Source organism: Scopulibacillus daqui, from assembly GCF_016908855.1.
GTDB classification, from domain to species: Bacteria; Bacillota; Bacilli; order Bacillales; family Sporolactobacillaceae; genus Scopulibacillus_A; species Scopulibacillus_A daqui.
Map to the genome: position 1 here is coordinate 1 of NZ_JAFBER010000018.1, position 57671 is coordinate 57671.

Consider the following 57671-nt stretch of genomic DNA (forward strand, 5'->3'; position numbering starts at 1 on the left):
TATTCTTTTCTTGTTTCTCGTCAATTCAAGTGTAAAGGATTAAGGAGCTTGCGTGTATTTTTTTGTTTTAATTTTTCTCATACCCCAACAAATATGATAGAGCCCAAAAAAAAGCTTGCCTGGCCGGCAAGCTTTTTAAATATTTTCAAAGGATTCTTTTAAAGTTTTTACAAGAAAAGCAAAATCATCATCAGTCATGCTGAGCGGAGGCGACAGTGTAATGATATTATTGAAACCGGCAACCGTATCACCGTTTTTGCTAATAATCAGTCCTTTATCTTTGCAAGAGGCTATCACTTGGTTAACCACTTTTAGCGAAGCCGGCTTTTTCGTCTGTTTGTTTTCTACGAGTTCTATGCCCATTAGCAATCCTTTGGAACGAATATCGCCAACATTTGGGTGTTCTTTTAAAATGGCCATTTCATTCGCTAATTTTTCTCCAAGTTCTGCTGAACGCTCAATCAGCCGTTCGTTTTCCATAATCTCAAGGTTTTTTAATGCTAAAGCGCACGCTGACGGATTGCCGCCGAACGTATTAACATGGCGGAAGCGGTTGTAATCTTCCGTTTCTTTAAACCTTTCGAAAATTCCCCGTTTAACCGCGGTTGCCGATAACGGTAAGTACGCGCTCGTCAAGCCTTTGGCCATCGTTACAATATCCGGTTTTATACCGTAGTTCATATGACCGAATTTTTTCCCGGTGCGTCCGAAACCGCAAATCACTTCATCAATGATTAAGAGCACGCCGTGACGCTCACATATTTCTTTAACTCGCGGCAAATAATTTTCCGGCGGTACAATCACGCCGCCTCCGGTAATGATCGGCTCCATAATGACGCCGGCAACCGTTTCGTTAAATTCCCAAGTGATGGCCCGATCAATTTCGTCCGCATAAGCCTGGCCGATCGCTTCTAAAGACCCTGAATAAGGAGAACGATATACATCAGGCGGCGAAACATGTATAAATCCTTGGCCCAGCGGCTCATAACGAAACTTTCGCTGCGCCTGGCCAGTCGCGGCCAGCGCCCCCATTGAATTGCCGTGATAAGCCCTATATCGGGAAATGAATTTGTAGCGTCCGCCTTCACCGTTCTGCTGATGGTATTGCCGCGCGATCTTAAAGGCCGTTTCATTTGCTTCGGAACCGCTGTTCGAGAAGAAAATCACATAGTCATCTTCTAGCCATTCATTCAACTTTTCAGCGAGATTTATAGCAGGTTCATGGGTGTTCGACATTGGAACATACGGCATGGTTTTTAGTTGTTCATAAGCGGCCTCCGCCAGCTCCTGACGTCCATATCCAACATTGACGCACCATAATCCTGACATGCCGTCCAAATACTTATTGCCGTCCGCATCGGTTATCCAAGCGCCGTCGGCTTCCGTTATTAACAGAGATGCACCGTTCTCGTTACAGCCTTTCATCGCATGCCAAACGTATTTTTCATCTTTCTTCAGCAAGTCGTTTTTAACATTAATTGCCATGATCAGTCACCTCCAATTTTAATATTTTGTTGTAAACATTTTCTTTCTCGTATAAAATTCAACGCCATCTTTGCCGTTTGTATGCAAATCTCCATAAAATGAGTCTTTGGCACCGGAGAATGGGAAGAAGGCCATAGGCACTGGCACGCCGACATTGACCCCAAGCATGCCCGGTTCCGCCTCTTCACGGAATTGCCTGATTGCTTTTGCATCATTTGAATAAAGGGTAGCTGAATTGCCAAACTGCGATCGGTTGACAATGTCTAAGGCTTCATCCAAATCCTTTGCGCGATAGAGACTCAGAACAGGAGCAAAGATTTCATCGCGGCCGATTGACATGTCCGGCTTGACATGATCAAAGATCGTCGCACCAAGAAAATAACCTTTGTCAAAGTTCTCCATGTCTTTTCTGCCGTCGCGGATTAATTCTGCCCCTTCTTCAAGGCCTTTTTCTATATAACTGACAGCTCTTTGGCGCTGAGAGCCGCGAATCACCGGCGTTAGCACCACGTTTTCATCTATGCCGTTCCCCATTTTCATTTCATCAGCGGCTTGCTTTAATGTTTGAACAAACCTCTCGCCATCCCCGACAACAACGACTGCGCTGCACGCCATACAACGTTGTCCTGCGCTTCCGAATGCGGAGCTGATAATGCTGTCAGCCGCTTGTTCCACATCAGCGTCCGGCATCACGACATGGTGATTCTTAGCGCCTGACAGTGCTTGAACGCGTTTGCCGAACGAAGATGCTTTTTCATAAACATACTTTGCAACAGGCTGGGAACCGACAAAAGATACAGCTCTGATATCCTTGTGTTCAATGAGACTGTTAACAACATCATGGGCGCCGTGAACAATGTTAAAGACCCCGTCCGGAAGCCCTGCTTCTTTCAACAGCTCCGCAAGCCGATTGGCCAAGACCGGTGTCCGTTCCGAAGGCTTTAGAACAAATGTATTGCCGCATGCAATCGCAAGCGGAAACATCCAGCACGGCACCATCATCGGGAAATTAAATGGCGTAATGCCGCCGACGACGCCAAGAGGATAACGATACATTTCCGAATCAATATGAGGACCGATTGTCGACAGCGAATCCCCCATCATCAAGCTTGGTGCTCCGCAGGCGAATTCAACACATTCAATCCCGCGCAAAACTTCGCCGTAAGCTTCATTGATGCTTTTGCCGTTTTCACGTGTGATCATATTGGCCAGATCATCTTGATTTTCCATTAGAAGGTGATGGAAACGATATAGAATGCGCGCGCGTTTTTGCACAGGCGTTTTGGACCATGTCTTAAACGCTTCTTTCGCAGAAGCTGCCGCCTTATTTACATCATCAGAAGTTGATATCGGCACCCGTGCAACGATCTCCTCAGTTGCAGGATTTGGAACATCTTGAATGTCTGATCCGCTTGAAGGAACCCACTTGCCATTGATGAAATTTTTCAATGTTTCTACCTTAGATGTTGTTACTGTCACGAAAACTCCCCTTTCGATCGAATATTATAAATATTTAAGCTCCTTTAATTAGTATAAACCTAAAAGAACATCAAAGCATTAGACAAAAAGTTAAAACTCAGAGGATTTTTTTAAACAAACATGTCAATGTCAGCTTACTTCTGTTTTAAAATAGCGGATGAAAAGTATTTTCTTGCTTCTGGATTTTGAATAAACAGCGTTTTCAGCGTCTGGCCTTTTTGAAATTCTACAAGGTCCCCGTCCAGCTTTTCTGTTACCTTCCGAATGGCATAGCCATCTTGAAAAAGCAAATCAATTTTCTTTTTTTCTTCTAAATATTTTTTATATGTTGACATTTGCAAAGACCTCCCTCTTAACGTCTCTTTGATTACCAATTGATTAATAAATGTATTTATTGGAGGCTGATGTTTGTTTTTTGTTTTCTAAGCCAGCGTTGAACCGCGCGCGTTTTAAATATTTCCCCCAGCCGGGTTTGCCGACAAATTGTTTGCTGCGAATGACATACTCCCCTCGGGAAAGAACGGTGACAGGTTCTCCGGTAACCTTCATGCCTTCAAGTGCACTGTAATCGACATTCATATGATGAGCATGAGCGGAAATTGTTCTTTTAACATTTGGATCAAAAATAACGATATCTGCATCGCTCCCTGGGGCAATTGTTCCTTTTTTCGGAAACAAACCGAAAAGTTTTGCCGCCCTTGTTGAAATGAGATCTACAAATTCATTAAGTGTTATCCGGCCTTTTTTCACGCCTTCTGAAAAGAGAACACTGACCCGGTCTTCGACAAACGGACCGCCGTTTGGAATTTTCGTAAAGTCATCTTTTCCAAGATCTTTTTGCCCTTTGAAATCAAACGAGCAGTGATCTGATCCGATCGTTTGCAATTGACCGCTCTTTAGCGCATGCCATAACACATCCTGGTGAAATGTCTCTCTTAATGGCGGAGACCATACATATTTGGCGCCTTCAAAATCAGGTTTTTCGAGATAAGATTGATCAAGAACTAAATATTGCGGGCATGTTTCCCCCCAAACCTGGTAACCCTTGCTGCGCGCTTCGGCGATTTGTTCAACAGCTTCTTGGCATGTGACATGAACAACATACAGCTGAGAATGGGCTAATCCCGCTAATTTGGCTGCCCGTCCAGTTGCTTCTCCTTCCGCTTCCGCTGGGCGCGTTAACGCGTGATAAATCGGTTCGGTGCGGCCTTCCTCCAATGCTTTCTTCGTTAAATGTTCGATCACATCGCCGTTTTCAGCATGAACCATCACGAGCGCTCCATGCTCTTTAGCTGTTATTAATGTACGGAATAATGTTTCATCATCCGCCTGAAAAACATTTTTATAAGCCATAAATACTTTAAAGGATGTGATGCCTTCGTCTTCAATGACGCGAGGCAATTCTTCTAAAACCTTATTATTCGTTTCGCTGATCATTAAATGAAAACTATAATCTATAACCGCCTTATCATTGGATTTCTTATGCCATTTTTCAATGGCGCTTTTTAACGGTTTCCCTTTATCAGTCAAGCAAAAGTCAATGATTGTCGTTGTTCCCCCGTAAGCCGCCGCAATGGTTCCTGTTTCAAAATCATCCTTTGTCACTGTACCTCCAAACGGCATTTCCATATGGGTATGCGGATCTATGCCGCCCGGAAACACATACATGCCTTTGGCATCAATAATGTCTGCTTCAGGATCAGATAAGTTATCGCCAATGCTCTTTACCTTTTCATTTTCTATTAAAATATCGGCTTGATAAGTATCAGCCGCAGTGACGACCGTTCCATTTTTTATTATCTTTTTCATGTAAAAAACCCCCATTTTCATTCATCTTTAATAAACTGGATCTTGAATCGCCTTTTGCCGTTCGTTCCAAGTCATTGAAGGGAGCGTCTGCGGAAGTTCTGCCATATTAATGGCCCCTTCAACAGGACAGACAATTGAGCATAAGTTGCAGCCGACACATTCTTCTTCCCGAACTTTTAAATATTTGCTGCCGTTATTGTCCGTTAACATATCAATGCACCGGTGAGCAGTATCTTCACATGCAATGTAGCATTTATTGCAGTTAATGCACACATCATTGTTTATCCGGGCAACGCGTTTATAATTTAAATCAAGATCGCCCCAATTCGTAAATCTATGAATGGACTTGCCGGTAAGTTCATTGACAGACGTCAGCCCTTTATCTTCCAAATAGTGATTTAAGCCGTCGATCATGTCCTCGACTATTCTAAACCCATGATGCATGGCAGCTGTACATACTTGAACCCCGGAGGCGCCCATTAACATGAATTCAACGGCATCTTGCCATGTAGAAATGCCGCCAATAGCGGAAATTGGTACATTAATTTTCGGATGTCTGGCACATTCCGCAACCATATTAAGGGCGATCGGCTTAACCGCAGGTCCGCAATACCCGCCATGCGCCCCTTTTCCCGCCACACTCGGAATCGTTTCCCATGTATCAAGATCGACCCCTGCCAAACTATTAATCGTGTTAATCATGCTTACCGCATCAGCCCCGCCCTGAACAGCTGCCGCTGCAGTCACAGTGATATCCGTAATATTAGGCGTCAGTTTGACAATCACCGGGACTTCCGCTGCCTCTTTGACCCACATCGTTTGCTTTTCTACCAAGTCCGGATGCTGGCCTGAAGCTGACCCCATGCCTCTTTCAGACATTCCATGCGGACATCCGAAATTAAGCTCAAAGCCATCCACTCCTGCATCCTGAACCCTTTTTACAATCTCGTGCCATTTATCCCTTTTCGGTTCAACCATTAATGACGCGACAACAGCATGGTTAGGAAACCGTTTCTTTGTTTCATAGATTTCTTTTAGATTTTCGTCGATAGGCCTGTCGGTAATTAATTCGATATTGTTAAACCCTGCCATTCGCTGGCCATTAAAATGAAATCCTGCAAAACGCGAAGTGACATTTAAAATCGGTTCGCCAAGTGTTTTCCAGACAGCGCCGCCCCATCCCGCTTCAAAAGCCTTCTGTACTTGATAGCCTGAATTAGTCGGCGGTGCAGATGCAAGCCAAAATGGATTTGGCGATTTAATGCCTGCTAAGTCAATGCTTAAATCTGCCATGCTTATCCTCCTAAAAATACTTTTAAGATTTCATCGTCCCTTATATATTTTTTGACTTTAATTTTTCTAAACTGCTATGAACAGCCGATGCCGTTTCTTTTCCTTGCTGGGCTGCCGATACGACCATCGCTTCCCCATTGCCTCTGCCAAAAATCATGTCGCCGGCAGCATAAACTTTTGGATGCGATGTTCGATAATTGTTTGGCTTGACCTTCACAACCCCGTTTTCATGTTCGACGCCAAACGACTCGATTAAGCTTATCAGACGTGTTTGGCCAATGGCTTTAACAATAATATCAACATCCATAAGGAACTCCGAACCTGTTATTTCAACCGGCCGGCGCCTTCCGTCCTCCCCCGGCTCACCTAAGGACATCCGGACACATTCCAATTGCTTGACCCGGCCGTCTTTGCCGCCAATGATCTTTTTTGGACTCGTTAGCCATCTAAATTCAACACCATCCAATTTTGCAAATTCATATTCAAAATCATAGGCAGTCATTTCTTCGCGGCTTCTCCGGTATAATATTTTGACATGATCAGCACCAAGCCTCACCGAACAAGTTGCCCCATCAATCGCTGTATTGCCCGCACCGATGACAACCACGCGTTTTCCGGCAAAATGCTTTGCCAAATGCTGCGGGCCTTTTGTCTTTACTTCCTCTACGAGTTCAATTGCATCATATATGCCTTTAAGTTCTTCTCCTTTAATCCCAAGCTTTGGAACCTTTGACATCCCTGCCGCCAAAATCACAGCATCATAATCGTTTATGATTTCTTCAGCTGAAATATCGCTTCCGACCTTCATATTAGTCCGAATCTCGACGCCGAGACTTTCAATTTGTTTGACTTCCCATAAAGAAATTTCTTTCGGCAGACGGAAAGGGACAATGCCGTATGTATCCAGTCCCCCCGCTTTTTCTTTTGCTTCAAAAATCGTCACTTGATGTCCCAGCAAGGCGAGCTCTCTTGCGGCTGATAACCCTGCTGGGCCGCCGCCAATAATCGCAACGCTGTGACCGCTTCTCTCTGCTGATTGAAACAGCACCTGCTTATTTTTCATGGCCCAATCAGTCGCATAACGCTGCAGATCACCGATCATTATCGGCTTTGTGGAATGATTTAACACGCACGCCCCTTCACACAATTCCTCTGTTGGACAAACACGCGCGCAGCTTGCGCCAACCGGATTAGCTTCCATAATGATTTTTGCTGAACCTTTTAAATTTCCCGTTGCTATTTTTTTTATAAAAGAAGGGATATTTATTCCAGTCGGGCAGGCATTAATACAAGGCGCATCATAACAATAAAGACAGCGATGGGCTTCTTCTAATGCCTCTTGAGCGCTTAAAGGGGGTGCCGTTTCTTTAAAGTTGCTTTCCAGTTCATTTGTATATACCGTCGCTGGCATAGATTTATGACTCAATCCGAACCCTCCTGTTTCAATTAAAATTAAGGAATAAGGCTTGTCATATCATGATAGGTTTCAGGCCTTCTATCGCGGAAAAATTGCCATGTATCTCTGACTTCCCTTATGATGTTTTTATCCATTGCGCCAATGACTACTTCATCCTTATCACGGCTCCCCATAGCTGCAAAACGGCCGCGCGGATCAACAAGATATGATTGGCCGTAAAATTCCCCTATATTCCAAGGCGGCTCTACGCCGACACGGTTTATCGCTGCAAGGTAATAACCGTTAGCGACGGCATGTGCAGGCTGTTCCAGCTTCCACAGATATTCAGACAATCCAGACACTGTTGCAGACGGATTAAAAACAATTTCCGCTCCATTTAGCCCCAGCAATCTGGCTCCTTCAGGGAAATGACGGTCATAACAAATATAGACCCCCACCTTCGCAAACGCTGTGTCAAACACCGGGTATCCAAGATTCCCCGGTTTAAAATAGAACTTTTCTAAAAATCCGTGCCCCTCCTTATCGACTGTTACTTGCGGAATATGCTGCTTGCGATATTTTCCGAGGTACGAGCCGTCAGCATCAATAACAGCTGCTGTATTATAGTAAGTCGCAATCCCTTCTCTTTCATAAACAGGCAATATCATAACCGTTTCGAGTTCACGGGCCAGCTCTTGGAACAATTTAGTCGTTGGGCCATTCGGAACTTCTTCTGCCGATTCATACCATTTCGTATTTTGTTCCGCACAAAAATAAGGGCCAAAAAACACTTCTTGCAAACAAATGATTTGTGCACCGGATTCTTTCGCCTGGCGCACGAGCTTTAAATGTTTTTCGACAGCGCTTTCTTTGTGCACATTAACCGGTTCTTGACCATCGACATCATGCGAAGCTTGAATTAAGCCGATTTTTACTTTATCACTCACTATTAACCCTCCTGCTTAAATTTGTTAATCAATTGAAATCATTGATTTTATTGGACACACCCCCAAATGAGATTAATCAGATTCATCAGTTGATTAATCTGAACATAAACTTGGCCACCCTTTTTTAGTTAAGATATTAGACATTAAGCTGAACAATGACTATATTTAAAATTTTTTTAGTAACAATAAAAAACCACGTTCTCCTCTTCATGTGCGAATGAGGAATAACATGGCTATCATCTATTATCTCTATTGAATTCATAAGCATCATGCGCTATTACTTGATAGAAGCTGATTCTTTTGAACTCTCAAACACTACCTTTCCATCCATAATGGTCATTAATACCGCTGCATCTCTTATTTCTTTTGCAGGTACATTAAATAGATTCCGATCTAGGACGATAACATCGGCAAGCTTCCCTTCTTCTAAAGTGCCCAATTCTTTCTCCCGGAAACCCCCATAGGCAGAACCTGACGTATAATTGCGCAATGCTTCCGCCAGTGAAATCTTTTCCTCCGGATTCCATCCTCCCTCCGGTTCTCCGTCATTAAAAACTCTTGTAACAGCCCTGTATATTTCAATCATTGGGTTTAAATCTACAACCGGAAAGTCAGAACCGAACGCCATAGTGGCTCCTCTTTGTTGTAATGTCTTAATGGACCAAGTAAAAGTTTCTCGGTCTTTTCCTAAACGGCTGAGATAGGGATTGTCTGAAAATGTTTCGGCTGCCGCCAAGTGCTCAGGCTGCATGGATGCAATGACTCCTAATTCAGAAAACCGGTCAATATCATCCGGGTGAATCACTTCAATATGTTCAATCGTATGCCGGGAGTCCCTTGCGCCATTTATTTTCCTTGCTTTTTCAAAACAATCTAGCCCTAACCTTACCGCCCCATCTCCGCAAGCATGCAGGCGAATCCGAAATCCTTCTGCATCTGCCTTGACGACCCAATCTTTTACAACGTCTTTTGGGATAAGCGTATCTCCTTTACTATCTTTGCGATCGTTGTAAGGATCAACAAGATATGCTGTATAAGCTATAGGTACGCCGTCCAAAAATTGTTTAAGCCCTGAGAATTTAAGTTTATCCGAATTGAAAGTCTCCCTTAAATACTTGGGACGTTCTAGATTCCCATCTAAAATTGATAAAAATTGTATCCGTGCGGTTAATCTATTTTGCTGTTCAAATGCTTTATAGAGATCAAGATCACCTAATTCAAGCCCAGGCAACGGAAGCATGTCGCTAACCGTTGTTATTCCGAGGCGGGCCGCTTTATCTAGAAAGCTTTGAAGCAGCGAAGCTTTACGAGCCTTCGGAATACTATGAAATGCCTTTTCTGCTAGTTTCATTGCTGTTTCATAAAGAAAACCAGTCGGATGGCCATGCTCATCTTTTACAATTTCACCGTAAGGAGGACTAGGCGTATTTTTATCAATACCCAATGTTTCCAGGGCTTTACTATTCAGCCAAGCCCCATGACATTCAGCATTCAAGAGAAGCACAGGGCGATCCGGGATCAGGCGGTCAAGGGATGAACGGTGAGGCAATTTTTTATTATCCCAATATATGTGATACCACTCAAACCCGAATATCCATTGATCATTCGGTCTGGTATCGGCAAATTTTTTGACCATTTCTGCGGCTTCATTTTCCGACTTAGCTGTTTTCAATGAAACACTCTCTTCTGCAAGACTGCCTAGGAATAAATGGATGTGAAAATCCTGAAAACCAGGCATGATGAGCTGATCACCAAATTCATAAACTTTTGTCCCAGGGCCTATATATGCTTTTATTTCTTCCTGTGAGCCGACGGCAACAATGTATTTATCTTTTATAGCTATTGACCCATTAAATGGTTCATCAGACAATCCTGTAAATATGGCATCACTTGACAATACGATATCCGCTTTTGGCAAAGTGCTCATGTTATGATCCCCCTTCAAGAAAATAAAAAAATGCCGTCTATAAATGCCGGTCGACTGTTTGCTCCAATTGAAACGATAATTAATGAACAGAGGTCCCGTTAAGGTCATTCTTTTCGTTGATAAACTCTCCTCCTTCTTATATCTCTTACTTCTCCGTCTGCTTTTGTTTCCCCTTTATCATCCACAGACTTATCATTTTATACTCTTAATCTGAAGCCTTCATTTTAAAGCCTTAAATTCAATGATGTAAGATTGACAACAAAATTGAATGGGAAAAATGATAAAAATAGGCGTCCGGAGCAGGACACCTATTTTATTTTGATTAATCTATGTTTCTTAGACTGCCTTTGTTGCTTGCGGCGCCGTTTTCTCAATAATATCCCAATTCATGCCCCGTTCTTTTAACCGCTTTAAGAAAGGTTTTGGTTCTATTAATTCGGGAGGAATGCATCCTTTTTCTTTTAAACGGCCTTCTGCCAACAGATCAACAGCAACCGCCGGAGGTATGCCCGTCTGCCAAACCGTTGCTTGGAACCCTGTCTTTTTATAGACTTCATCGTGGTTAGCGATGGTATAAACATAAAATTCTTTATTTCTATCATTTTTTGTTCCTTTTACAAACGCTCCGATACATGAATAACCATGAATCTTCCCGGCAAGTTCGTCCGGTTTGGGCATCATTGCAACGACAACGTCCCGCGGGCAAATGTTGACGCCTTTAACATCTATTGTTTTGTTACTGTCTAAGCCGAGATAGCCAATAGCTTTAACTGTGTTAACAAAATCCGGGTTTAATACGTATTTAAATTCAACGTATTTGCAGCCTTTTGGCTTACCGATCGTTTCGCCAAGCGTGACAACTTCCTCATGTTCCACGTTGTAAGCATCTAACAAACCGATCGGTTCAGGAAATTCAAGCTTTTCCTTATTCCAAAACGATGCCGGAAAAGTTGCCTCGCCTTTTTCGGACGTCCAATAATTGGGTTTCGCCAAACATTCTTGAATAGCAATTTGCGGACTAAATAATGAACAAAAGCCATCATAATCGATTTTAGAATTATCCCCGTCACGAATGGAAATCATATCGACAGTATCTAACTGATCGACAGCATACCTTGCCGCAATATTTGAAAAACCCGGATCGCAGCCAAGGCCCAATATCCCTAGAATCCCTGCTTCCTTGTATTTTTTGTCCCAATTGAGCTGTTCTTTAAGTTCTTTTGTCGTATGGCATGCCATATCAATATAATTGGTTTTTGTTTGTAAGCATGCCTCCATGACTTTTAAATTAAAAGCTGGAAGGCCTGCGTGCAAAACCGCATCAATATTTTTAAATGCCTCTGCCATCATGCGAACGCTGCTGGCATCAATTTCTTTGACCAAAATGTCTGCCTTTGTTTGATGCTGGAGCTTTTTTGCAAGTTTTTCCGCTTTATTTGTTTCAATATCCCCAAGCAACAGCTGATCCAGATAATCAGCCTTTGCCATTTCAGCAGCAAATACCTGACCGACACCGCCTACGCCTAATACGGCAACCTTCATGGTATTCCTCCTTGGAGATTTTCATAGTATAATCGTTTGACTTTCTTAATTCTAAAGAGGATATGGAATAATCGGCTTCGAACAATTAATTTCTCAACCTCCCATTCACGCCTTTGATTTTGATATATCACTTCAATGGCCACCCCCTCAATTCACAATAATCCATTTATGATCCCTATATGCCTTCTAAAATTAATCATCTTTAAGTTGTTTTATTTTCCGGCAAATGTTTTTTACACCTTTTTATACAGGAAGCCGGGGAAACCCCGGCACTGAAAATTCCGAATATAAACTCTCTACACAGTCGCCATTTGCGGTACCGGAGAAGTTTTCTCTATAACGTCCCAATACATGCCTCTTTCTTTCAAGCGGGTTAAGAAAGGGACGGGGTCAATTAATTCTGGAGGAATACAGCCTTTGGCTTGTAATTTGCCTTGAGCAAGAAGATCAACAGCTACAGCCGGCGGAAGCCCAGTTTGCCACACCGTTGCCTGATATCCTGTTTTTTCGTAGATTTCATCATGATTTGCCATCGTATACACAAATAATTCTTTCTTCTTATCTTCTTTTATTCCTTTTACAACAGCGCCAATGCAAGAATAGCCATGAACTTTTCCAGCGAGTTCAGTTGGCTTTGGCATGTTGGCGACGACAACATCCTTTGGAACAACCTTTGTACCCTTAATATTAATATCTTTGTCGCTGTCTAAACCAAGATAGCCTATCGCCTTAACTGTGTTGACAAATTCAGGGGCCAGCGCATATTTAAAATCAACATATTTACAGCCTTTGGCTTTTCCGATTGTGTCGCCTAATGTTGTTGCTTCTTCATGTTCAACGCTGTAGCACTCTAACGGTCCAATAGGCTCTGGAAATTCAAAAGTCTCCTTATTAGCAAAAGGTTTTGAGAAAAAGGCCAATCCTTTGTCAGCAGTCCAGTAATTTGGCTTTGCCAAACATTCTTCAATAGCTGTTTGCGGACTGAATAGCGAGCAAAATCCTTCATAGTCAATTTTAGAGTTATCACCGTCGCGAATTAAGATTTCATCGACTTGATCCATTTGATCAACAGCATATCTCGCCGCAATATTAGAAAAACCTGGATCACAGCCAAGACCCATAATGCCCAGAATGCCCGCAGCTTTGAATCTGCCATTCCATTGCAGCTGCTCTTTAAGGCCTTGTGGGCTGGCACAAGCCATATCAATATAATTTGTTTTCGTCCTTGCACAAGCTTCCATGATATTGAAGTTAAACGCCGGCAGCCCCGCATGCAATACGACATCAATGTCGCGAAGGGCTTCTTCAATCTCGTCAACTTTACCTGCATCGATTTTTTTGACAACGATTTCTGCTTTCGTCTTCCTGCGAAGTTTTCCGGCTAATTTTTCTGCACCCTCAGTGATAATATCTCCGAGCAATAATTGATCTAAATAATCAGCTTTTACTATTTCGGAAGCAAATACTTGACCAACACCGCCTACGCCTAATACGGCTGCTTTCATGATAATCCTCCTCGAATCCTTTCAAAGTTTAAATAGATTTCCATTTCAAGAAAATTCGCCGATTCAGTAAGAGTTTAGGCTGCTTGAATGTCCCGCCTCCCGTTTCTATATTTTTCCGTGTGTTGGTTTGCTTCTCACCTCCCTTAAAGCTGAAAATTCATTGAAACCGCTGAAAGTTTAAATAAGCCGCCGGGAGAGACGCCCCTCCCTAGATCGGATCGTTCAAGATGTTATACATTTGGTTTCGGGTTCATTTGCTCAATTTCCTTTTGATACTCTATAGGGTCTTCACTAAATTTTTTGATGTCAATGCGGGGCAGCTGCTTAAGCGGACGTTTAAACCAATCTTTTTCCTTAATGGCGTAGTAAATCATAATAGGAATGCCGATCACAAATGACAGCAGCGCCGGAAGCGAACTGGTAAACCCGCTCTCAATAAGCACTTCAGCACCCACTATGAGCAAGTACATACCGCTTAATAAAGGAAAAATAAATCCAAGGATGATTGTCGACCAATTTCGCAAATTCCGCCTCATATACCATGCGCAAGCAATACCGGTTATTCCATAGTAGTAGGCGACCATAATCCCTGCATTATTTAAGGCACTGTCCAAGAAATGGCCAACGCCGGAACTCAGATTAAGCAGAAAAATCCCGATTAAGCTGATCAATCCAATAATGGCTGTGCCAAGCCAAGGCGTTTTCCAAGTGTTATGAACACGGGCAAATGCTTTTGGGAATACCTTGTCCCGGGCCATTTCTAATGTGACACGCGCTGTCGGCAGCAAACTCGTCTCTAATGTCGCCAGTGTAGATGACATCACACAGAGAATCATGATGTCATTCCATGGATACGGCACAAGCCGTGTTGCGACGTAGTTAAGGATATCCGCTTGATGCTCAGCAATCACTTTGGCCGGCAGCAGCGCTTGAATAGATAAGGCAACAATCATAAAAATGACTAATAAACCGACTGTTGCCCATATGCCTGCCCAGCCCGGATTCGTCGCGGCGTCTTTAGATTCTTCGCCAAGATTAGTGATGCTGTCAACACCCCAGTAGAAAAAGACAGCGATGGTCGTCGCGCTGGCAAACGTAGCAAAATTACCATGAAATATGAACCAGCTCCATGAAATATGGCTTGATCCCGGCACATTTAAAGCATAAGCGTGATACAAAGCAATCGCCGCAAAGACGATTAATGCGACATATTCGATAAGCAGCAGCACCCATTGAAATTTTATTGTAATTTCGATCCCCCTTATGACAATTAAAGAGACAAGAACAAACCAAGCGGCTGAAATCAAGGATACTAATAATGTATCATTCGCCAAACTGGGATCAAAGAGATCAAGTGTATAAGTCCCAACCGGAATAGATCCGGAGATGAGCTGCAATACATCGGCAGCGATAATGGCCCAGCCCGCCATGTAGCCTAAATGCGGGTTTAATCCGCCGCCAACCCATGTATAAATGCCGCCGGCACTTGGTCCGTAGTACTTGTTCATGTAATAAAAAGCACAGGCAATACCGAGAATAGGAAGAAAATTAATCAGCAGCACTGCCGGCGACATAAAACCAACAATGACGATTAGAGATCCAAACGACACCGCGAGCGAATAGGCCGGAGCAGTTGATGCGATACCGACGACAGTATTATCAAACATATTGATAGCGTTCGATTTCAGCTTTGCGTTAGAGGAATCAGGCATCATCAGCCCTCCTTTGTTATATCAATTTTTTATGCACCATCCTTTATTTTAAGAGAGACTGTATAAATTATGAAGTTTTAATTAAACCAGCCCGTTGGCTCAACATTTAAGTTATTAATGATTTGTTTAACTTCTGTATATTCTTCTAGCCCATAAGTTCCCAGTTCCCTGCCTAGACCGCTTTGCTTATAGCCGCCCCATGGCCCTTCAATGAGATTTTGCTCATATGTATTGATCCATGTGACGCCAGCTCGGATGCCTTTTGCCGCTCTTTCCGCCTTCGCACCGTCTGTTGTAAAAATTCCTGCCGCAAGACCATATGGCGTTCCATTGGCCAGCTCTAAGGCTTCTTCTTCTGTTTCAAAAGGCATGACGCATAGAACGGGACCGAATATTTCTTCTTGCGCTATCCGTGATTTTGGATCTACATTGACAAAAATCGTCGGCTCGATAAAATAACCATTTTTTCGCTCTTCGTCAGTTAGCCGGTTTCCGCCGACAGCTATTTCCGCGCCCTCATCTATGCCAATTTTAATATAATTCAGAACCTTTTGCATCTGTTTTTGACTGATTAAAGGTCCCATTTGCGAATGTTCATCGAATCCGTTTCCAACCCTGATTTTTTTCGTACGTTTGACGAGTTCTTCAACAAACGCTTCATAAATAGATTGTTCTACCAGCAGTCTAGATCCTGCAGAACAGACTTGGCCTGAATTGTTGAAAATGGCAAACATCGCATAATCGACAGCGCTTTCAAAGTCTGCATCAGCAAATATAATGTTTGGCGATTTTCCGCCGAGTTCCAGCGAAACTTTTTTCAAATTGCCAACGGCGTGCTGCAATATGGTTTTGCCGGTAACCGTGCCCCCGGTAAAACCAATCTTGTCAACCAACGGACTTTCGACAAGCGGCTGACCGGCTTGGGGGCCAAAGCCGACTAATAAATTAACGACGCCGGGCGGAAAGCCTGTTTCGTCTATGAATTCAAATAATCGGATGGCTGTAAGGGGTGTAAGTTCTGAAGGTTTTAGAATGCAAACATTACCTGCTGCCAATGCCGGCGCAAGTTTCCATGCGGCCATCAAGAGCGGATAATTCCAGGGAATAATTTGCCCGCATACCCCAATCGGTTCACGAACAACTTTTGACGTTAAAGGCGCATCGGCCTCAATCGTTTCTCCATTAGGAGCGGCAGCCAGCCCTGCATAATATTTGAATGTTCTTACTGTAAAGTCTATATCTCCGAAACTTTCACGCAGCGTTTTTCCATTGTTCTCTGTTTCAAGCCGGGCCAATTCGTCGCGATGATTCTCAATCTTATTTGCCAGCTTATATAGAAGCTCAGCGCGTCCGTAAGCGGATACATCACGCCACGGACCTTTATCAAAGGCCTGCCGGGCAGCATGTATCGCTTGCTCAGCATCTTTTGCATTCGCTGAGGCAACTTCAGCGATCACCTCGCCTGTCGCTGGGTTATAGACTGGTATTGTCTCTCGGCTTGATGCCTCCTCCCATTTACCGTCAATATATAATTTATTAACGCTGCTGACTAAAGTTTTTGTCATAGTACCTTCCTCTCTGTTCAAAATATAATCAACAAATTGCTGTGGATTGATGTTCAGAATGATATCATCACAGTACCGCCGAATGAACTATTGGCGGCACTGTCAAGCTTTTTAGGCGTGAATATATGATTTTGCCATGGCGCTTATATGCTTTTCAATCGCATAAAGCACTGTGTCGATTTGCTCATAAGAGATGACGGCAGGCGGCTCAATGCGAATCACCCGGGCGTTATTCAGCGTTCCGCCGACGAGAATATGATCATCAAATAATTTTTTCGCCAGTTCAAAACCAAGATCATTGTCGGCAAATTGCATGCCGATTAATAAGCCAATACCCCTGACATCAGTCATTATTTCAGGGAAGCGCGCCTGAATATCTTTGAGCTTATTTAAAATATACTCGCCTTTTTCGGCAGCCTGCTCCGGAATATTTTCTTCCAAAATCGTCTTAATGCCGGCGATCGCCCCTGCACAGCAAAGAGGGTTGCCGCCAAATGTTGAAGAACCCAGCAAAAACGGATTTTCCTCCATTTTCTCCCAAAGGTGTTCCCTAGCAACCATAGCGCCGATCGGCATCACTCCGCCGCCAAATGCTTTTGCCAGTGTCATAATATCAGGAACGACATCATAATGGTCTACACCGAATAATTTTCCGGTTCGCCCCATTCCTGTCTGCACTTCATCAACGATTAATAAACAATCGTACTGATCGCAAATCTCTCTCAGACGAGGGAAATAATCAGAAGGAGGGATGTTGACGCCGCCTTCGCCTTGAACAGGTTCAACAATAACGCCCGCAACCGTTTCACCGACAGCCTGCAAATGGCGAATGGCCTTTTCCACAGCATCAGCATCACCGTATTCAACATGCTGAAATTGTTGAATCAAAGGTACATACGGCTTGCGGAAATCGGCTTTGCCTGTCGCCGATAAAGATCCCATCGTTTTGCCATGAAATCCGCCGACGGTTGAAATAAACCACTTTTTCCCTGTGTGAAGACGGGCTAATTTCAGCGCCATTTCATTGGCTTCCGTCCCGCAGTTAACAAAATATGAATATCTTAAATCACCGGGAGTCATCTCAGCAACTAATTTTGATAAATACCCGCGAAGAGGATCTACCAATTCTTGACTGTGCAAGGCATAACGTTTCAGTTGTGATTCAACGGCTTTAACAACCTTAGGATGGCGATGGCCTAATAAATAAACGCCATAGCCTCCCAAACAGTCGATGAATTCCTTGCCTTTTGTATCGCGGAAAACCGCCCCTTCGTCTTCCCATTCAACAAATGAAAAGTCTGTTGACGCAGCTTTTCTATGTTTTAAAATAGCTTTGTTAACGTAGTTTTCAAAGTTATAAACCGAATCCTCAACCACTTGTTCTTTTTGTTCTTCACTTAGCGTTTCGCTTTGAATCAATGAAAGAATGTTTTCCGCACTTTGCAGACATTGTTCTTTACTCTTTCTCATCATTTAAATTCTCCTTGTTAGATTTATGGTTTCATCATTTTCTATGCAAATTTAATGCCAGATTGATATAATGGCTGCTTTTAATGAGAAAGATCTTTCAAATCAGGCCTCATGCCTGATGCTTCAAGGTGTTAGCTTATTAGAAATGGCAGTCATTCATATAGACGCACCTATCATTAAAATAAAAAATTTCTCAAAAATGATAAGTTTCCAGCGAGACGATTTTATAAAATTAAAGCGTTTCCTTTAAAAGACACAAACCTGCCACTAATTTCTCAATTTTGATAATTTATTCTCATTATTGAGAATTTCGTGCTCCTCAAGTTTTCTATATAATGTTGCCAGGCTGATTTTCAATTGTGAAGCAATATCTTTTTTGGCTTTTAAAGATGTTCCATATTCATTAAGCATGTCTTTTAAAATCTTTTTTTCCTCTCTGCGCAAACGTTCTTTCAGCGAACCTTCAGCTTGAGCAGCTGCTTTTTGTTGACTGGCAATTTTCGCCGGAATGCTTGCGGCAGAAATGATGTTCTCTGTCTCCATATTAACAGCATATTCAACCGCATTTTCTAATTCGCGGACATTTCCCGGCCATCTGTAATTTTGAAACAACGCGATCACTTCGGGCTGAAATCCATCGATTGATTTTGCGAGTTTCCCCTTAATATCAGTCAAAAAATGCTCCATAAGCAGCGGTATATCTTCCTTCCTCTTGCGCAAAGGCGGGATATGAAGCGGAATCACATTGAGTCTAAAATATAAATCAGAGCGGAATTCACCTTCTTGGATCATGGTTTCCAGACTTTTATTTGTCGCGGCAATAACTCTCACATCCACCGGAATCATTTTTCTTCCGCCTACTCGTTCGATCACTTTATTTTGCAGGACATGTAGTAATTTCACTTGCAAGTGCAAAGGCATATCGCCAATTTCATCTAAAAAAATGGTTCCCCCGTCAGCCATTTCAAACTTGCCTATTTTGCCTTCCTTATTCGCTCCCGTAAATGCTCCTTTTTCATAGCCAAACAATTCACTTTCCAGCAAAGTTTCAGGAATGGCGCCGCAATTGACTGATATAAACGGTCCATTTGCCCGCGGGCTGGCCGTATGAATGGCGTTAGCGAAAAAATCTTTTCCTGTTCCGCTCTCTCCAGTCAGCATAATATTAGAGTCACTATGGCTGACTTGCATCGCCAGCTTCTTGACCTTTTTCAATACCTTGCTTTCCCCAATGATATCCGAAAATGACAGGCCTTTCCGGCTGGTGGTCAATGAATAGGCAAGTTTTCTCACGTCTGCCATCCGTCTAAAAGAAGAAACGACACCGTACGTTTTTACTTGATTTCTAATTGGCATGGCCGTTACAACGAAATGCATATGATGATTGTTAAAATCATAGATTTCCTCTTTTTCCGTATAGCCCTTTCCTGTTTTTAAGACATTAAGCATCGGGGAGCCTTTCCATATTTCCTCAATTTCCTTTCCTATTAACGATTCTTTCTGCTGTCTAATTAATATCTCAGCTGTTCGATTGCAATGGGTAATGATCCCCTTTTCGTCGATAGCGATTATCCCTTCATGAATGGATTCAATCAATGTGTTAAGTTTATTGGTCGCGAGCTTCCATTGTTTCACAGCTTCCCTTTCCGAAACCTTGCTCGTCAGCAATTGCGCCATTCGTTGCAAGAAATTCAGCATATGTTCTTTATTATCCATTAAACGCCGGTGATGCGTCTCATTAAAAGCGATCAGCCCGATCACTCCAATAACTTCTCCGCTGTATTCAATCGGGCAGCAAATTTCTGCAACCTCTTCAATTTGACCGGTTGAAAAAGATGGATCATATGTCGGATCATTGCGGGCATCCTCTACGACATAAGCCTTATTTGTTGTTAATACCCTGCCGTATAAATAACCCGCATCCTTCTCGCCGTATTCTTCTTTTGTGTTGATTCTTTTTTTACATTGACCCGTTGCAGCAACAACTGTCATGGTTTCGTCTATAATTTCTGTTTCTATTTTTAAGGCTGCGGAAATCGCGTCTGCAACTTGCTGGGCCAGTTCTTGAATCCCCATCAAACGTGTCATCACTATAACCCCCAAGCATTCATTTAACGTATAAATCCTTGTCTATGCCTCCATGAAAAATTAGAGAGAAAGAAGGCAAGACCCTGTTTGACATTTTAAAGAAAGCGCCTTATAACCTTCCTGAACAATAAAGATTATTCGGCGCCCGCTTTGTTTCGGTTCACTCTAAATGCAAAGCTTCCATCCTATCAATCTTATTAAATTTTTTATCAAATACTTTTACAAAGATGATTGTTGCTAGAGCAATTAAAAACATCAGGATAAGGGAAGCGTTGCTAAATGGCGCGGTTAACTTGTTACCGGAGAAATCGATTATTCTAATATTCATAAAAGGCTGTCCATACAGCATCGCAATGAATGCGCCGCCCAGCGAACTTCCAATGTTCATCACTAATTTTTCTAAACCAACGCCAACACCGCGCTGCTCCAGCGGCAATAACTGTGTATAGTTTGTAAGATAACCTGCGAAGAAGAGTGTATAGCCGATGTTAAACAGCCCCATTCCCAAAAACATGAAAACTGCCGAATAGCCGACTAATAATGCAACCATCGCAAGACCGGAGAAGATCAATAATCCGCCTAATAGGGTAATGTTACGATAACCTGTTAATTTAATCATCCGTCCTGTCATCATACCCGTGATAAAAGCAGCGATATTTGTTATGGTAAAGAAAACGCCTAAGGTACTAACGGACATGCCGTATATTTTCGTAATGATAAAAGGGAATAAAAATGTAAAACCGATTTCCGTTCCATAAAATAACAAACAAACAATCAGCGACCATACGACACCTTTCACTTTGAAAAGTTCTATTTTTATTAACGGATTTTTGCTTTTTACCATGTGAATATAGAAAACCGCCATACAAACCAGCGATACAATGAGGAATAATGGGTATTTCATTTTAAATGTCATAAATATGATGAGGCCTGCAGTGATGACTGTAACTAAAATGATACCTATAAAATCAAATGAACCTTTTTTGCTTTCATCTTTCGGCAAATTTTTCAGAATAACCGGAACGCCGATTAACGTTATTAACGGCAGAAGAAACGTCATATTCCAATGCAAATATTCAGTGATATAGCCGGCAAATAAATTTCCGCTTGCAGAAGCAATTTGGTAAACGGCCGTATTATAGCCAAAGTATTTGGCTGCCGTTAACTTATCGCAATACTTCATCGCAATAATAATTTGCAAAGCCACAGGAGCAGAAATTGTTGCACAGAATAAAATTCGAAAAATCACTAATAAAGCAAAACTATATTCAGAAAAAACGCCCAATAAAGTGACGATCGGGAAAGAATAGCAAGTAAATAGTATCATTTTCCTTATACTTACAAAATCAGACAAGGCTGCAAAAACGATTGAAGTAATGCCAAAAGACAATTTGCCCGCGGTGACAACTAAACTAACCGTTGAAGGCGAGATACCGAATTGGTTTGATAGATTTGGCGCAATCAGATTGAAGGCGTTTTCATTAAATGTGAAGAAAAAACTGAATAACAGTATCCACGGCATACATTTTGCTACTGCGCGTTGTACTTCTTCTCCATGCATTTTCTCACCCCTATTAGAAGATTATGATTTTTTCGTTAACAATACTCATCTTAATTTATATCTTGTCTCTTGTAAAGAATAGTCTTTTTTTGTTCATTAGTGTCACTTATAAGATATTTTGATGCTGCAAGGTGCAAGAAAAGTCCATATCGGCGGTTGACATGGACTTTCCCCCTTTATTGTTCAGATTATTAATTTTTCTTTGCATCCAATTGGTTTTATTCTATTTGGTTCATTTGAAGATCTGCCGTTATTTAAATTTAATGGATTCTATATGGGGCAAATTTTGCAGATCCTTTGTGATTTGATTTTCCTGAATAGCCTTTTCAGGTTTAAGCTGAAAGTTCATCACATAAAGCGTTTCGTTTTCAACTTGTTTTAAGTTGACTTGATACTCAGTAACGGTCAGATTATCAGCAGTTAAAATATCTATAATTTGCGATGTTATTTCGTTGGAATAAGCAGAAACTGTTAATTTATACGTTTTATTAGGCAAAACCGATCTAAATAAGAGGTTCAGCACTTCCAATCCTAAAAGCACTAGCAATGCGCCGAGAACCCCTACCAAGTACAAGCCGGCACCGACCGATAAACCGACGGCAGAAGTAGCCCATAAGCCAGCCGCTGTTGTTAAACCTCGAACAGATGCACGCTGTACAAGGATAGTGCCTGCCCCTAAAAAGCCGACGCCGCTGACCACTTGTGCTGCAACACGGCTTGGATCCAGTTCCACCTTATCGTGATGCAAGATATCATTAAAAGCGTATTTTGAAATGATCATAATAAGGGCGCTTCCCACAGCAACCAAAAAGTGAGTCCGGAGCCCGGCTTCTTTATAACGCCTCTCCCTCTCAAATCCAATGAGCGCTCCAAGGACTCCGGCTAAAACAAGCCGGGCTATGAATTCAAATTCCATTTTTCATCTCCCCCTTGTTCATTTTCGATATATATTTCCTTTTTCGCGAATTATTAAATTAACATTAAAGGAAATAGCCGCCAATTTCAAATTATCTGAATAAATAACTTTCTAGGCTGGCATGCAAAAAATCCCTCAACAGCACGAGTTGAAGGATTTCTAACCGCTTATTAAGAACAATATGCCTTATCCGTTCACAACTTGACAATTTCCAGCCAACCTATCATTAAATCCAATATCACTCATATTCTAACAATCTCATGACAGGCGCTTTCGTTCAGTGCCCTTCTTGTATTCTAAGTTTTGCAAAAGGCCGTTTTATAACTTAAAAGTCATCATGTCATCAACTTGAGCAGCGATGTCTGAAATGATTTCGCCGGCGGATCGTTGTTTGCTTAAGCGCGGACCTTGCCCGCACCAAAGCGACATCCACTCAGGCCGATTTTGTTTTGCCGCTTCGCTTCGAATCGTCTTTGTTAATGTGTTCTGCACCGGATATTCCGGAAGTTCTTTTTCATGTTCAGCCATTGTCTCAATGAATGCATTGCGTATGCCGCGTGCCGGTTTTCCGCTAAATGCTGAAGTCACCACCGTTTGTTCCTCGATACTCTTTAATATCGTTTCTTTGTGCCGGACATTGGCTCCGCTTTCCACACTTGTGACAAAGGCCGTCCCCATTTGAACAGCTTTAGCCCCTAATATTAGCGCCGCTAAAACCCCTCTGCCGTCCATTATCCCGCCGGCGGCAATCACTGGAATATTGACATGATCCACAGCTTGCGGGACAAGAGCCATTGTTCCGATCATTGCTTCCTCAAATCCTCCGTTAAAAGTCCCGCGATGCCCGCCTGCTTCACTGCCCTGTGCAACCACCATATCCAAGCCGTTTTCCTCATTCATTATCGCTTCTCTTACTGTCGTAGCAGTGCCTATCACCGTAATTTTTTCTTTTTTTAACTGCTGAACTGCTTTTTTAGGCGGTATACCAAATGTAAAACTGCATACGGGAACCTGTTCTTCAACAATAACTTCTATTTGCTTTTCAAAAAGATGCGCATCCGGTTGTTTCACCTCAGGAGGTTCTGATATGTTCAATTCCTCCCGAAACGGCCGGAGCCAATCATTAGCTTTATTTATTTCTTCTTCTGAGACCTTTGGTACTTCCGGAATAAATACATTGACGCCAAAGGGTCTTTCCGTAAGCTGTTTGATTTGGCGAATACTCTTCCTCATGTCTTCCGGATTCATATATCCGGCGCCAAGACAGCCAAGGGCGCCGGCATTGGAAACAGCCGCAACCAGTTCAGCCGTTGTAACGCCCCCGGCCATCCCAGCCTGTATAATTGGATATCTTATATCTAAATATTCCGCCAATTCATTTTCATGCCACATATCACTGTCCCTCCTAAAATTCTTGATCAAAGCCGATATTCTAAATCCCTTATTATGATTATAATGAGGATAAAACAACAAGTAAAATGATACTTTTTGTTATTTATCATCAAAACTTTTGATGTAACCTGACTAAAAACACGAAGATCTTCAAGTTTCATGTTATTCCTCCAAGAGTTTGAGGCATTTGCCCCCTTTAGACAGGCCGTTTTTTGCTGCTGGATGATATTTATGCCGAGCTGACTAGGATGTGAGGTCGTTTTCCTAGCCAGCATCGGTTGTTTTTACGGCATTATTGAATGTACCGCAGTGACAGCTTTTTAAAAGTCCCAATAAGAAGATTGAATAGCTATGACTTTATGAACAGCTTCTTTTTGATTAGGATATAGAGGCCCTTCGTGGTAGCCCAAATCAAAAGGATCTTCAACTTGACAGCGCTTGCCGTTCAAGGCTTCTATTATTCTTAAGGTACAAAAAGGCACATAGGCGGTGCTGTAGCCTCCTTCATGACATGCGGCCAAGCGTCCGCCGCAATGTCTTTCAGCCAATTGTTTGACCTTCAGAGCCATTTGGTAAAAGCCTTCTGCCGTAACGAGCATTCTCCCCAAAGGATCAAAGCGGCTCGGATCTTGACCGGCGGAAACCAAAATCAATTCTGGCTTAAATTGATCGACAATAGGCTCAACAACCTTTTCTATCGCATAAAGATAGCCTTCGTTGCCTGTTCCTGCCGGCAATTCAATATTGACATTAAAACCTTCGCCCGCTCCTTCCCCAGTGTAAGTGATATGTCCGCGATTTTTTGGAAAGATATTTTCTTGATGAATAGAAATAAACAATACTTCCGGGTCAAAACGAAAGGCGCTTTCTGTTCCATTGCCGTGGTGGACATCCCAATCTAAGATGAGAATGCGTTTCAAGCCGTATTTTTTCCGGGCATATTTTGCAGCTATTGCGGCATTATTAAACAAACAAAAGCCCATGCCTTCATTCGGTTCGGCGTGATGTCCAGGCGGCCGAACGAGAGCATAGGCATTCCGAACTTCCTTTTCCATTACCGCGTCGACCGCTGTTAACACACCGCCGGCCGATAGTAAAGCAATTTCGTATGAATCGGGGCCGACAATGGCGTGAACACCGGCATCACCTCCGTTTTCGCCGCTTAGTTTTTTGACCATGTCAATGTACTCCGGGTGATGGTTCATTTCAATGTCTTCGCGGGCGGCGGATCTTGGCGCCATTACCTTTAATTCATTGATATATCTCGACCGCTCAAGAAGATTTTTAACCCGCCGCTTTGTTTCAGGATTTTCAGCATGTGTATCTTCTTGAACCCAACCGCCGGCACGAATATTTAGCGCACCGTTCCCTGTCTGATGCCAAAAATAGCTTTCATCGCTTATAAACCCCGTCAGTTTCGACATCTTTTTCCCTCCTATTTGTTTCCTATAAATAACTTTCTACTGATATTTAGCGATTCCTCTGCTCTTTTTAAGTTTTTAATTGATGTTTTAAGAGAATGCAGCCTGTGAAGATCGGTATATAAAAAAAACAGAGGGCATTTAACCCTCCGTCTATCCCGCTATATTTTTATTAAGCTTTGACTTGCTCTAGTACTTTGCCAAATGTTTCAATGACTCTATCGACTTCAGCATATTCGATGGTCAAAGGCGGTTCAATGCGGATTGTTTTCGAGTTAACCAGCGTACCGGCAACAAGAACACCGTTATCAAACATGCCTTTGGAAACTTCGTAACCGACTTCATCCTTATGGAATTCTACGCCGATCATTAAGCCTTGACCTCTGATTTCAAGAACTTTGTCCTCGTGGCCTTTGGCTTTTTCCTTCAAGCCGTTAATGAAGTATTCGCCAACTTCTGTAGCGCGCTCAGGAAGTTTCTCTTCAATTAAAGTATTAATAGTCGCTAAAGCTGCCGCACATGCTAACGGATTGCCGCCGAATGTTGTCGTATGAATAAATGGATTAGGGAACCAAGTTTTAAAGACTTCTTCTTTTGCGACTACCGCACCTGCAGGCATGACCCCGCCGCCAAATGCTTTTGCAAGACACATAATATCCGGAACAACTTCAGAATGCTCAGCACAGAACATTTTGCCAGTCCGCCCCATACCAGTTTGCACTTCGTCAAAAATAAGCAATGCGCCAAATTTGTCACAAAGTTCACGGACTTGCTTCAAGTAGCCTTCCGGCGGGATAATAATGCCGCCTTCGCCTTGGATCGGCTCTAAAATAACAGCTGCAACATCATCGCCGGTCGTTGCACATGCTTCCATTGTTTTTCTCAGCATATCGATATCGCCGAATTGTACGTGACGGAAGCCGTTGACAAGAGGTTGAAACGGCTTACGGAAGACTGATTTCGCAGTTCCGGAAAGCGAGCCTAAGCTTTTGCCATGGAAAGCTTTCGTCGCAGCGATGAAAGTGGTTCGGTTGCTGTATGATTTAGCCAGTTTTAGAGCACCTTCAACAGCCTCAGTACCGCTGTTGACAAAGAATGAATATTTGAGATCGCCAGGCGTAATATCAGCCAATACTTTTGCTAACATGGCTCTCAGCGGATCAAGCAAATCTTGGCTGTGAAGCGCTTGACGATGCAATTGTTTTTCAACAGCATGAACGACTTTCGGATTTCTGTGACCGACGTTATAGATGCCAAAGCCGCCTAGGCAGTCAATATATTCTTTGCCGTTAACATCTTTAAAGCGGGAACCGCTGTCGGACCATTCCACGGCTGCGAATTGGGTATCTTTTGTAACTGTTTTTCGATAATCGAGAAAGCCTGGGTTTACATGGTCGCGGAAATTTTCAACTGTTTCTTTTGTAATCCATTCAGCGTCTTCTTTTGATACGGTATCTTTTTCAATAAGATTAAGAACCTTCTCAAGATAACTCTTTACTTCTTCATAATTTTTATTATGTTCTTTTACTTGTGTACTCATTTTATTCTCTCCCTTATCTTTTTGCAAAAATCTATAGGTGAAATGATTAACCTTCGAACCAGCCAGTCGGTTCAACTTGTAAATTGATATTGATTTGTTTTATTTCTTGGAACTCTTCTAATCCAAACGTACCTAAGCTGCGGCCGATACCGCTTTGCTTATAGCCGCCCCACGGCGCTTCATTATAAGTTGGATGATAAGTATTCACCCAAGTAATGCCGGATCGGATCTTTTTAATCACGCGCATCGCTTTGGCGCCGTCTTGTGTAAATACAGCGCCGGCCAGTCCATAGTCCGTGCCGTTTGCTAATTTAATAGCTTCTTCCTCATCTTTGAATTTTTGGAAAGCGACGACAGGTCCGAAAATTTCTTCTTGAACAATTCGCATATCCGGTGCCGCATCAGCAAATGCTGTAGGTTCAACAAAATATCCTTTTGCATATTCGCCTTCAGTGAGACGGTTTCCGCCGCAGACAAGCCGCGCGCCTTCTTCCTTGCCAATCTCAATGTATTTCAGCACTTTGTTCATATGTTCTTCGCTGACAAGCGGTCCCATTTCTGTCTTTTCATTATCGCCGGCACCGACTCGAATTTTCTTGGCCCGTTCAACAAAGCGGTCAATGAATTTATCATAAATGCTTTCTTCAATAAGAACGCGCGAACCCGCTGAGCAAATTTGGCCCGTGCCGCAATAAATGCCAAGGAGAGCATAGTCGACAGCGGTTTCAAAGTCAGCATCGGCAAAAATGATATTTGGTGATTTCCCGCCGAGTTCGAGGGAGATTTTTTTCAAATTGCCTGTTGCTGCTTGCATAATGTGTCTGCCTGTTTTTGTACCGCCTGTAAAGGAAACCATATCGACGTCTTTGTGTTCGGCAAGTTCATTACCTACGGTAGCTCCTTGACCTAAAACCAAATTGGCAACGCCTTTTGGAAGTTCAACCTCTTCAAAGATTTCAAACAATTTAACAGCTGTTATCGGCGTAACCTCAGAAGGCTTTAAAATCACTGTATTGCCTGCCGCCAAAGCCGGTGCAAGTTTCCAAACGCTCATTAGCAACGGGTAGTTCCACGGAACGATCAGGCCGCAAACGCCGACAGGTTCCCTAACGACCATCGCTTGAACAGGTTCAGGAACATCGTATACTTGACCGCCTTCCGGCGATCTGATCAATCCCGCATAATAGCGGAAGCAGGATGCTGCGTCGCTGATATCTCCGCCGGCCTCACGATGAGGTTTGCCATTATCCATTGTTTCCAGTTTGGTTAATTCGTCATGCCGTTCTTCAATTTTATCTGCAATCTTAAGTAAATAATTTGCACGTTCAACAGCTGGCAATTCGGACCAAGCGCCGCTTTCGAAAGCTTCTCTTGCAGCGCTGATAGCCTCTCTTGCATCTTCGATCGTACCTTCAGCTGCTTGAGCTATCACTTCACCATTAGCAGGATTAATCACGTTTCTTTTTTCTTTCGAGTCCCGCCACTGTCCATTAATATACATTTTCAAATCCAGCACGGTTTACTCTCCCCTTTGAATTTTTATTTCTTCACTCGCCATTATTCATGCAAGTTCGATGCCAAACCCATATATATTTAAAATTCCTTTTTTTCTAAATCAATAAATAATGGGTTGATTGTTGGCATGATACGCTTTTGGGAAATAACGCCGCCTTTAAGACGGGTTCCAGCAGGCATGATTAAAAAATAATAAAAACGGTTAGGTTATGCGTATTTGCATAACTTAACCGTCACTGCATACACGATCAAGCCTTTTATAACTCTATAGATTTTGACTGTGTTTGCCTTTTTAATAACTTTTGATATTTTCTGCTGACAGATGATTGGCTGATCCCTAAAGCCTTAGCTGCTTTCGTCGTTGTTCTGTATTTTTTCATCGCAAGCATAATCAATTGTTCTTCAACATATTCTTGGGCTTCTTGAAGCGGGTAAATATCAGTAATGATCGGCTTTTTATGACCGACTGTTTCAAAGTTTAGGAACTGGCTGACAAAATCAGCGGTGATATTTTCTTCATCGGTTGTAACGAATACCCGTTCAATTAAATTTTGTAATTCCCGAATATTTCCTGGCCATGAGTATACTTCTAATAAATTAAGGGCATCCGGCGAAAAATGATAATTCTTTCCGTACTGCTCGTTTAATTGCTGGAGAAAATGAAACGCCAGCAACGGTATATCTTCTGATCGCTCTCTTAACGGCGGCACCCTTAATGGAATAACATTCAATCGGTAAAACAAGTCTTCCCGGAACGTTCCTTTTTCCACCATTTCTTTTAAATTACGATTTGTTGCGGCAATGATTTGCACATCAATTTTAACAGGCTTAGTGCTTCCAATCGGAATGATTTCTTTTTCTTGCAGAGCCCTTAACAGTTTAACTTGCAGCTGAAGCGGTATTTCGCCAATTTCATCCAAAAACAAAACGCCATGGTTCGCTTGTTGGAAATAACCAACCTTCCCATTAGCATTGGCGCCTGTAAATGCACCTTTTGTATAGCCGAATAACTCGCTCTCCAGCAAGTTTTCCGGTATGGCGCCGCAGTTTATTTTTAAGAACGGCTGATCAGAACGCTTACCTAATCTATAAACAGACTCTGCAATTAATTCCTTTCCTACCCCGGATTCGCCATAAATAAGAACAGTCGAAGAAAAATCAGAAACTTTCTTTACCTGCATCATTAATTTTTCCATTTTTGGACTGCAATAAATGACTTTTTTCAAAAATTGATCTTTACTTTTGAAATTATCAAGTTCTTCTTTATATTTGTTTGAAATCTTTTGCATTTCCTTTAATTTAGATCTTAACTCTGATGTTTCGGTAATATCTCTGGAAGCGATCACAATTCGGTGAATCTTGCCTTCCTCATCAAAGATAGGATTGCCTACTGCCAACACTTTTTTTCCGTTTTGTGTCTCTTGGACAACCGAAACTTTCTTTTTCTGTTCGAGGACTAATCTGGCAACCGATGGGCTGAAATTCCCCTTCTCCTCCATATCAAGAATATTTGTTCCAACCAGATCCTTTAGATCGCCTTCCCAAAACTCAGAAATAAAATGGTCGCTGTAACGAAGGATAACCCCGTTTGCATCAACAACAATAATTTCGTCGTATATCGTAGAAAGGATGGCGTTGAGATCCCTATTAAGATTTTTAACCGATTCTATCTCCATGGCCATCTCTTCAACCATCGGCAAATCTTGAACAACGACTATTAATCCATCGACCTGCCCGTTCGAAATGATAATCGGGCTGTAATCGACAAGAATGCCAATTTCATCATTGACAAGTATTTGATTAAGCAAAGTCTTTCCTGTTTCAAACACACTGTCAATATGTTCCTTTTTAAAAACTGAGTCAGCGTCAGCGTTCAGCATTTTTTCAGATGAGGACTTTATCATCCGCAGTCCCGATTCATTAAAATTCACAATTTTTTTATTGCGGTCGATGACAAAGATCCCCATCGGAATGGATGTCAACATTACTTTTAAGATGTTCGTAATCTTATTATCTTCTTTAAAAAGTTCAATAAGGACATCTTCTCTTTTCAAATAGCCGGCAAGTTCATCTTCATTATTTTTTACTAATGCAATAGGCTCTCCCAGAATCTGAAATATAAAAGGCAATGAGATGGTCTTATCGGGTTCTAAATGAGCCGCTTTGTCCAATGAAACAGCATTGGATTTCAGTGCGTCTATCGTTAAATGCGATCGATTCTTATCATCGGCAGGAATGTCCTTTAAATTGACATATGCAAAAGGGCGCTCATCCTTTTCCAAAAATATAAATGGTTCATTAATGCGGTTAAGCTGTTTCTTCAATTCTGTTTCTGCTAGATTTATAGGAATACTAAAAATGGGCCTTATTTTTTTGTTCATCATTGTTTGCATTTTGGCAGCCCCTTTCTATCATGATCTAACTTTTATTTTATATCAAAACAATGCCTTTTGAAACTGACTGTTTGCAGAGGGGAACTGATCAAAATTAAAAGCACCGGCCTCTTCGGTGCTTAGTCTAAGATATCTTTGAAATTATCCATGATATAATGATATATCAGTTCTTTTGAAAAGCTTTTCTGGTACTTTTCGCTTTTTAATTCTTTCGGATTGATAAGTTTTATTGTATCGTATATTTTTTCAACACCATTATCAGAAACCCTGACTAGTATCTCTTTATCGTGTTTCCTAAAGGATATCCTCCTGTTTCCCAACTTAAAAAACTGTAAACTTCCAGACGGAGAAGTTGATATGATCAATCGTTCTCCTATTTTTGTCAGTCCGACTCCGTTTTTAATTTCAGCTAAAAACAATCCGATGCTTTGAAAGGCTTCATTGATAAGTGTCCTGTCTTGATCTTTATGAAAATATTTTTCAATTTTCAAAACTATGTCTTTTTCGTATTCCACTTCTATCACCCCTCTTACTTTATAATTCGGCAATAGGTGTCAAAATCCTGTCTATAGAGTTAGAAAACGATGTTACAAATATAAGAAGGCGGATATCTCCACCTTCAAATATTTTATGCGCTTGTTATTTCCTTTTGTATATCATCATTCTCATCCGCATCTGACAAATCGAATTGCGGCGGATGCTTTTTAAATCCTTTTGTTAAAAATATGAGATAGATAATACCGATCAAAAGCCAAGTTAACCCCACAGATAATGAGCCAAAGCCTAAATTAATCCAAAGCGCCAAAGTCATTAACGCTCCAGTCATCGGGAAAACAAGATTCGTTATAACACCTATTATTGAGCGATCTTTTTTCTTGATAAAATAATAAGCGGTTACGGAGATATTCACGAAAATAAACGAAACGAAAGCACCAAAATTTATTAAAGCTGATGCTGTATCAAGGTTCAGAAATAAACCGACACATGAAAGCAAACCAATGATCAAAAGGTTAAGAATCGGTGTTTTAAAACGAGGATGGATAAAGCCGAAAACCCTTTTAGGAAAGACATTATCACGTCCCATTACGAATAAAAGCCTGGCCGCACTGGCATGGGCGGCTAAGGCAGATGCTGAAGTAGCCGTAACAATCCCGGCTAAAAGGGCAGCGCTAAATAGATGGCCGCCGATAACTTTGGCAACACTCGTGGAAGCGGTATCAATATTTTCGAAAGTTGTCATGTCAGGATGAACAAGATAGGCGAAATAGGCAACTCCGACAAAAACAATGCCTGCAGCCAATAAAACCAACAATATTGCTTTAGGTATCGTTTTCGTTGGATTTATCGTTTCTTCAGATAACGTTGTAATCGCATCGAAGCCTAAAAAGGATAAACTCACCAACGCTGCGCCTGATATGACATTTTTTATCGAACCATCCGCGTTCATAAATGGATGAATCGATAATACCGTTCCTTCTCCGGTCCCGCTGATAAGAGCTTTTATGGATAAAGAAAAAAAGAAAAACATAACAAGTGCAACATAAAATAAAAGAATGCCGTTGACCTTTGTATTTAATTTCATACCAACAATATTAACGCCTGTCACAACAACTATAATGAATAAAATCCAAACTTGTCTCGGAATATCTTGAAAGACCTCAGCTAAATAGGTACCGGCAATCAGCATATTAATCATTGGCAAAAGCACATAGTCAAGAAGAATGACCCAGCCGACGACAAATCCTAAATGCGGTGAAATTGATTTTTGTACATACGTATATGCAGAACCCGCCACCGGGAACGCTTTGACCATTTTCCCATAACTGAAGCCGGTAAACAGCATGGTGATTAAAGTTAATAAATAGGCGCCGGCTAACATGCCATGGCTGGTTTTAGCACCAACACCATAAGTTTCAAAAACTGTCATCGGATCCATGTAGGCAAGTCCGAAAAGAACCAGCGGCAAAAGTTTCAATGTTCGGTCTAATGAAATGTTATGATTCTGCAATAAGTCTTTCACTCCTCTATATGAAGTCGAATTTCACTTAATAATTATGCAAGAATTATGCCAAGGTTAAATATACGGAAAATTAATGATATTTTTAATATAGATGATATGGGTTATGCAATCATGAATAACTTATTCAAATATGATTAAAGCGAGTGATCCAAACAACGGTAGCCTTTGTTTTGAAGACTGCCGTGTTATTTCTATATAAACTGCCCTTCACCCGCTCACTGATTCCGTTTCATCAAAATCAAATTTCGGCGGCTTCTTAGTAAAGCCTCTCGTTAAGTATACAAGATAGACAATTCCAACAGCCGACCAACAAAGCCCCATTATCATCGCATGGCGGTCTAAGCTGAACCACAGATAAGCATTAACAGCAAAACCGGCAAGGGGAATAATAATATTGCTGATGACGGAACGGAACGTATACTTCTTTTTATTTCTAATGAAATAAACAATAACAGATAGATTGACAAACGAAAATGCCGTATACGCTCCAAAGTTAATTAATGATGTAGCGGTTGCAAGATTTAAGAACAATGCTGCAAGCGCTAAAATACCTAAAATAATCACATTGAATATCGGTGTTTTAAACCGGGGATGGACATAGCTGAACAGTTTTTTTGTTAAAACGCCGTCGCGGCCCATCGCATATAAAAGCCGCGATGCACTTGTTTGTGATGCCAAACCTGATGCCGTAACTGACACAAGGGCACCGGCAAGGAAAATAGATTGAAAAACCGTTCCTCCGATATATTTTGCTATTTCCGGCGATGCTCCGGAAACGTTCTGTAATGATGCCACGTTCGGAAACAGACATTGCATGAAGTATGTCACTGCAATAAAGAAAACCCCGCCAGCCATGGCAATACAAAAAATGCCTCTCGGTACATTTTTCTTCGGCTCAATGGTCTCCTCCGAAAGCGTGGTCACTGCATCGAATCCTAAAAAGGATAAAGCTAGAATAGATGCACCGGAAATCACCGGCCCCCATGATATGTGGTCAGTGTAAAAAGGATGAAACGAAAAATGATGACCACCAAAAATAATGGCTCTAATATTTAAAATAACAAAGATTAAAACAACCAAAAACTGGAAGGTCACCATTAGAACGTTTGCGGAAACGGCCACTTTAATGCCGATAACATTCATTGTCGTCATTAATAAAATTAAACCGATGATCCAAACCCATTTGGGTACATTCGGAAATCCCGAAGACAAATAAACGTTTGCCAAAAGCGCATTTATCATTGGCAAAAAAAGATAGTCAAGCAGCGATGCCCAGCCGACAAGAAAACCCAATCCCGAGTTCATCGTCTGACTTGTATAAGTATATGCGGATCCGGCTGCGGGGTACAATTTAACCATTTTACCGTAACTGAACGCAGTAAACAAAACAGCAATCGTCACGAGTATATAAGCCAAGGGAACATGCCCTTTTGTGACTTCAGATACAATGCCGAACGTATCAAATACAGCAAACGGGGACATATAAGCCAAACCGAGAAAGACAATGTGCCGCAACTTTAGCGAACGGACTAATTTTACGTTATTTTGCTCCAATTTTGACCACACCTTTTTCAATATTTTTATTTTTTTAATCACTTTTTATTTTGCAATTTTTATGCCAACCTCATGAAACCAACCCTTCCATAAACGGATAATAAAATTTTTAATATGCAGGCCATTATTTATTCGAACCAATGATTCCTTTTCGTTTATCCAAAAGGGGCCAATGTTAATCAAAAAAATGCCAGCCATTGACGGCTGACATGACATAATAATCTCTTATCTTTTTTTAACCGCTCATTGATTCCGGCTCAGCGGCCAAAGCCTCAGATTCATCGAAGTGAAATTCGGGCGGTTCTTTAGTAAAACATTTCGTAAGGTATAAAAGGTATACAAACCCTGCCGCAATCCAGCTTAACCCAAGAATCATCGCATCGCGGTCCAAATGAAACCATAAATATACATTAACCGCTAAACCTATGAGAGGGATGATGATATATTCAATGATAGAGCCTAATGTGTGCGGCTTCTTTTGTTTAAAATAAAAGGCAATAACAGATAAATTAACAAACGAAAAAGCAGTAAACGCACCGAAATTGATAAATGACGTTGCCGTTTTTAAATTCAGCAATAACGCGGTAAGTGCTATAACCCCTAATATGACAACATTAAATACTGGTGTTTTGAACTTTGGATGCACATAACTGAATAATTTCTTCGGAAGAACACCATCTCGGCCCATCGCATATAAAAGCCGTGATGCGCTAGTCTGTGCAGCAAGTCCCGAAGCTGTAACAGAAACAAATGCACCGGCAAGAAAAATCGCTTGGAACAAAGTCCCCCCTATCAATTTAGCGATTTCTGGAGAGGCTCCTGAAATATTTTTCAGCACGGATACATTCGGTATTAAGCATTGCATAAAAAATGTCACAATGATAAAGAAAAGGCCGCCGAACAAGGAAATGAGCAATATCCCTCTTGGCACATTCTTTTTCGGTTCGACAACTTCTTCCGAAAGGGTTGTGACAGCATCAAATCCTAGAAAAGACAAAGCCAGGATAGAAGAGCCGGCAATGACCGCCGACCAAGACATGTGATCAGAAATGACTGGTTGATATGAGAAATGCCCCGTACCGCCTTCAACAATGGCTCTAATCGTCAAAACGATAAAAGCAATCGCGACGATCAGCTGGAATAACACCATAAGCATATTTGCGGATACAGCGATTTTAACCCCTGCAATATTCATGATTGTGATTAAGAGTATTAACCCGACAATCCACACCCATCTGGGAACGTTGGGAAATCCTGTTGAAAGATAAACATTTGCCAGCAGTGCATTAATCATAGGCATAAAGATATAATCGAGCAAAGACGCCCACCCGACGAGAAAACCAAGTCCCGGATGCATCGTTTGCCTTGTATACGTATAGGCTGACCCCGCTTGAGGGAATTGCTTGACCATCTTGCCGTAACTAAAAGCGGTGAAAAGAACAGCAATCGTGACTAATATATAGGCCGCCGGTACATGTCCTTTTGTCGTCTGTGATACAATGCCAAACGTATCAAATACGGCAAAAGGGGCCATATATGCCAATCCAATAAAAACAAGATGCTTCAATTTTAATGAACGTTCAAATTGTTGAGCCTTTTGTTCCACCCTTATCCCTCCTTGGCTTGAAAGCGCTTAAGAAAATAGTCCTGCTTAACCTATGAACGTCTGAAAGGGTGCTTCTTATCCACCTCAATCATTTCAATTTTTGTAAATGGCTGTATATCCCTTCTTTAAGGCGATAGGGCCGTGCCCTGTCGAATTATTGATACAGGGGTAACGGCCCATTTCCAATAGCTGCTGTTTTCTTTAAAGTTATTTTAGAACGCGATACAATAATTCACCATAGCTGTCTGGTCTTCTGTCACGGTGGAATTGGAGAATATTGCGTGCTTTTTTGACTTCCGACAAATCAATTTCTGCCATAATAATTTCATCTTCTTTGGTTTCTGCTTCTTTAATAACTGTACCCCATGGGTTGCTGATAAAGCTGCGTCCATAGAACTCCATATATCCTTCATCAGAATCTTCGCGCCCTACACGATTAACCGCCGCGATGAACATATTATTATGAATGCCATGCGCACGGATCGCATCCATCCATGTTTGCGACGTATCAAGGTCAGGATGTTCCGGTTCAGATCCAATCGCAGACGGATAGAATACGATATCCGCCCCTTTTAATGCAAGAATTCTGGAAGGTTCAGGGAACCACTCATCCCAGCAAATTAAGACGCCGATTGTACCGAATTTCGTTTCAAAAACAGGATAGCCACTGTCGCCTTCAGCAAAATAATACTTTTCAATATATTGCGGCCCTTCCGGAATATGATGCTTGCGATACTTGCCGAGATCAGTGCCATCAGCATCGTAGACGACTACCGTATTGAAATACATGCCGTCCATTGCGTATTCATATAATGAAGTGATAATAACGACACCTAATTCTTTGGCGAGCGCCTGCATTTTATTTGTGATTGGCCCTGGAATAGGTTCAGCCCATTCGTATTTTTCTGAATCAATTGTTTGCGGGAAATACTTTCCGCCAAATAATTCTTGCGTACAAATAATTTCCGCGCCTTTTTCAGCGGCTTCACGAATCATTTTAACTGCTTTTTCTACGTTTGCTTCACGATCATCTGAACAGCTGTGTTGAATAAGTGCGATATTTACTTTGCTTTTCTTCATGATTTATCATCCTTTCTAATTTATGGCAGCGGCTGCTGCTGAGTGATGCAGTGAATATTTCCTCCGCCCAGCGCAATTTCCCGCGTATAAACTTGGACAACTTCTCTATCCGGAAAAAGCGCTTGCATTTTCTCTAATGCTTCGTTATCGCGCGGATCGCCAAAGGCTGGGATAATCACACCGCCGTTGCATATGTAGCAATTGATATACGTACAAGCGAGCTCTGTGCCGGTGTGCCTTCCATAGCTTCCGCGGGCAACGTCAATGCCTTCACTTTCTTCTTCAGTCATCTCAATTTGTGTTGGAATATGAATTTTGTGAATCTCTAATTTTCTGCCTTTTGCATCGGTTTCGTCTTTTAGCCGTTCATAAGCAGCATTCAGCACTTCATATTGCGGATCATTTCTATCATCAGTCCAGCTGATGGCTACAACACCGGGGCGGACGAAAAAGACAACCTCATCCACATGTCCGTCGGTTTCATCGTTTAACATGCCATCCTTTAACCAAATGATTTTTTCGATATTTAAATAGTCTTTTAATTTTTGTTCTATTTGTTCTTTAGAAAGGTGCGGATTGCGGTTGCCGTTTAAAAGGCACTGTTCTGTCGTAATTAATGTGCCTTCGCCGTCAACAGTAATTGAACCGCCTTCTAAAACAAAATCTTGGGCATCATAGCGATGAATATGTTCAATTTCCAAAACTTTTTGTTTGACATAAGTATCCAAGTTCCACGGAAAATAGAGTCCTTTTTCCAATCCGCCCCAAGCATTAAACCCCCAATCGATGCCGCGAACCTCACCTTTATCGTTTTTTACAAATGTTGGTCCAATATCTCTCATCCAAGCATCGTTTGATGAGATTTCAACGACACGTATTGAATCGGGCGCTAATTCCCGAACATGTTCAAATTGGTCGGCGCTGACGCATAATGTAACCGGTTCAAATCTTGCAATACTTTGAGCGACATTCATGAATGCTTTTTGCGCCGGTTTAGCACCGAGCCGCCAAGTATCTGTTCTTTCCGGCCAGAGCATCCAAGTTCCTTTGTGAGGCTCAAATTCCCCTGGCATACGAAAGTCGTCTTGCTTTGGTGTACTGCTTATCGTTGTTGCCATTTAACGTCCCCCTATTCAGATTCACATTATCGAGTATATACCTTCTAGAAGTTTCAAAGTTTAAAAGGCGATTGATATATATTTTACTTCCAAGAATTCATCTATTCCATAATGACCGCCTTCTCTTCCTAAGCCGCTTTCTTTAAATCCTCCAAACGGCGCTTGGGCAACTGAAGGCAGCCCGTCATTTAATCCGACAATGCCATATTCTAATTTTTCGCAAATGCGGATGGCACGGCCGATATTTTCGGTAAAAACATAGGCCGCCAAACCATATGGCGTATGATTGGCCTTTTGAATCACTTCTTCCTCATCTTTAAAGCTCGCAATGGGAGCCAGCGGCCCAAATGTTTCTTCATTCATGCATAACATTGTTTCGTTGGCGCCGAGGACGACTGTCGGCTGAAAGTAATAGCCGGCGCCTGCTTCTAATCCTTCTCCGCCGCAAATCACCTGAGCGCCTTTTGCGGCAGCGTCGGCAATGTGTTCCTTTACTTTCTCAACCGCCCGTTCATTAATTAACGGTCCAACGTCGACGCCTTCTTTTAAGCCGTCTCCCACCTTAAGATTAGATACAGCATTTTCCATCTTTTCAGAAAACACTTGTACGACGGATTCCTGCACATAGATGCGGTTTGTACAAATACAAGTTTGACCCGCATTTCTGAATTTGGAGGCAATCACAGCTTTAACTGCTTTATCTAGATCGGCATCGTCCATCACAATGAACGGCGCATGCCCTCCAAGCTCAAGGGAGATCTTTTTGACAGTATCAGCCGCACCTCTCATTAATAATTTTCCGACTTCGGTAGATCCTGTGAAGGTGAGTTTTCTCACTCTATCATCTTTCAGCCACACTTCCGAAATGTCTTGAGGTGTTCCGGTAACAACATTAATGACACCGTTTGGAATGCCTGCTTTTTCTGCAAGTTCTGCTAATTTAAGCGCTGTTAACGGCGTTTCCTCAGCTGGCTTGACAATAACTGTGCATCCGGCTGCAAGGGCAGGCCCTGCTTTTCTAGTGATCATTGCTGCCGGAAAATTCCACGGTGTAATCGCCGCTGCAACACCAACTGGCTGCTTTTGAACAAGAAGCCTTTTACGACTATCTGAGGCCGGGATTGTCTCGCCATATATTCTTTTTCCTTCTTCAGCATACCAAGAGATGAAGCTGTTAGCGTACTTGACTTCACCGAGCGCCTCGTTATACGGCTTTCCCTGCTCAATTGTCATGAGTTCGGCAATCTCTTCTTTATGCTTATTAATCAATTCATGCCATTTAAGCAAATAATGACTTCTCTCTTCAGCTGTTTTCTCTGACCAAGCTTTAAAAGCTTTATAGGCTGCATCAACAGCTTCTCTGGCTTCCTCCGCTCCGCCTTTCGGAACTTGCGCAATGATCTCTTTATTTGCTGGGTTAATAACGTTAAATTGTTCTAAATGATTGCCGATCCATTGGCCATTTACGAACATCTGATACGATTTCAATGCTTTTCCTCCCTGGAGAAAATGATAATCAGTCATTTTTTGATAGCTTTGCGCTCACATTTTTTATTGCAAGTTTTATGCCAAACATCCTTCTCATTATTGACAATAAAAATCGACATGATATAAGCATTTTTGGCAAAGGTCATTATTCAATACTGAATAATATATTCAACTTTTAATAATCATTTCATTATTTAAACAACACCCTATAAACTTTTGATTTTGATTAATAAAAAAATGCTGATGATTTTTTAAGGTACCCTTGAATAAGGGTACCTTGTCATGGTCCAAAATCGTATTGAATTATTCGCCGGTTGTTAATCTCATTCCGATTATCCCTATAATAATGCATCCTAGAAACAGCCACTGGGTCAACTTATATCTTTGCCTGAACCAAATGAGGTCAACGATGGTTATTCCAAGCGTTCCGATCCCTGTCCATACTGCATAAGCGACACCTGCTGGAAGTGCTCTCATCGCAATGGATAAACAGAGAAAGGAAAAAGCGAACCCAACCACTATGATAAAAATCGGCCATTTCTTTTTTAATCCGTCAACATATTTAAGGGCTGTGACGGCGATCACCTCTTCTAAACCGGCTAAAATCAATAATATCCAATGCATTATTGTTTTCCTCCTTCTGTTTCTGACTCATTTTTATCCGATGTTGCTTTCATGCCTATAACACCTATTAATAACAAAGCCAGAAAAATAATTTGACCAAAAGAAACCGGTTCTCCAAGAAAAACGCCGACTATAAACGTTCCTATCGCCCCAATGCCAACAAATACCGTATAACCTATAGTGACCGGAATTTCCTTAAAGGCCCGAATCATCATAACGAAACTAATGATAATAATGATAACAACACCGGTCCATGTTAATAAAGAATCGGCGTATTTTAACCCTGTAGCCCAGACAATTTCTAATAACCCAGCTAATATAATCAGTAACCAACTCATTTTAAAAACTCCTTTTCAATGATTGATTGTCAGTCATTTTATTTCTTAAAACATTTGCTATTCAAGCGACTTTTTAATGAATTTGAATAAATCTTCTTTAAATGGCTTTACATTTTGCTCATCCACATGATCTTTTGATAAAAGTAAATTTTCAGCTGTATGTTCAGTCACACCGATAATCATTTTTACCACGTTTGGCGTTCTGATGCTTGCATCTATTTCACCTTTTTCCTTTGCTTGATTTAGTATATCCTCCAACCATTGATAATATGGTAAGTAAATATCTTCCCATTTTTCAAAGGAGTGGAAGAAAGCCAATCCGGAATAACAAAATATAATAAGTTCTTTATACCTTTCGGTAATATCAAAAGTCACATTGATTAATTCATAAAGTTTATCCCAAATGTTATCAGTATTTGCCGTTTTAAGCTTTAATTCTTCGAGCTGCTTTTCAAAGATATATTCTGCAATCGCCGGAACGATCGAATTTTTGGAGGTAAAATATAAGTAAAATGTCCCATGGGCCACACCGGCTTCTTTAACAATTTCGGATACAGATGCTTTTTCAAAACCTTTTTCCGTAATCACCTTCATCGCAGCTTGCAGCAATGCCTGATATTTTTCTTCTTGTTTTGATTTCATCTATTTCGCCTCCTATTAGCGAATGACTGACTGTCAATCATTATTATATCTTATTATATGCAAAAATGTCAATTCAAATGCAAGAAATTGCAAAAAAGGGGCCAGCGTTCGCAAGCCCCTTTTATAATAATAGGGATTCAGGGATTTAAATCTTTATACAGCATAGGTTTTACGTTCTGATTTGACATTTAATATGATTAAGTTAAGGTTGGATTCAGCTGATATCTGAATCCAGCAAATCGTCTTTGATAAAAGCCATGACCATACCCGGTATCACATGATCGCCTTCTTTGACGTGAACCGAATTGATCACGCCGTTTACTCCAACGGCGATTTGTTCAAGAGATCCATTTTCCGTCCTTATAATAAACAATGGCTCCCACTCTAAAACCCGCATATCATCTTTCACAAATACCTTTTCTACTGTACCAAATGACGGACTGGTCACAAGTTCCTTATTTCCCCAACGATGTGTTATTAATTCACGGATAATCAAATGATCCCCCCTCATCAATTTTTTGAATGAAAGGCTTATACCCAGCCGCGGAAACGTGACGCTTCCGCCATTTTTCGAATTCCAATCATATATGCGGCAAGACGCATGTTGACTTTTCGGTTAACAGCTGTGTCGTAAACGTTGTTAAATCCTTTGACAATCACTTGCTCGAGACGCTGTTCAACTTCTTCTTCTGTCCAATAATAGCCTTGGTTATTTTGTACCCATTCGAAATATGAGACCGTTACACCGCCGGAACTTGCAAGAATGTCTGGAACAAGCAAGATACCCCGTTCAGTCAATATCTTTGTTGCTTTCAATGTTGTCGGACCGTTGGCGGCTTCAACTACGATGCTCGCTTTTATGTTATGGGCATTATCTTCTGTAATTTGATTTTCGATTGCAGCAGGGACAAGAATATCACAATCAAGTTCTAACAATTCTTTATTTGTTATTGTGTTTTTAAATAATTTCGTGACGGTGCCAAAGCTGTCGCGGCGATCAAGCAAATAATCAATATCCAAACCATCCGGATCATGCAATGCGCCATAAGCATCAGAAATACCGACAACTTTGGCACCCGCATCATGCAAAAATTTCGAAAGATAACTGCCGGCATTACCAAAGCCTTGCACAACAACTCTTGCGCCCTTAAGCGGAATATTTCTTTTCTTAAGCGCTTCCCTTATACAGATCGTTACACCTTTTGCAGTAGCAGAGTCTCGTCCGTGAGAGCCGCCGAGAACAATTGGTTTTCCGGTAATAAAACCAGGGGAATCAAACTCCCTTATTCTACTGTATTCATCCATCATCCATGACATAACCTGAGAATTCGTAAATACATCTGGCGCCGGAATATCTTTTGTCGGACCGACAATTTGACTGATAGCCCTTACATAGCCTCTGCTTAAAGCCTCCAATTCACGGAAAGACATTTCCCGCGGATCGCAAATAATGCCGCCTTTTCCGCCGCCGTACGGCAAATCAACAATACCTGATTTTAAACTCATCCAAATCGACAGCGCTTTCACTTCATCTTCTGTGACGTCTGGATGGAATCGGACGCCGCCTTTTGTCGGGCCGACAGCATCATTATGTTGAGAACGGTAGCCGGTGAAAATTTTCACCGAGCCATCGTCCATTCTGACAGGAATGCGAACGGTTAGAAGTCTTACCGGCTCTTTTAACAACTCATACATTTCAGGTGAATAGCCTAATTTATCTAACGCTTCCTTAATAATGACTTGTGTTGATTCAAAAAGGTTTAAGTTTTCTTTTTCTTTGATCGGCTGTTGTTCTTTTGTTTCTCCGCGTTCCTCAGTAATAACTGATGATCCCATAATAGCACCTCTATAAAAAATTTTATTTTTATATTTAGACAAGCGTTGCGTCTTTTTGTTTTGCAACAGCAGCTGCTATTGATTCTTCAATGATTGATAAGCCTTCTTCAAGCTGCTCATCAGTAATGACAATCGGCATCAATACCCTGATGACATTGCTGAACATGCCGGCGCTTAACAGCAGCAAACCGCGCTTGCCTGCCTCTTCAATTATGGCGCTTGTTAAGGCTTTGTGAGGTTCTTTGGATGCCTTATCCTTTACGACTTCTAGTGCGCACATCGCGCCTAATCCTCTGGCTTCGCCTATGCAATCATACTGTTCAGCCAGCTTATTAAATCGATTTAGTACCTTGCTGCCGATTTGTTCAGCGCGCTGGTTAAGATTTTCTTCTTCAATCACATCCAGCACCGCCAATGCCGCAGCACATCCTAAAGGACTGCCGCTGTAAGTGCCGCCTAATTCACCCGGCTCTGATTTGTCCATGATCTCACTTCGGCCAATGACGCCGCTGATCGGCACGCCTGCCCCCATTGATTTAGAGACGGTTATTAAATCCGGAACAACGCCAAAATGTTCAATGGCAAAATAGCGGCCTGTTCTTGTGAAACCTGTTTGGATTTCATCAGCAACAAATAAAATGCCGTGCGATTGGCATAGCTCGTATACGCCTTGAACAAATCGTTTGCTTGGAACGATAAAACCGCCTTCGCCTTGAACAGGCTCCATAATAACCGCGGCAATCGTTTCCGGCGCCGCGTCGCCGACTAAGAATTCCTTAAATTCTTGTAAAACGTATTCATCATAATCCGCTTCTGACATGCCTTCCGGACGGCGGTAATAATATGGATACGGCGCTTTATAAACTTCCGGCGCAAACGGCCCAAATTCATATTTATAAGGCTTGACTTTGCTTGTCATTGTCATCGTCATTAACGTCCGGCCGTGATAACCCCTTTTAAAGGAGACAATGCCTTGCCTTTTTGTATACTTTCTCGCAATTTTAACTGCGTTTTCAACGGCTTCCGCACCGCTGTTTAAAAACAAAACTTGTTTGTCGTGATTCCCCGGTGCGAGATTTGCCAGTTTTTCAGCAAGCTTAATATATCCTTCATACATCATCACATTAAATCCAGTGTGAATAAAACGGTCAGCTTGTTCTTTTAAAGCTTGCGTCACCTTTGGATGGCAATGCCCAACATTAATCGTTCCGATGGCGCCGGCAAAATCTATAAATGTATTGCCGTCTACATCTTTTACAAGAGCCCCTTCTGCTGTATCCGCAAAGGTCGGCACACCGTTGCTTACACCTTTAGGAACATAGCGTTTTCTTTTATCAAGCAACTCTTTTGCAGCCGGCCCCGGCAATTGAGTTTTTACATCAGAAAATTTAGCCATTGATTTCATCCTTTCATCTCATCGATGTTAAATCTTAATTCTCTCACTTTTCAATATGCAAGTTCTGTGCCAACATAGAAAATTCTTGAAATGATTATCATGGCGTATCATGCGCCAATCCTTTTGCACTCACACCGGCCGTCTATATGTTCAACGAACCGGCAACAGCTTCTGGATATTGAATAAATAGACTGATCATACAGCTGATTGTTTCAAAATTTATGATTTTATTGGAAAATTATTCAGATTGACATTTACCTATTCATCCGTGCATAAAAAATAAAACCATGACTTTTAAATCGAGTCATAGTTTCAGATTCTTTAATATTTATTGTCGGGCCGATCCATCATATAAAGCATTACTTGATTAACTTTGCAGATTTAAATACAAGCACGTTCTGATCAGGATCCAAACCTATTGGGAATCCTCGCAAAGTGACAGCTTGACCTTTTTTTAAGCGATCTAGATTAACACCTTTTTGCATATTAACAACAATTGGGTATTGAGTGTTTAGTATAATCTCGTTATCTTTTATTTCTTTGATGGTCCCTGTTATTTGAACCACAGTATCCACATATTTTTCATCCGCCGCCGTTTTATCCTTTTTATATTGTCTTGCATATTGTTCAGCGGACAATTTCATGACTTTGCTGTCAGGTGTATGATTCACCATATGGACGCTTGTTGTATGATGCAGTACCTTCATCCATGTGAACATCCCTATAGAAACAACCACTACAATGGCAAGGATGCCGATGATGGTCTTTGTACCATTTGACATGATTTTCTTCCTCTCTATATATCAATAATTATATTATAAGTAATTTTCGGGGTCTGACCCTGTGAATTTTTTGTGAACCCGCAGAATAATTTTTAAGAGAGCGTTGTAAGACAAATGATAAAGCGTGCATGTAAGAGTGTCAATGTTCCTACATTGCACGCTTTATGATGATCTTGAATTCGTTCATTGATCTTGTTTGCGCTCCTTAATTAATCTGTCGCGTTCTAGCAAACCTTGTTTATATCCCTTATAATAGCCTTCTTTATAAGCATTTGTCAGCGCATTTAATATAATCGCCTGGGCATGAACGTCGACTTTGCTTTTTTCCATAAAAGCCCTTATTTTTTCTTCTGTACTCATTTTTTTTAATTTTAAATCCAGCTTTTTCTTTTTTTTAGTCAATGATCTTCCTCTCCTTTGCTCCAGTCTTCATGAACAGACATTGATCATAACGCTGCTTTTATTAGTTTATTTTTATAAAAGATGATTTTATGATTCAATACAGCAGCCTGTGATGAATTTTAAAGCGCCCGCTGTCTTTGACTGACAGCGGACGCCTCATTTCAAAAAATGATTTCTATTATTTTTTTAAAAGCAGTCTCATACTATTTAAGATAACTAAAAGCGCAGCGCCTGTATCGCTGAATACCGCCATCCATAAAGTTAAGAATCCCGGAAAAATCAATAGAAACGCCGCCAGCTTAATTAAAATGGAAAACCAAATATTTTGCTTAATGACCGATAAGGCTTTCCGGCTTAATTTCATTGTATATGGGAGCTTTTCCAAGTTATCAGCCATTAGCACGATATCTGCCGTTTCTATTGAAGTATCTGTTCCGGCTCCTCCCATGGCAATGCCAATATCAGATGCCGCAAGAGCCGGTGCATCATTGATACCGTCGCCAACCATCCCGACCATTTTCCCCTCTTTTTGTAAAGCTTTGATCACGCGGGCTTTGTCTTCGGGGAGAAGGTTGGCATAATAACGGCCGATGTTGGCTTGTTCGGCTATTTTCCGCGCGGTTCCTTTATTGTCTCCGGTTAGCATGATGCATTCTTGCACGCCTATTTCTTCAAGAGAACGAATCGATTCGACCGAAACATCTCGCAAATTATCAGAAACCCCTATATAACCCAAAATATAATTATTTTTAGCGATGACAACAAGTGATAGCCCTTCATTCTGCATATTTTCTAAATCAGATTGGATCGAATCTAACGAAATACCGAGTTCCTCAAATAATTCAGGTTTTCCGGCATAATAATCCTCTCCATCAACCGTTGCCTGAACACCTTTTCCAGCCAAGGCAGAAAACGAAGATCCATTGAGTGAACGGACGTCTTTGTCTTTCGTATAATTAACAATAGCCTTTGCGATCGGATGATTCGAGTGTTCCTCAATCGTCCGGGCAACTGCAAGAAGATCATTCTCATTTGCATTTAAAGCTTTAATAACAGCGACTTTCGGAATTCCTTCGGTCAGCGTTCCTGTCTTATCAAAGGCAAGCGCCTTAAGTTTCCCTGCTGTCTCGAGGCATGCACCGCTTTTGATAAGCACGCCTTGTTTTGCCGCATTTCCAATCGCTGAAACAATGGCAACCGGTGTTGATATCACTAATGCGCAGGGGCAGGCAATGACAAGCAATTCAAGACCTTTATAAAACCATTGACTCCATGCTCCCCAACCGAAAAGCGGCGGAAGAATCATAGCTGTTATAGCTAAACAAAAGACGGCCGGTGTATAAACCGCAGCAAATTTATCTAAGAATGCTTGTGTCGGCGCTTTTTGTTCTTGTGCTTCTTCTACCATATGAATGATATTTGATAGTGCAGAATCTTTTACTCGCTTGGCTACTTTGACTTGAAGCGCCCCGGATTCGTTAATTGTTCCTGCATAGACCGGATCGCCGGGCTGTTTATCTGCAGGGATAGACTCGCCAGTGATCGGCGCTTGATTAATCGTCGAGGTGCCGCTGATAATGCGACCGTCTAAAGGGACCTTTTCTCCAGGCTTAATATTTATAATATCTCCAACCGAAACAGCTTCAACCGGTGTCCGAATCAGTTCGCCGTCTTTTTTCAGCCAAGCTTCAGCCGGAGCCAGATTCATCAAATCTTTTATCGAAGATCTTGTTTTCTCAAGCGATTTATTTTGGAGCGCATTTCCTAATGAGAACAGCCATACAATCATCGCACCTTCTAAAAATTGGCCAATTAATAAAGAGCCGGCAGCAGCTCCAATCATAAGCACATTCATATCAAGCGAACGGTTTTTTATTGAATAAAAAGCACTCTTCGCGGGTTTATATCCGCCAACTAAAAGAACGAAAAAATATAAAATATCGCTGATTATTCCCGATAGACCGATAAATGAACCAAAATAGCCCAATGCTAAAAGAACGCCTGAAGCCGCTGTAAAGATAAAAGTCATCGGCAGCTGCTTATCCTCTTCCATTTCATTTGCTGTGATTGGCGCGTAGCCAAGCTGGCTGACTTTAGTCTCAATCGTTTGCAACGCAACAGTGCCATCTGAAATCATTTGTACTTTCCCGGTATTATAATTGACATTAACATGTTGGATGCCAACAATATTTAACAGCCCTTTTTTAATGGTTAAAGCGCATGACGGACAGTCCATGCCCGATACTTGAATTGTTAAGGTTTGTGAACATTGCTCTGAATGATTGCCGCATGGCAAGCCGTTCTCACAACATTGCCGATTTGTCTTTCTTGACACGTTTTTCACCCCTTAACGGTTCCGCGGCTGAAATAAGCTGTCTCACGCTATCATCAGTTAAGGAATAAAAAACCATCTTCCCTTCTTTGCGGGAGCCGGAAAAACCCATATCTCTCAATAAACGTAAGTGATGAGAAGCCGTCGCCGTTGTAACGCCAATAATATTAGCAACGTCACAGACACATAATTCCTTTTCAAGGGTCAACGCATAAGCAGCTTTATAACGTGTTTCATCAGCCAAAACTTTAAAGGCCTTCATCATATGTTGAAAATCCATTGAAGCCATTAATGCTTGAACTCGGCTGACTTTATCTTCGTCATAACAATAAACTTCACATTGATCTTGATGAGATTTTTCCAATGAGATCACTCCATCATCATCGTTATTTTAAACATTCAAACCATCTTTTGATTATATTTTATGATCTTTTTCTTACATATTCAAACGGCTGTTTGATTATTTTTATTCAAAAAGGTGCATCTTCAATAATGGCTAACCACTGCCTAAACAGAAAAAGAGCTGGTTCATCCTGCCAGCTCCTTCGATGTCTATTCTGCGGCCTTTTGTTGTTTATTTTGATTCGATCCCCGGCGGCGAACATATAAATAAATCATTAAGATAATCGAGATGACCGTTAATACAATCGCTGACCACTGACCGCCTGTAAGACCGCTGTACCTAGGTGAATCCCCCCGGAAAAATTCCAGCATAAATCTTTCCGCATCATACATAAATACATAAAAAACAAAGATCATTCCTTTTGGCAGACGCTTTCTTGCCAATAGAAAAATGATAAGCAGTATTGAAAAGATCACGGTATCGCCTTGGATCTCCCATGATATAGCCGGCCATAACGGCTGGCTGCCGTAATAACTGTACGCGACCGTTCCTTTTGGAAAGACAACGCCGAAGTTGGCATGTGTCGGTCTGCCGAAAGCGTCGCCGGCAAAAAAACAAGCGACACGGCCGATCGCCTGTCCCAACATCATGGCCGGCGCAAGATAGTCAGCCATTTCCCAGAAATTTAACTTATGCTTATATGTATAAACAATCAGCGCTATGATCCCTCCGGCAATAGCGCCTTCTATTGAAATACCGCCTTGCCAGATAGCAATAATATCAAGCGGATGCTGGGAATAATACGGCCATTGAAATACGAAAACATGCCATAGTCGCGCCCCGATAATAGCGCCTATAATCGCATAGAAAATAAAATCTTGAATATGTTTGTAATAAATGGTTTTGCGGGTCAATCCTAAAGCAACGCCATAACCAATGATAATGGCAATGATGGATATGACCGCATGGGTCTGAACAGTGTACCCAAAGACAGTAAAAAGGTCTTTATACATATTTACTCACGCTCCATATACTATTAACCGGATCTTGCTGTCCGTATGATAAGCAGTGCCATAAGCTTATCATATCCAAACCTTCCTTTCATTTTAACAAAATATCTGCTATTGAATCACTATATTGCAAGAATTAATAATTTAGATAAAAAGACGCAAAAATGCCCTATTGGTTTTATCCAACAGGGCTTTGTTCTTCTAGTATCCATAGTCTATCATTTTCCGAAGTAAACATTTTTAAAATGTGCCAAAACCGTTCCCGGAACGACTTTATCACCTTTTTTCACGTTTAACAATTCAATGATGCCATTCAACCCAGCCGTGATTTTTTCTAGAGCACCTTGCTCATTTCTAATAATAAATAATGGGTCAAACTCTTTGACACTATTCCCTTTTACGATGACTTCCTCAATTGTTCCAAAAATAGGGCTTGTTAAAATTTCTATTTCACCCCACCGTTTTGTAATGATTTCTCTGATGTGCATAAATACCCCTCCTTTATTAATATTTCAAAATTCAATCAATTTAGAAATCTATACAGGAAAATGATCTTATTTTTTTCAAATTTATCTTTATAATATTTCTGTATCAAAGCCAAAAAACCCTTTTTATTTCTTTGTCTATTTATATGCTGCTCGATTATTTTGGGATCCTTTCTTTAGGCGCTTCAGCGCTATTGTTAAATGGATTGACAGAAGCTTTTCTGCTTCGCACGGCATAAGCCGTTAATACGACAAAAAGCGAAAAGGTGCTTAAGAGAAGCTGTGAACGCATACTCTTATCAAATGCTAACAAAACGAGTACAGCTGCCATACAAATAATTGTAAAATAAGTTAAATAAGGATAACCCCACATTTTTACGACTAATAATTGCGGGTTTTCTTTTTCCAGGCGCGCGCGCATTTTGAGTTGGGCAAAGGCAACGAACAAATAAATATAGAGGACAACAACCCCGCTTGAATTAAGAAGAAACTGAAAAATCAAATCCGGAGAATAATAAGCCGCGATAACCGATAAATAACCGATAACAGTCCCGGAAAGGAGCGCTCTCATGGGTACGCCTTTTTTGTTCACTTTCGTAAACCATTTCGGTGCGTCTCCCCTTTTTGCAAGGTTAAATAGCATTCTTGAAGCAACATATAACCCTGAATTTAAACAAGATAGCGCAGCCGTCAGGACAACAAAATTCATGATCTGGCCTGCACCGGGAATGCCTAGCTTTTCAAGAACACTCACAAAAGGGCTTTCAAGAACTCCCGCTTGGTTCCATGGCAAAATGCAAACCATAATAAATGCCGAACCAACATAGAAAATCAGAATTCGCCAAATCACAGATCGAGTTGCGCCGGCAATGGCTTCTTTTGGCTGATCGGATTCTGCGGCCGTAACCGTTGCAATTTCAGTGCCTAAAAAAGAAAATATAACAACAACGACCCCTTTTAAAATAGCAGCAATGCCGTGCGGGGCGAATCCGCCGTGCGCCGTCAAATTTTCAAAACTCATCGTTTTTGCCGGCCACAGCCCTAATATGTAGGCCGCGCCTAAAATGATAAATAAAATAACGGCAACGACCTTAATCGCGGCAAACCAATATTCAAATTCGCCGTATGATTTAACAGAAAAAATATTCGTTAACGTTAATAAAACAATTAAACTTAAGCTCAGCAGCCAAAGCGGCGCATTGGCAAACCAATACTTTAAAATCCCAGCACCGGCAGTGGCTTCAAAGGCAACGACAACAACCCAGAAATACCAGTATAGCCATCCGCATGAGAAACCGGCCCAATTTCCTAAAGCCAGACGAACCTGTTCTGAAAAAGAACCGGCGCCGGGATAAGCTGAAGCCATTTCTCCAAGCATGCGGGCGATCAATAATACTAATAATCCGGTAAGTAAATATGTGAAAATGGCTGCTGGTCCGGTTTCTTTAATAATCGCGCCGCTTCCGACAAACAGACCGGCGCCGATGATTCCTCCGATTGTTATCATAATGACATGTCTTTTTTTCAGATGTTTTTGAAGATCTTCTGATTGCGCCATCTCACTTTCGTCCTTTCCAAATATTTTCAAAAAAAATGAAGTTATTTTTTAAACTGCAAAATACATATACTTTCATTTATTATAAAACAACAATTAATAACAATCAAAATATTTTAAATACGGACACCTTTAAATGCACACATGAATAAGCACTTTCTTTCTAGTCAATTTCAACAGCCTCAAAAAAAAGAGAACCCTGTCAGTTCCCTTATAACTTTCTAATATGAAAATTATCCTCAAGCAGCGCCCAATTTTGCGGAAATGGATAACCCAGCACCCAATAGCTGATTCCCCGCAAATGATATTCTTTAACAAGGTTAAACTTTGCTTGAGCACTTCTGGCATCTTCAAACCAAACTTCATGTCCGCGTCCTTGTTCATCAGTGTAGCGGAAATATGGCGATTGTGTTCTTTGATCATAATGAATAACTGCATGATGCCGGACAGCCCGGCGTATGGCCTCTTGCATACTAAAAGTCTCTGCTTCGCGGCCTTGTACATGAGGTACAAGCCAATCGCGGGCATATACTTGAAAACCCATCATGATTTTCTCCCGGGGAATAACTGTCACTGCATAGTCAAGGACTGCTCTTATTTGGTTTAGCGGCGAAATAGCTTGCGGCGGTCCAAAGCGATAACCCCATTCATAAGTCATAAGAACGACAAAGTCTAATATTTCACCATGAGCGGGATAATCGTGGGCTTCATACAGCAATCCTTGTTGTGTACCGCTCGTTTTCGGGGCTAAGGAGGATGAAACAAAATACCCTTCAGCATGGAGACGGCTGACTGCCCGCCTCAGAAATTGATTGTAATTTTCACGATCATTAGGCAATACATTCTCAAAATCAATATTCAGTCCGCGATACCTTTTCGTTCTCATAGTTTGAATAATACTAGTTAATAATCTATCTTGTAATGCCGTGTCGGAAAGAATCGTATGCGCCAGCTGTGATCCTGTTTCCGTAGCCGAAAAATTCGTAATAGCCATCATCGGTACGACATGATTGGTTATCGCAGCTTGAATCATGGCATTGTCATTAATCATTTCTAAGCTGCCGTCGTCTTTCATTCGATAAGCGAACGGGCTGACATACGTTAAATAGCGGCCGACATCTCTTACCTCCTGAGCGCCGGCTTCGCTAAAATCAATCGAAAACGCATTGACGTCAATTGTTGGTTTCGCCTTTTCTGGAATGATTAACAATTGACCCGGATAAATCATAGAAGGATTTGTAATTCGATTGGCCCGCATGATGTCTTGTACCGAAACCCCAAACTTTCGGGCTATTAACCATAAATTATCACCCGGCCGGACTGTGTATTGACGATTGCCTGATGGGATGATGAGCGCTTCGCCGATGACTAACTCACTGCGATTTTGCAGTTGATTCACTGCGGCGATTTGATTAATACTGACACCATACCTTTGAGCAAGCTGCCATAAAGTATCACCTCTTTGCACTACATGGATTTGCATGTTTCGCCCCTCCTTTTTTGTTCATTATTATTTTTTATTAGCAAAAGATCTATTTTAGAATGGATAAAAGAAAAAGCGATCCCGAATATTGCTTCAGGATCGCTCAATCGCTTTTACTTAAAAACATCAAACCAGCCTTTTAATTTAAACCACAGCACCATTAAAACCCCAATAAGGGTCATAACGCCAAGAATCATAAAGTACCCATATCGCCAATGCAGCTCCGGCATGTTATCAAAATTCATGCCATAGACACCCGCAATAAATGTTAAAGGAATAAACACTGAAGAAATAATTGTCAGCGTGATCATAATTTTATTCATGCGAAACGAGTTTAAAGAAAGATAGTTGTCACGCATATCAGACGTGATTTCCCGATTTGATTCAATAATCTCGGCGAGTTTCAGCAAATGATCATGAACATCCATATAGTATGCTCTTTGCTCTTTTACTATATTTAACCGATCGGAGTTTAAAATTCGGTATAATAGATCACGCATTGGAACAACGGTTCTTCTAAGTTTTAATAAATCGCTGCGAATATCAAAAACTTCATCCATCAAGGAACCTCTGTTAGCTTCCTTATCCTCAATCTCATTAAGCTGGTCTTCTATCTGATAAACGGCGGGAAAATAGCCGTCAACCAACTTGTCAATAATCATATAACTGACGTAGCTTGAACCGTGATGCCAAATTTCCCTATTAGATAATACACGCTCCCAAACAATGTCAATTTCCTTTAAAGGAGCATAATGAAAGGTAACAATAAAATTGTGGCCAACAAAAAGATCTACTTCCTCCGACTCCAAGGTCTTCTGATTAAGGGCATGCACAACAAAAAAATGATAATCGTCATAATAGTCAAGCTTTGGCCTTTGCAAAAAATGATAGCAATCTTCAACAGCTAATGGATGAAAATGAAAATGCCGGTCTAAAAGAACCGCTTCTTCTTCATCAGGACAATTAAAATCAACCCAGTACCATGCCGCCCTTAAATCCGGCAATGCTTCAAGAGGGACATTCTGCTTGATTTCAAATTCATCGGTTAAAACTAAAGTCCTTATCACTACATGATCTCCTTCGAATTTAAAGGATATGACTGGCTTATTTTACTGTGTTCAGCTTTTTTGACTTTCAAACGCCATGATGCCAAACGCTAAGGATCGGGCTGGGAGACGATCGCTACAAGAACAATAACCGACAAGACAACGAGACCTACGTTCTTGGCTAAATCCAAGATATCCATTTCGAATCGCTCCTTAATTGGATAGATCAAAACACCCGGCAGTTATCAGTCTTGTTCTAGGTTGGTCCGTTGCTGGATATGGGTTTATACATTCACACACGAAATAAGTGCTTTAATATGTATATTCAACAAATAAGCGAAGAAGCCTCCCCCAATATTTTAAAAATACAAAATCATCAGCAAAAACTAAAGACTAAAATCTTGGCTTTGGGTTTCGAAGGCATTTTCTTCAACCTCAAACCCTAAATCTTTTATCATTTGATAATCTTGTTTGGCCGCTTGCCCTCCAGTTGTTAAATAGTCACCGACAAATATGGAATTAGCTATATAAAGCCCCATTGTTTGCATCGTTCGCAAATGATATTCCCGTCCGCCGGCTATGCGAATTTCTTTTGTCGGATTAACATAACGAAACATTGAAAGGATTTTCAAACATTTATTTGGCGTTAATTCATCTAAATGTTCCAATTTAGTGCCAGGTACTGGATGAAGAAAATTAATAGGGATTGAGTCTGCGTCCAATTTTTTCAATGCAAATGCCATATCTACTATATCATCATCAGATTCTCCCATGCCGCAAATCACACCTGAACAAGGCGATATCCCCGCTCTCTTTATATTCTTAACAGTTCTAACACGATCATCGTAATGATGCGTGGTGGTTATATAAGCATGGTGGCTTTCGCTTGTATTGAGGTTATGATTGAATCTGTCAACCCCCGCCGCTTTAAGCACATGAGCCTGTTCCTCAGAAATTAACCCCAGACAGGCGCATATTTTAATATCTAATTGTTCTTTAATGTCTTTAACGGCTTGTGCAACTTGGTTGACTTCCCGATTTGAAGGCTTTCTCCCGCTTATTACAATACAGTAAGTCCCAATCTTATTTTTCTTCGCTTCCTTCGCACCAGCTATTAAAGTATCTTTGCTTACTAAAGGATAGCGTTCAATATCAGTATCGGCATAAATTGACTGTGAACAATAGGCGCAATTTTCCGGGCAGCGGCCGCTTTTGGCATTAATAATCATATTAAGTTTCACCTTTTTGCCATAATAATGCCGGCGAATAAAATATGCGCCGTCAATCACTTTCAGTAAATGTTTATCATCCGCATTTAATATGGCTAAAGCCTCTTTGGGCTGACATTGGTAACCATTAACCACTTTCTCCGCCAAGTTTAACCAATCCATCTTTTCACCTCATTTTCGTTAACCCATTTTCATTTTTGGTTGACAAAAACATTATAAATCATTCAAACTAAAAATGAAAGTCTATTAAACAACACAAGATAAATAGAAAGGGTGGCAAAGATTAAAACGAAATCACTTATTTTAATAGCACTGTTTGCCGCATTAACAGCTGTGGGGGGATTTATACGGATTCCTCTGCCATATGTTCCTTTTACTTTACAAATATTATCTGTTTTTTTGTCAGGGGCTTTGCTGGGGCCCAAATTAGGGATGATGAGCCAGCTGATCTATGTCCTTGCCGGGTTGGCAGGAGCTCCTATCTTTACTAAAGGCGGCGGACCCGAATACATATTCCAGCCTACTTTTGGTTACTTGATTGGTTTTATACTCGGCGCCTTTACAGGAGGCTGGGTCGCCCAAAAACTTAAATCAGCACGGCTTCACGCCCTGTTTCTAGCAAACTTTTCCTGTCTAGTCGTTGTTTATTTCATTGGCTGGCTATGGTTATACGGAGACATGAATTATATAATGTCAACTCCGATCACACTTAAACAAGCCTTTATTTTTGGTTGTCTTATTCCTATTCCCGGTGATCTTATTTTGTGTGTCTTATGTTCCATTTTAAGCGCACGGATGATGCCGATCATTAAACCGCGCTTTTCGATACAGCAACAAGGAGTGATAAAAAAATGACGAGACCTATTTTTATTACAGGAACAGGAACAGATATAGGCAAAACCATCGTTAGTTCATTTTTAAAATTAACCTTTCAAGAGCTGGGGATGCGGACATTTGTGTTCAAACCGCTGCAAACAGGATTAGTTAAAGCAAACAGTCAGGCTTATTATCCGGATATCCATTGGTATAAAACGGCTTTGGGGCAACAAGAAAAGGATTCCGGGCTTTACCGGATGGAACCGCCGGCTTCGCCTCATTTAGCTGCCAAACTGACAGAAACCGTCATTGAACCTTTTCTCATCAAAGAAAAGATTGATCACTTATGCCAAAGCCACGACTATGTTCTCGTCGAAGGCGCCGGCGGATTAGCGGTTCCTATCATTGAGGATGAACATGGCTTTTATATGACAAAAGATTTAATAAAAGATTGTCAAATGTCTATCATTATTGCCGCACCTTCAGGTTTAGGGGCAATTCATGACATTGTCTCAACGGTTTGTTATGCCAAGCAAAACCAATTGCCTGTTCAAGGATTAATTTTGAATCAATTTCATCCATCTGACTATCTGCATCAGGATAATTTAAAAACCATTAAAAAAATGCTCGATATACCTATTTTGGCAGCGATACCTGAACTTGAACAACCATTGCATACAACGCTGACAAAGTTTGCAAAAGATTATGCGGCGGCACCCGAAGGGCAAAACCTCAAAAAAATATGGGAGGCTGTACAACATGGCGTATAATGTTCAAGACTTAAAGCAATTTGACAAAGCATACGTTTGGCATCCATTCACACAAATGAAAAATTACATAGCGGAGGAGCCGCTTATTATTGAACGCGGGGAAGGAAGTTATTTGTATGATATTGACGGCAATCAATATTTAGATGGTTATGCGTCTTTATGGGTTAATGTCCACGGGCATAACGATCCTGAGCTAAACGCTGCCATTGAGCAGCAAATAAAGAAGATTTCACATTCCACTCTGCTCGGATCAGCTAATGTCCCTTCCATTTTATTGGCGAAAAAACTTGCGGAGATCACCCCGGGACATTTAACAAAAGTATTCTATTCAGACACCGGAGCGGCCGCTGTGGAAATAGCGCTTAAAATCGCTTATCAATATTGGAAGAATATCGATCCAAAAAAATACGCCAATAAAAATACATTTATTTCTTTAAAAGAGGCTTATCACGGAGATACCGTCGGTGCGGTTAGCGTCGGCGGCATGGATTTGTACCATCGTATTTTCCGCCCGTTATTATTTGATCGGCTTGAAATCCCTTCTCCTTATGTTTATCGCATGGAAGAATACGGAGACCCGGATAACATCGTTGATTATTGCTTGAAAAAACTTGAAACATTGCTTGAAGAACGGCACCAAGAAATAGCCGGATTGATCATTGAGCCGCTCGTCCAAGGCGCGGCGGGCATTATTACTCATCCAAACGGTTTTCTGAAACGGGCAGCAGAGCTTTGTAAGAAATACCGTATTCTTCTGATT

At 41.4% G+C, this 57671-nt stretch carries 46 protein-coding genes and 1 pseudogene (1 of these 47 running past the window's edge); 3 read left to right on the forward strand and 44 right to left on the reverse strand.

The window, feature by feature from the left end; translation table 11 throughout:
• Nucleotides 1–135 precede the first annotated feature (135 nt).
• The 44 genes from JOD45_RS11995 to bioB all read right to left on the reverse strand — a co-directional run bounded on the left by JOD45_RS11995 (nt 136) and on the right by bioB (nt 55487).
• A complete protein-coding gene (locus tag JOD45_RS11995) occupies nt 136–1485 on the reverse strand; it encodes an aspartate aminotransferase family protein (RefSeq protein ID WP_205004136.1) in 1350 nt (449 codons plus the stop codon).
• Nucleotides 1486–1503: 18 nt separating this feature from the next.
• On the reverse strand, nt 1504–2964 hold the full coding sequence (locus JOD45_RS12000) for a CoA-acylating methylmalonate-semialdehyde dehydrogenase (protein ID WP_205004137.1): 1461 nt from the start codon (nt 2962–2964) through the stop codon (nt 1504–1506).
• Between the two features lie 134 nt (nt 2965–3098).
• Nucleotides 3099–3299 carry a hypothetical protein gene (locus JOD45_RS12005; protein ID WP_205004138.1) on the reverse strand — a complete coding sequence of 67 codons (201 nt, stop codon included), beginning with the start codon at nt 3297–3299 and terminating at the stop codon, nt 3099–3101.
• A 43-nt stretch (nt 3300–3342) separates the two neighbouring features.
• Nucleotides 3343–4773, reverse strand: coding sequence for a dihydropyrimidinase (gene hydA, locus JOD45_RS12010; protein ID WP_205004139.1), 1431 nt, complete (start codon nt 4771–4773; stop codon nt 3343–3345).
• A gap of 27 nt (nt 4774–4800) precedes the next feature.
• Nucleotides 4801–6066 carry an NAD-dependent dihydropyrimidine dehydrogenase subunit PreA gene (preA, locus tag JOD45_RS12015; protein WP_205004140.1) on the reverse strand — a complete coding sequence of 422 codons (1266 nt, stop codon included), beginning with the start codon at nt 6064–6066 and terminating at the stop codon, nt 4801–4803.
• 40 nt (nt 6067–6106) lie between these two features.
• Complete coding sequence (locus tag JOD45_RS12020) at nt 6107–7477, reverse strand: NAD(P)-dependent oxidoreductase (RefSeq protein ID WP_205004181.1); 1371 nt, start codon at nt 7475–7477, stop codon at nt 6107–6109.
• Nucleotides 7478–7518: 41 nt separating this feature from the next.
• Nucleotides 7519–8409, reverse strand: coding sequence for a nitrilase-related carbon-nitrogen hydrolase (locus tag JOD45_RS12025; protein WP_205004141.1), 891 nt, complete (start codon nt 8407–8409; stop codon nt 7519–7521).
• 277 nt (nt 8410–8686) lie between these two features.
• Nucleotides 8687–10336, reverse strand: a complete 1650-nt coding sequence (locus tag JOD45_RS12030) for an amidohydrolase (protein ID WP_205004142.1) — start codon at nt 10334–10336, stop codon at nt 8687–8689.
• Between the two features lie 336 nt (nt 10337–10672).
• Entirely contained in the window at nt 10673–11878 is a 1206-nt protein-coding gene (locus tag JOD45_RS12035) for a saccharopine dehydrogenase family protein (protein WP_205004143.1), read from the reverse strand.
• Nucleotides 11879–12174: 296 nt separating this feature from the next.
• Complete coding sequence (locus JOD45_RS12040; RefSeq protein ID WP_205004144.1) at nt 12175–13383, reverse strand: saccharopine dehydrogenase family protein; 1209 nt, start codon at nt 13381–13383, stop codon at nt 12175–12177.
• 230 nt (nt 13384–13613) lie between these two features.
• Nucleotides 13614–15095 (reverse strand): APC family permease, encoded by a 1482-nt coding sequence (locus JOD45_RS12045; RefSeq protein ID WP_205004145.1) that lies wholly within the window; start codon nt 15093–15095, stop codon nt 13614–13616.
• Between the two features lie 77 nt (nt 15096–15172).
• Entirely contained in the window at nt 15173–16660 is a 1488-nt protein-coding gene (locus JOD45_RS12050) for an aldehyde dehydrogenase family protein (protein WP_205004146.1), read from the reverse strand.
• A 111-nt stretch (nt 16661–16771) separates the two neighbouring features.
• Nucleotides 16772–18130 carry a putrescine aminotransferase gene (locus JOD45_RS12055; protein WP_239549247.1) on the reverse strand — a complete coding sequence of 453 codons (1359 nt, stop codon included), beginning with the start codon at nt 18128–18130 and terminating at the stop codon, nt 16772–16774.
• 267 nt (nt 18131–18397) lie between these two features.
• A complete protein-coding gene (locus JOD45_RS12060) occupies nt 18398–20218 on the reverse strand; it encodes a sigma-54-dependent Fis family transcriptional regulator (protein ID WP_205004148.1) in 1821 nt (606 codons plus the stop codon).
• Nucleotides 20219–20378: 160 nt separating this feature from the next.
• Entirely contained in the window at nt 20379–21779 is a 1401-nt protein-coding gene (locus JOD45_RS12065) for an MFS transporter (protein WP_205004149.1), read from the reverse strand.
• Between the two features lie 250 nt (nt 21780–22029).
• Entirely contained in the window at nt 22030–22695 is a 666-nt protein-coding gene (locus JOD45_RS12070) for an MgtC/SapB family protein (RefSeq protein ID WP_205004150.1), read from the reverse strand.
• Nucleotides 22696–23013: 318 nt separating this feature from the next.
• Nucleotides 23014–24087 carry an NAD(P)H-dependent flavin oxidoreductase gene (locus JOD45_RS12075; protein ID WP_205004151.1) on the reverse strand — a complete coding sequence of 358 codons (1074 nt, stop codon included), beginning with the start codon at nt 24085–24087 and terminating at the stop codon, nt 23014–23016.
• Between the two features lie 320 nt (nt 24088–24407).
• A complete protein-coding gene (locus tag JOD45_RS12080) occupies nt 24408–25511 on the reverse strand; it encodes a class II histone deacetylase (protein WP_205004152.1) in 1104 nt (367 codons plus the stop codon).
• Between the two features lie 169 nt (nt 25512–25680).
• Nucleotides 25681–27048: a putrescine aminotransferase gene (locus JOD45_RS12085; protein WP_205004153.1), complete on the reverse strand. Its 1368-nt coding sequence runs from the start codon at nt 27046–27048 to the stop codon at nt 25681–25683.
• 46 nt (nt 27049–27094) lie between these two features.
• Nucleotides 27095–28564, reverse strand: a complete 1470-nt coding sequence (locus tag JOD45_RS12090; protein ID WP_205004154.1) for an aldehyde dehydrogenase family protein — start codon at nt 28562–28564, stop codon at nt 27095–27097.
• Nucleotides 28565–28820: 256 nt separating this feature from the next.
• A complete protein-coding gene (locus JOD45_RS12095) occupies nt 28821–30956 on the reverse strand; it encodes a sigma 54-interacting transcriptional regulator (RefSeq protein ID WP_205004155.1) in 2136 nt (711 codons plus the stop codon).
• A gap of 119 nt (nt 30957–31075) precedes the next feature.
• Entirely contained in the window at nt 31076–31471 is a 396-nt protein-coding gene (locus JOD45_RS12100; protein ID WP_205004156.1) for a hypothetical protein, read from the reverse strand.
• A gap of 113 nt (nt 31472–31584) precedes the next feature.
• Complete coding sequence (locus tag JOD45_RS12105; protein WP_239549248.1) at nt 31585–32964, reverse strand: APC family permease; 1380 nt, start codon at nt 32962–32964, stop codon at nt 31585–31587.
• Nucleotides 32965–33183: 219 nt separating this feature from the next.
• Entirely contained in the window at nt 33184–34530 is a 1347-nt protein-coding gene (locus JOD45_RS12110) for an APC family permease (RefSeq protein WP_239549249.1), read from the reverse strand.
• A 235-nt stretch (nt 34531–34765) separates the two neighbouring features.
• Complete coding sequence (locus tag JOD45_RS12115) at nt 34766–36136, reverse strand: amino acid permease (RefSeq protein WP_205004157.1); 1371 nt, start codon at nt 36134–36136, stop codon at nt 34766–34768.
• 207 nt (nt 36137–36343) lie between these two features.
• Nucleotides 36344–37216 carry a carbon-nitrogen hydrolase gene (locus JOD45_RS12120; protein WP_205004158.1) on the reverse strand — a complete coding sequence of 291 codons (873 nt, stop codon included), beginning with the start codon at nt 37214–37216 and terminating at the stop codon, nt 36344–36346.
• Nucleotides 37217–37236: 20 nt separating this feature from the next.
• Complete coding sequence (gene aguA, locus JOD45_RS12125; RefSeq protein WP_205004159.1) at nt 37237–38334, reverse strand: agmatine deiminase; 1098 nt, start codon at nt 38332–38334, stop codon at nt 37237–37239.
• A 60-nt stretch (nt 38335–38394) separates the two neighbouring features.
• Nucleotides 38395–39822 (reverse strand): NAD-dependent succinate-semialdehyde dehydrogenase, encoded by a 1428-nt coding sequence (locus tag JOD45_RS12130; protein WP_275583967.1) that lies wholly within the window; start codon nt 39820–39822, stop codon nt 38395–38397.
• Nucleotides 39823–40125: 303 nt separating this feature from the next.
• Nucleotides 40126–40446 (reverse strand): DMT family transporter, encoded by a 321-nt coding sequence (locus tag JOD45_RS12135; protein ID WP_205004160.1) that lies wholly within the window; start codon nt 40444–40446, stop codon nt 40126–40128.
• Entirely contained in the window at nt 40446–40784 is a 339-nt protein-coding gene (locus tag JOD45_RS12140; RefSeq protein WP_205004161.1) for a DMT family transporter, read from the reverse strand. Before JOD45_RS12140 ends, JOD45_RS12135 begins: the two co-directional genes overlap by 1 nt.
• A gap of 57 nt (nt 40785–40841) precedes the next feature.
• Nucleotides 40842–41426, reverse strand: coding sequence for a TetR/AcrR family transcriptional regulator (locus tag JOD45_RS12145; protein WP_205004162.1), 585 nt, complete (start codon nt 41424–41426; stop codon nt 40842–40844).
• 214 nt (nt 41427–41640) lie between these two features.
• Nucleotides 41641–41922: a biotin/lipoyl-containing protein gene (locus tag JOD45_RS12150; protein WP_239549250.1), complete on the reverse strand. Its 282-nt coding sequence runs from the start codon at nt 41920–41922 to the stop codon at nt 41641–41643.
• 35 nt (nt 41923–41957) lie between these two features.
• On the reverse strand, nt 41958–43262 hold the full coding sequence (locus JOD45_RS12155) for a Glu/Leu/Phe/Val family dehydrogenase (RefSeq protein WP_205004164.1): 1305 nt from the start codon (nt 43260–43262) through the stop codon (nt 41958–41960).
• Between the two features lie 34 nt (nt 43263–43296).
• Nucleotides 43297–44658, reverse strand: coding sequence for a 4-aminobutyrate--2-oxoglutarate transaminase (gene gabT / locus JOD45_RS12160; RefSeq protein WP_205004165.1), 1362 nt, complete (start codon nt 44656–44658; stop codon nt 43297–43299).
• Nucleotides 44659–45017: 359 nt separating this feature from the next.
• Nucleotides 45018–45440, reverse strand: a complete 423-nt coding sequence (locus JOD45_RS12165) for an OB-fold protein (protein ID WP_205004166.1) — start codon at nt 45438–45440, stop codon at nt 45018–45020.
• Nucleotides 45441–45623: 183 nt separating this feature from the next.
• The gene (locus tag JOD45_RS12170; RefSeq protein WP_205004167.1) at nt 45624–45842 is read right to left on the reverse strand and encodes a hypothetical protein; all 219 of its coding nucleotides are present in this window, start codon (nt 45840–45842) and stop codon (nt 45624–45626) included.
• Between the two features lie 178 nt (nt 45843–46020).
• Nucleotides 46021–48177, reverse strand: a complete 2157-nt coding sequence (locus tag JOD45_RS12175) for a heavy metal translocating P-type ATPase (RefSeq protein ID WP_338056093.1) — start codon at nt 48175–48177, stop codon at nt 46021–46023.
• The gene (locus JOD45_RS12180) at nt 48146–48544 is read right to left on the reverse strand and encodes an ArsR/SmtB family transcription factor (RefSeq protein ID WP_380896616.1); all 399 of its coding nucleotides are present in this window, start codon (nt 48542–48544) and stop codon (nt 48146–48148) included. Before JOD45_RS12180 ends, JOD45_RS12175 begins: the two co-directional genes overlap by 32 nt.
• A 182-nt stretch (nt 48545–48726) precedes the next feature.
• A complete protein-coding gene (lgt, locus tag JOD45_RS12185; RefSeq protein ID WP_205004168.1) occupies nt 48727–49530 on the reverse strand; it encodes a prolipoprotein diacylglyceryl transferase in 804 nt (267 codons plus the stop codon).
• Between the two features lie 215 nt (nt 49531–49745).
• Entirely contained in the window at nt 49746–50015 is a 270-nt protein-coding gene (locus tag JOD45_RS12190; protein WP_205004169.1) for a biotin/lipoyl-containing protein, read from the reverse strand.
• A 154-nt stretch (nt 50016–50169) separates the two neighbouring features.
• Complete coding sequence (locus JOD45_RS12195) at nt 50170–51570, reverse strand: amino acid permease (RefSeq protein WP_205004170.1); 1401 nt, start codon at nt 51568–51570, stop codon at nt 50170–50172.
• 208 nt (nt 51571–51778) lie between these two features.
• Complete coding sequence (locus JOD45_RS12200; protein WP_205004171.1) at nt 51779–53050, reverse strand: glycoside hydrolase family 18 protein; 1272 nt, start codon at nt 53048–53050, stop codon at nt 51779–51781.
• A gap of 113 nt (nt 53051–53163) precedes the next feature.
• Complete coding sequence (gene corA, locus JOD45_RS12205) at nt 53164–54117, reverse strand: magnesium/cobalt transporter CorA (RefSeq protein WP_205004172.1); 954 nt, start codon at nt 54115–54117, stop codon at nt 53164–53166.
• A gap of 365 nt (nt 54118–54482) precedes the next feature.
• On the reverse strand, nt 54483–55487 hold the full coding sequence (bioB, locus tag JOD45_RS12210) for a biotin synthase BioB (protein WP_205004173.1): 1005 nt from the start codon (nt 55485–55487) through the stop codon (nt 54483–54485).
• A 120-nt stretch (nt 55488–55607) separates the two neighbouring features.
• Here bioB and JOD45_RS12215 point away from each other — a divergent pair, with 120 nt between their 5' ends.
• The 3 genes and pseudogenes from JOD45_RS12215 to bioA form a co-directional block, all read left to right on the forward strand.
• Nucleotides 55608–56180, forward strand: a complete 573-nt coding sequence (locus JOD45_RS12215) for an ECF transporter S component (protein WP_205004187.1) — start codon at nt 55608–55610, stop codon at nt 56178–56180.
• Nucleotides 56177–56911, forward strand: coding sequence for a dethiobiotin synthase (gene bioD, locus JOD45_RS12220; RefSeq protein WP_205004174.1), 735 nt, complete (start codon nt 56177–56179; stop codon nt 56909–56911). Before JOD45_RS12215 ends, bioD begins: the two co-directional genes overlap by 4 nt.
• A pseudogene (bioA, locus tag JOD45_RS12225) lies at nt 56901–57671 on the forward strand (adenosylmethionine--8-amino-7-oxononanoate transaminase) (it continues 554 nt past the right edge of the window). Before bioD ends, bioA begins: the two are co-directional and overlap by 11 nt.

What these genes read in the sequence shown, in the direction of transcription:
- JOD45_RS12050 (WP_205004146.1), bottom strand. Translation starts at nt 16,660, where the DNA reads ATGACAAAAACTTTAGTCAGCAGCGTTAATAAATTATATATTGACGGT.
- JOD45_RS12120 (WP_205004158.1), bottom strand. Translation starts at nt 37,216, where the DNA reads ATGAAGAAAAGCAAAGTAAATATCGCACTTATTCAACACAGCTGTTCA.
- JOD45_RS12155 (WP_205004164.1), bottom strand. Translation starts at nt 43,262, where the DNA reads ATGGGATCATCAGTTATTACTGAGGAACGCGGAGAAACAAAAGAACAA.
- gabT (WP_205004165.1), bottom strand. Translation starts at nt 44,658, where the DNA reads ATGGCTAAATTTTCTGATGTAAAAACTCAATTGCCGGGGCCGGCTGCA.
- JOD45_RS12075 (WP_205004151.1), bottom strand. Translation starts at nt 24,087, where the DNA reads ATGTGGCATGAAAATGAATTGGCGGAATATTTAGATATAAGATATCCA.
- JOD45_RS12060 (WP_205004148.1), bottom strand. Translation starts at nt 20,218, where the DNA reads ATGACACGTTTGATGGGGATTCAAGAACTGGCCCAGCAAGTTGCAGAC.
- JOD45_RS12045 (WP_205004145.1), bottom strand. Translation starts at nt 15,095, where the DNA reads ATGCCTGATTCCTCTAACGCAAAGCTGAAATCGAACGCTATCAATATG.
- JOD45_RS12065 (WP_205004149.1), bottom strand. Translation starts at nt 21,779, where the DNA reads ATGCATGGAGAAGAAGTACAACGCGCAGTAGCAAAATGTATGCCGTGG.
- JOD45_RS12055 (WP_239549247.1), bottom strand. Translation starts at nt 18,130, where the DNA reads ATGAGAAAGAGTAAAGAACAATGTCTGCAAAGTGCGGAAAACATTCTT.
- JOD45_RS12080 (WP_205004152.1), bottom strand. Translation starts at nt 25,511, where the DNA reads ATGTCGAAACTGACGGGGTTTATAAGCGATGAAAGCTATTTTTGGCAT.
- JOD45_RS12020 (WP_205004181.1), bottom strand. Translation starts at nt 7,477, where the DNA reads ATGCCAGCGACGGTATATACAAATGAACTGGAAAGCAACTTTAAAGAA.
- JOD45_RS12190 (WP_205004169.1), bottom strand. Translation starts at nt 50,015, where the DNA reads ATGCACATCAGAGAAATCATTACAAAACGGTGGGGTGAAATAGAAATT.
- JOD45_RS12085 (WP_205004153.1), bottom strand. Translation starts at nt 27,048, where the DNA reads ATGAGTACACAAGTAAAAGAACATAATAAAAATTATGAAGAAGTAAAG.
- JOD45_RS12005 (WP_205004138.1), bottom strand. Translation starts at nt 3,299, where the DNA reads ATGTCAACATATAAAAAATATTTAGAAGAAAAAAAGAAAATTGATTTG.
- JOD45_RS12040 (WP_205004144.1), bottom strand. Translation starts at nt 13,383, where the DNA reads ATGAAAGCAGCCGTATTAGGCGTAGGCGGTGTTGGTCAAGTATTTGCT.
- JOD45_RS12070 (WP_205004150.1), bottom strand. Translation starts at nt 22,695, where the DNA reads ATGGAATTTGAATTCATAGCCCGGCTTGTTTTAGCCGGAGTCCTTGGA.
- bioB (WP_205004173.1), bottom strand. Translation starts at nt 55,487, where the DNA reads ATGGATTGGTTAAACTTGGCGGAGAAAGTGGTTAATGGTTACCAATGT.
- JOD45_RS12135 (WP_205004160.1), bottom strand. Translation starts at nt 40,446, where the DNA reads ATGCATTGGATATTATTGATTTTAGCCGGTTTAGAAGAGGTGATCGCC.
- JOD45_RS12030 (WP_205004142.1), bottom strand. Translation starts at nt 10,336, where the DNA reads ATGAGCACTTTGCCAAAAGCGGATATCGTATTGTCAAGTGATGCCATA.
- JOD45_RS12195 (WP_205004170.1), bottom strand. Translation starts at nt 51,570, where the DNA reads ATGGCGCAATCAGAAGATCTTCAAAAACATCTGAAAAAAAGACATGTC.
- JOD45_RS12145 (WP_205004162.1), bottom strand. Translation starts at nt 41,426, where the DNA reads ATGAAATCAAAACAAGAAGAAAAATATCAGGCATTGCTGCAAGCTGCG.
- JOD45_RS12140 (WP_205004161.1), bottom strand. Translation starts at nt 40,784, where the DNA reads ATGAGTTGGTTACTGATTATATTAGCTGGGTTATTAGAAATTGTCTGG.
- JOD45_RS11995 (WP_205004136.1), bottom strand. Translation starts at nt 1,485, where the DNA reads ATGGCAATTAATGTTAAAAACGACTTGCTGAAGAAAGATGAAAAATAC.
- JOD45_RS12165 (WP_205004166.1), bottom strand. Translation starts at nt 45,440, where the DNA reads ATGTCAAATGGTACAAAGACCATCATCGGCATCCTTGCCATTGTAGTG.
- aguA (WP_205004159.1), bottom strand. Translation starts at nt 38,334, where the DNA reads ATGGCAACAACGATAAGCAGTACACCAAAGCAAGACGACTTTCGTATG.
- JOD45_RS12095 (WP_205004155.1), bottom strand. Translation starts at nt 30,956, where the DNA reads ATGCAAACAATGATGAACAAAAAAATAAGGCCCATTTTTAGTATTCCT.
- bioD (WP_205004174.1), top strand. Translation starts at nt 56,177, where the DNA reads ATGACGAGACCTATTTTTATTACAGGAACAGGAACAGATATAGGCAAA.
- lgt (WP_205004168.1), bottom strand. Translation starts at nt 49,530, where the DNA reads ATGTATAAAGACCTTTTTACTGTCTTTGGGTACACTGTTCAGACCCAT.
- hydA (WP_205004139.1), bottom strand. Translation starts at nt 4,773, where the DNA reads ATGAAAAAGATAATAAAAAATGGAACGGTCGTCACTGCGGCTGATACT.
- preA (WP_205004140.1), bottom strand. Translation starts at nt 6,066, where the DNA reads ATGGCAGATTTAAGCATTGACTTAGCAGGCATTAAATCGCCAAATCCA.
- JOD45_RS12200 (WP_205004171.1), bottom strand. Translation starts at nt 53,050, where the DNA reads ATGCAAATCCATGTAGTGCAAAGAGGTGATACTTTATGGCAGCTTGCT.
- JOD45_RS12035 (WP_205004143.1), bottom strand. Translation starts at nt 11,878, where the DNA reads ATGAAGGTTGCCGTATTAGGCGTAGGCGGTGTCGGTCAGGTATTTGCT.